The 57,671-nt window shown below is 43.0% G+C and carries 55 protein-coding genes, 1 pseudogene and 1 riboswitch (1 of these 57 running past the window's edge); of the genes and pseudogenes, 21 read left to right on the forward strand and 35 right to left on the reverse strand.

The genetic code is table 11. The features are described from left to right. The 6 genes and pseudogenes from FFR00_RS19060 to prmB form a co-directional block, all read right to left on the reverse strand. A pseudogene (locus tag FFR00_RS19060) lies at positions 1-181 on the reverse strand (IS3 family transposase); the annotation flags it as partial. Between the two features lie 93 nt (positions 182-274). Further along, positions 275-496: a hypothetical protein gene (locus FFR00_RS19065; RefSeq protein WP_137675009.1), complete on the reverse strand. Its 222-nt coding sequence runs from the start codon at positions 494-496 to the stop codon at positions 275-277. A gap of 22 nt (positions 497-518) precedes the next feature. Next, positions 519-1,694 carry an ATP-NAD kinase family protein gene (locus FFR00_RS19070; RefSeq protein WP_137675010.1) on the reverse strand — a complete coding sequence of 392 codons (1,176 nt, stop codon included), beginning with the start codon at positions 1,692-1,694 and terminating at the stop codon, positions 519-521. Next, complete coding sequence (locus FFR00_RS19075; protein ID WP_137675011.1) at positions 1,691-2,203, reverse strand: elongation factor P hydroxylase; 513 nt, start codon at positions 2,201-2,203, stop codon at positions 1,691-1,693. Before FFR00_RS19075 ends, FFR00_RS19070 begins: the two co-directional genes overlap by 4 nt. 79 nt (positions 2,204-2,282) lie before the next feature. Next, positions 2,283-3,371, reverse strand: coding sequence for a chorismate synthase (gene aroC / locus FFR00_RS19080; protein WP_137675012.1), 1,089 nt, complete (start codon positions 3,369-3,371; stop codon positions 2,283-2,285). Between the two features lie 11 nt (positions 3,372-3,382). After that, complete coding sequence (prmB, locus tag FFR00_RS19085; protein ID WP_137675013.1) at positions 3,383-4,306, reverse strand: 50S ribosomal protein L3 N(5)-glutamine methyltransferase; 924 nt, start codon at positions 4,304-4,306, stop codon at positions 3,383-3,385. A 62-nt stretch (positions 4,307-4,368) separates the two neighbouring features. Here prmB and smrB point away from each other — a divergent pair, with 62 nt between their 5' ends. Continuing rightward, entirely contained in the window at positions 4,369-4,893 is a 525-nt protein-coding gene (gene smrB, locus FFR00_RS19090) for an endonuclease SmrB (protein ID WP_137675014.1), read from the forward strand. A 46-nt stretch (positions 4,894-4,939) separates the two neighbouring features. Here smrB and FFR00_RS19095 read toward each other — a convergent pair whose 3' ends face one another. Then, on the reverse strand, positions 4,940-5,149 hold the full coding sequence (locus tag FFR00_RS19095) for a DUF1107 domain-containing protein (RefSeq protein ID WP_137675015.1): 210 nt from the start codon (positions 5,147-5,149) through the stop codon (positions 4,940-4,942). 181 nt (positions 5,150-5,330) lie between these two features. Beyond that, the gene (gene sixA / locus FFR00_RS19100; protein ID WP_137675016.1) at positions 5,331-5,798 is read right to left on the reverse strand and encodes a phosphohistidine phosphatase SixA; all 468 of its coding nucleotides are present in this window, start codon (positions 5,796-5,798) and stop codon (positions 5,331-5,333) included. A gap of 157 nt (positions 5,799-5,955) precedes the next feature. On the opposite strand from sixA, the gene FFR00_RS19105 reads away from it, so the two are divergent. After that, on the forward strand, positions 5,956-8,745 hold the full coding sequence (locus tag FFR00_RS19105; RefSeq protein ID WP_137675017.1) for an insulinase family protein: 2,790 nt from the start codon (positions 5,956-5,958) through the stop codon (positions 8,743-8,745). A 304-nt stretch (positions 8,746-9,049) separates the two neighbouring features. On the opposite strand, the gene fadJ is transcribed toward FFR00_RS19105, so the two are convergent. Further along, positions 9,050-11,173 (reverse strand): fatty acid oxidation complex subunit alpha FadJ, encoded by a 2,124-nt coding sequence (gene fadJ / locus FFR00_RS19110; protein WP_137675018.1) that lies wholly within the window; start codon positions 11,171-11,173, stop codon positions 9,050-9,052. After that, positions 11,173-12,483, reverse strand: a complete 1,311-nt coding sequence (gene fadI, locus FFR00_RS19115) for an acetyl-CoA C-acyltransferase FadI (RefSeq protein ID WP_137675019.1) — start codon at positions 12,481-12,483, stop codon at positions 11,173-11,175. The genes fadJ and fadI overlap by 1 nt, the downstream gene beginning before the upstream one ends. Before the next feature lie 179 nt (positions 12,484-12,662). On the opposite strand from fadI, the gene FFR00_RS19120 reads away from it, so the two are divergent. Genes FFR00_RS19120 through FFR00_RS19145 form a run of 6 tightly spaced genes read left to right on the forward strand, consistent with a single transcriptional unit; the run spans position 12,663 to position 19,370 of the window. Continuing rightward, a complete protein-coding gene (locus FFR00_RS19120) occupies positions 12,663-13,619 on the forward strand; it encodes a MoxR family ATPase (protein ID WP_137675020.1) in 957 nt (318 codons plus the stop codon). Then, entirely contained in the window at positions 13,619-14,533 is a 915-nt protein-coding gene (locus FFR00_RS19125) for a DUF58 domain-containing protein (protein ID WP_137675021.1), read from the forward strand. Before FFR00_RS19120 ends, FFR00_RS19125 begins: the two co-directional genes overlap by 1 nt. Then, positions 14,526-15,053, forward strand: coding sequence for a DUF4381 domain-containing protein (locus FFR00_RS19130; RefSeq protein WP_161985208.1), 528 nt, complete (start codon positions 14,526-14,528; stop codon positions 15,051-15,053). Before FFR00_RS19125 ends, FFR00_RS19130 begins: the two co-directional genes overlap by 8 nt. Then, positions 15,046-16,053, forward strand: a complete 1,008-nt coding sequence (locus FFR00_RS19135; RefSeq protein ID WP_137675023.1) for a VWA domain-containing protein — start codon at positions 15,046-15,048, stop codon at positions 16,051-16,053. The genes FFR00_RS19130 and FFR00_RS19135 overlap by 8 nt, the downstream gene beginning before the upstream one ends. Then, positions 16,053-17,780 carry a VWA domain-containing protein gene (locus tag FFR00_RS19140; RefSeq protein WP_137675024.1) on the forward strand — a complete coding sequence of 576 codons (1,728 nt, stop codon included), beginning with the start codon at positions 16,053-16,055 and terminating at the stop codon, positions 17,778-17,780. The genes FFR00_RS19135 and FFR00_RS19140 overlap by 1 nt, the downstream gene beginning before the upstream one ends. Beyond that, positions 17,781-19,370, forward strand: a complete 1,590-nt coding sequence (locus tag FFR00_RS19145) for a BatD family protein (protein WP_137675025.1) — start codon at positions 17,781-17,783, stop codon at positions 19,368-19,370. A gap of 2 nt (positions 19,371-19,372) precedes the next feature. Here FFR00_RS19145 and FFR00_RS19150 read toward each other — a convergent pair whose 3' ends face one another. Next, positions 19,373-19,657, reverse strand: coding sequence for a DUF406 family protein (locus FFR00_RS19150; RefSeq protein WP_137675026.1), 285 nt, complete (start codon positions 19,655-19,657; stop codon positions 19,373-19,375). Between the two features lie 153 nt (positions 19,658-19,810). On the opposite strand from FFR00_RS19150, the gene FFR00_RS19155 reads away from it, so the two are divergent. The 4 genes from FFR00_RS19155 (at position 19,811) to FFR00_RS19170 (ending at position 23,127) form a co-directional block, all read left to right on the forward strand. Beyond that, positions 19,811-20,377, forward strand: a complete 567-nt coding sequence (locus tag FFR00_RS19155; protein WP_137675027.1) for a sigma-70 family RNA polymerase sigma factor — start codon at positions 19,811-19,813, stop codon at positions 20,375-20,377. After that, positions 20,346-21,092 (forward strand): DUF3379 family protein, encoded by a 747-nt coding sequence (locus tag FFR00_RS19160; RefSeq protein WP_137675028.1) that lies wholly within the window; start codon positions 20,346-20,348, stop codon positions 21,090-21,092. Before FFR00_RS19155 ends, FFR00_RS19160 begins: the two co-directional genes overlap by 32 nt. A 282-nt stretch (positions 21,093-21,374) precedes the next feature. Further along, positions 21,375-22,628: an outer membrane protein transport protein gene (locus tag FFR00_RS19165; protein ID WP_137675029.1), complete on the forward strand. Its 1,254-nt coding sequence runs from the start codon at positions 21,375-21,377 to the stop codon at positions 22,626-22,628. Positions 22,629-22,731: 103 nt separating this feature from the next. Continuing rightward, entirely contained in the window at positions 22,732-23,127 is a 396-nt protein-coding gene (locus FFR00_RS19170; RefSeq protein ID WP_137675030.1) for a MerR family DNA-binding transcriptional regulator, read from the forward strand. Here the strand turns inward: FFR00_RS19170 and FFR00_RS19175 are convergent. Beyond that, complete coding sequence (locus tag FFR00_RS19175) at positions 23,124-23,708, reverse strand: thymidine kinase (protein WP_137675031.1); 585 nt, start codon at positions 23,706-23,708, stop codon at positions 23,124-23,126. The two genes, FFR00_RS19170 and FFR00_RS19175, sit on opposite strands and share 4 nt — an antisense overlap. A gap of 22 nt (positions 23,709-23,730) precedes the next feature. Continuing rightward, on the reverse strand, positions 23,731-25,305 hold the full coding sequence (locus tag FFR00_RS19180) for a Na+/H+ antiporter NhaC family protein (RefSeq protein ID WP_137675032.1): 1,575 nt from the start codon (positions 25,303-25,305) through the stop codon (positions 23,731-23,733). Positions 25,306-25,365: 60 nt separating this feature from the next. Beyond that, positions 25,366-25,537, reverse strand: a riboswitch (Lysine riboswitch). A 180-nt stretch (positions 25,538-25,717) separates the two neighbouring features. On the opposite strand from FFR00_RS19180, the gene FFR00_RS19185 reads away from it, so the two are divergent. Then, entirely contained in the window at positions 25,718-26,125 is a 408-nt protein-coding gene (locus tag FFR00_RS19185) for an H-NS family nucleoid-associated regulatory protein (protein WP_137675033.1), read from the forward strand. Positions 26,126-26,183: 58 nt separating this feature from the next. Here FFR00_RS19185 and galE read toward each other — a convergent pair whose 3' ends face one another. After that, entirely contained in the window at positions 26,184-27,197 is a 1,014-nt protein-coding gene (gene galE, locus FFR00_RS19190; protein WP_137675034.1) for a UDP-glucose 4-epimerase GalE, read from the reverse strand. 50 nt (positions 27,198-27,247) lie between these two features. Continuing rightward, positions 27,248-27,922 (reverse strand): 7-carboxy-7-deazaguanine synthase QueE, encoded by a 675-nt coding sequence (gene queE, locus FFR00_RS19195; protein WP_137675035.1) that lies wholly within the window; start codon positions 27,920-27,922, stop codon positions 27,248-27,250. Positions 27,923-27,988: 66 nt separating this feature from the next. On the opposite strand from queE, the gene queC reads away from it, so the two are divergent. Then, a complete protein-coding gene (queC, locus tag FFR00_RS19200) occupies positions 27,989-28,645 on the forward strand; it encodes a 7-cyano-7-deazaguanine synthase QueC (RefSeq protein ID WP_137675036.1) in 657 nt (218 codons plus the stop codon). A gap of 2 nt (positions 28,646-28,647) precedes the next feature. Beyond that, entirely contained in the window at positions 28,648-29,226 is a 579-nt protein-coding gene (rrtA, locus tag FFR00_RS19205; RefSeq protein WP_137675037.1) for a rhombosortase, read from the forward strand. Here the strand turns inward: rrtA and pyrF are convergent. From pyrF to FFR00_RS19250, 9 genes are all read right to left on the reverse strand, one after another. Next, complete coding sequence (gene pyrF, locus FFR00_RS19210) at positions 29,215-29,913, reverse strand: orotidine-5'-phosphate decarboxylase (RefSeq protein ID WP_137675038.1); 699 nt, start codon at positions 29,911-29,913, stop codon at positions 29,215-29,217. The two genes, rrtA and pyrF, sit on opposite strands and share 12 nt — an antisense overlap. 4 nt (positions 29,914-29,917) lie before the next feature. Continuing rightward, positions 29,918-31,087, reverse strand: coding sequence for a lipopolysaccharide assembly protein LapB (gene lapB, locus FFR00_RS19215; protein ID WP_137675039.1), 1,170 nt, complete (start codon positions 31,085-31,087; stop codon positions 29,918-29,920). Next, positions 31,087-31,377 (reverse strand): LapA family protein, encoded by a 291-nt coding sequence (locus FFR00_RS19220; protein WP_161985209.1) that lies wholly within the window; start codon positions 31,375-31,377, stop codon positions 31,087-31,089. Before FFR00_RS19220 ends, lapB begins: the two co-directional genes overlap by 1 nt. Positions 31,378-31,470: 93 nt before the next feature. Then, positions 31,471-31,755, reverse strand: a complete 285-nt coding sequence (locus tag FFR00_RS19225) for an integration host factor subunit beta (protein WP_137675041.1) — start codon at positions 31,753-31,755, stop codon at positions 31,471-31,473. A 112-nt stretch (positions 31,756-31,867) separates the two neighbouring features. After that, the gene (gene rpsA, locus FFR00_RS19230; RefSeq protein ID WP_137675042.1) at positions 31,868-33,541 is read right to left on the reverse strand and encodes a 30S ribosomal protein S1; all 1,674 of its coding nucleotides are present in this window, start codon (positions 33,539-33,541) and stop codon (positions 31,868-31,870) included. Between the two features lie 105 nt (positions 33,542-33,646). After that, a complete protein-coding gene (cmk, locus tag FFR00_RS19235) occupies positions 33,647-34,327 on the reverse strand; it encodes a (d)CMP kinase (protein WP_137675043.1) in 681 nt (226 codons plus the stop codon). Positions 34,328-34,545: 218 nt separating this feature from the next. Then, complete coding sequence (locus FFR00_RS19240; protein WP_137675044.1) at positions 34,546-35,880, reverse strand: sigma-54 dependent transcriptional regulator; 1,335 nt, start codon at positions 35,878-35,880, stop codon at positions 34,546-34,548. A 1-nt stretch (position 35,881) separates the two neighbouring features. After that, positions 35,882-36,925 (reverse strand): PAS domain-containing sensor histidine kinase, encoded by a 1,044-nt coding sequence (locus FFR00_RS19245; RefSeq protein ID WP_137675045.1) that lies wholly within the window; start codon positions 36,923-36,925, stop codon positions 35,882-35,884. Positions 36,926-37,039: 114 nt separating this feature from the next. Beyond that, complete coding sequence (locus FFR00_RS19250) at positions 37,040-38,518, reverse strand: sigma-54 dependent transcriptional regulator (protein ID WP_137675046.1); 1,479 nt, start codon at positions 38,516-38,518, stop codon at positions 37,040-37,042. Between the two features lie 329 nt (positions 38,519-38,847). On the opposite strand from FFR00_RS19250, the gene pseB reads away from it, so the two are divergent. The 6 genes from pseB to FFR00_RS19280 all read left to right on the forward strand — a co-directional run bounded on the left by pseB (position 38,848) and on the right by FFR00_RS19280 (position 44,739). Further along, entirely contained in the window at positions 38,848-39,849 is a 1,002-nt protein-coding gene (gene pseB / locus FFR00_RS19255) for a UDP-N-acetylglucosamine 4,6-dehydratase (inverting) (RefSeq protein WP_137675047.1), read from the forward strand. Beyond that, positions 39,846-40,994, forward strand: coding sequence for a UDP-4-amino-4,6-dideoxy-N-acetyl-beta-L-altrosamine transaminase (pseC, locus tag FFR00_RS19260; RefSeq protein WP_137675048.1), 1,149 nt, complete (start codon positions 39,846-39,848; stop codon positions 40,992-40,994). Before pseB ends, pseC begins: the two co-directional genes overlap by 4 nt. After that, positions 40,991-41,680, forward strand: coding sequence for a pseudaminic acid cytidylyltransferase (gene pseF, locus FFR00_RS19265; protein WP_137675049.1), 690 nt, complete (start codon positions 40,991-40,993; stop codon positions 41,678-41,680). Before pseC ends, pseF begins: the two co-directional genes overlap by 4 nt. Then, positions 41,677-43,221, forward strand: a complete 1,545-nt coding sequence (pseG, locus tag FFR00_RS19270) for a UDP-2,4-diacetamido-2,4,6-trideoxy-beta-L-altropyranose hydrolase (protein ID WP_137675050.1) — start codon at positions 41,677-41,679, stop codon at positions 43,219-43,221. Before pseF ends, pseG begins: the two co-directional genes overlap by 4 nt. After that, positions 43,211-44,266: a pseudaminic acid synthase gene (gene pseI, locus FFR00_RS19275; RefSeq protein WP_137675051.1), complete on the forward strand. Its 1,056-nt coding sequence runs from the start codon at positions 43,211-43,213 to the stop codon at positions 44,264-44,266. Before pseG ends, pseI begins: the two co-directional genes overlap by 11 nt. A gap of 83 nt (positions 44,267-44,349) precedes the next feature. After that, positions 44,350-44,739, forward strand: a complete 390-nt coding sequence (locus FFR00_RS19280; protein WP_137675052.1) for a hypothetical protein — start codon at positions 44,350-44,352, stop codon at positions 44,737-44,739. 40 nt (positions 44,740-44,779) lie between these two features. Here FFR00_RS19280 and FFR00_RS19285 read toward each other — a convergent pair whose 3' ends face one another. The 11 genes from FFR00_RS19285 to FFR00_RS19335 form a co-directional block, all read right to left on the reverse strand. Further along, the gene (locus tag FFR00_RS19285; protein ID WP_137675053.1) at positions 44,780-47,713 is read right to left on the reverse strand and encodes a 6-hydroxymethylpterin diphosphokinase MptE-like protein; all 2,934 of its coding nucleotides are present in this window, start codon (positions 47,711-47,713) and stop codon (positions 44,780-44,782) included. A 20-nt stretch (positions 47,714-47,733) separates the two neighbouring features. Next, positions 47,734-48,063, reverse strand: a complete 330-nt coding sequence (locus tag FFR00_RS19290; protein WP_137675054.1) for a flagellar protein FliT — start codon at positions 48,061-48,063, stop codon at positions 47,734-47,736. 1 nt (position 48,064) lies between these two features. Then, positions 48,065-48,472 carry a flagellar export chaperone FliS gene (gene fliS, locus FFR00_RS19295; RefSeq protein WP_137675055.1) on the reverse strand — a complete coding sequence of 136 codons (408 nt, stop codon included), beginning with the start codon at positions 48,470-48,472 and terminating at the stop codon, positions 48,065-48,067. Between the two features lie 12 nt (positions 48,473-48,484). Then, positions 48,485-49,897 carry a flagellar filament capping protein FliD gene (gene fliD / locus FFR00_RS19300; RefSeq protein WP_137675056.1) on the reverse strand — a complete coding sequence of 471 codons (1,413 nt, stop codon included), beginning with the start codon at positions 49,895-49,897 and terminating at the stop codon, positions 48,485-48,487. Between the two features lie 20 nt (positions 49,898-49,917). Next, positions 49,918-50,346: a flagellar protein FlaG gene (locus tag FFR00_RS19305; protein WP_137675057.1), complete on the reverse strand. Its 429-nt coding sequence runs from the start codon at positions 50,344-50,346 to the stop codon at positions 49,918-49,920. A 79-nt stretch (positions 50,347-50,425) separates the two neighbouring features. Next, complete coding sequence (locus tag FFR00_RS19310) at positions 50,426-51,241, reverse strand: flagellin (RefSeq protein WP_137675058.1); 816 nt, start codon at positions 51,239-51,241, stop codon at positions 50,426-50,428. A gap of 555 nt (positions 51,242-51,796) precedes the next feature. Continuing rightward, positions 51,797-52,615 (reverse strand): flagellin, encoded by an 819-nt coding sequence (locus FFR00_RS19315; RefSeq protein ID WP_137675059.1) that lies wholly within the window; start codon positions 52,613-52,615, stop codon positions 51,797-51,799. Between the two features lie 209 nt (positions 52,616-52,824). Beyond that, complete coding sequence (gene flgL / locus FFR00_RS19320) at positions 52,825-54,039, reverse strand: flagellar hook-associated protein FlgL (RefSeq protein WP_137675060.1); 1,215 nt, start codon at positions 54,037-54,039, stop codon at positions 52,825-52,827. Between the two features lie 7 nt (positions 54,040-54,046). Further along, positions 54,047-56,020 (reverse strand): flagellar hook-associated protein FlgK, encoded by a 1,974-nt coding sequence (gene flgK, locus FFR00_RS19325; protein WP_137675061.1) that lies wholly within the window; start codon positions 56,018-56,020, stop codon positions 54,047-54,049. 7 nt (positions 56,021-56,027) lie between these two features. Beyond that, positions 56,028-57,032, reverse strand: a complete 1,005-nt coding sequence (gene flgJ / locus FFR00_RS19330; protein ID WP_137675062.1) for a flagellar assembly peptidoglycan hydrolase FlgJ — start codon at positions 57,030-57,032, stop codon at positions 56,028-56,030. 8 nt (positions 57,033-57,040) lie between these two features. After that, positions 57,041-57,671, reverse strand: partial view of a flagellar basal body P-ring protein FlgI gene (locus FFR00_RS19335; protein WP_137675063.1) — the 3' portion only. 470 nt of this gene lie beyond the right edge of the window; only the last 631 of its 1,101 coding nucleotides appear in the window; its start codon lies off the right edge, out of view — the gene reads right to left on this strand; its stop codon occupies positions 57,041-57,043.

The raw sequence follows: 57,671 nt of genomic DNA on the forward strand, positions 1-57,671 counted from the left end.
CAAGCCTACCATGTTTTCTGAGCCAAACCAGTAAGGTTGAACGCCCCTGAATGCCAAATCGGGCTTGTGCTTGTTTGTACGTCATTTCGCCTTTTTCGATGCGCGCTACGACACCTAATTTAAAGGCTAAGGTGTAATCTCGTTGTGTGCGCTTACGGCTTGAGTTAATGGGTGTTGTCATAAAGACGTCCTCTTTATGTCAACCTATTTCCGGACGGGACAGCAGGCATAAAAAAAGCAAAGCTTAAGCTTTGCTTTTTTTCGCTATGGAAACTTACGCTACAGCAGCAATTTGGCGTTGGCTATCTGCAAAAGCAATTGCATTGCGCCATAACGCTTCTACTTGAGACTGCATTGTATCGTCGGTTTCACCGTCGAAATGCGCATCTAATAAAGCAATGTGCATTTGAGATTTTAAGCAGTGCACCATTGGACGATGGCTTAACTCAGTTTGAGTTGCAACAACACCTAAATGATCATTTAAGTATTGAACCATGTTTTTCGGTGGAGCATTTAGATTAGTGTCGTGACTGTTCAGATAAGTCTGCAGCAGAGTGACATAATTTTTGAGCATCGGTAACCTCATTTTCAGGGTTCGATACTCGATACATAATATAATCGCGGTAACCAGTAATTACCTTGATGCTTCCAGATAAAATTTTATCCAGTTCTGTATCGCCAGTATCAACTATCAACGGGCGTCCATGCAAAGATTTAAGTTTAGTTTTAGTCGCTACGACTACAATGTTATCGCGACCTAGTTTGCGAATAAGCGCAGAGCTAAGTTGCTGATTACCTCGACCAAATAAATGACCTTGGCCACCAATAGGTGTAATCAATAGCTTTGTTTTTACGTGGCTTATTCTATTTATCAGCTCATCTGCGGTCAAATCCTCTTGGACGATTTGGTGATCTTTAACCAAATCTACTCCTAGAAGAGTATTAGGCAGTGATAACTCCTGCATAATAGCCGCAACAGTGGAGCCAGAACCGGCTATAAATTGTTCATCGGCCAACATTTCAATCACTTCAGCGGCAATGTCTTGCAATACCAAGTCTTCTGATTCAATTCCGCCTTGCTTAACCGCTTGTACATACCTCAGCTCATCGGGCACCATCATTTCGCCAAAACACTTCGCACGCACCCGCCCCTGGCGAAATGCTTGCTCATCAATATCCATCACATCAGCATTTTTTAAACTGAGCATTTCACCTTTAATCAGTTTCTCAATGACTAGGCCACTAGCTTTAGGTGTAACCCCATACACACCGGAATGAATCTTACAGCCCGCAGGAATGCCTAAACAGTTTACTTGCTCACCTACCGCCAACAATACGTCTCGTGCCGTACCATCGCCACCAGCAAACACCAACAAATCAACCTGTAGCTTGGCAATAGCCATAGCCGCTTGCTGGGTATCTGCGGCGCTGGTAGGCTCTGCTGCGTTATAAACCACTTGATAGGCGAAACCCAGCTGCTCACAGAGATGCTGGCCCATTTCTCCCGAAGCGGTATACACTTCAAAAGGTTCAGTTAAACGAGTAAGTTGTTGTAATGCTTGCTCTGCACGAAGATTTGCTTTTTTCTCAGCCCCTCTCGCGAGGGCTTGCTCAACCACACCATCTGAGCCTTTTAAAGCAACACTGCCGCCTACCCCAGCAATCGGATTTATAATTAAACCAAGCTTAATCACAGCACTTCCTCATAATCATGAACCAAGGTATGTTGACTTAAAGCGGTAATGAACTGCTCTGCTCTAGGAGGGAAACCTATTTTAAGATAGTGCTGATATTGCAACTCAACGGCTTGGGCAAAGCTATGTCTGTCACTTTGAAAGCCTGACAAATTATCCACACTCACTTGAAATAGCCTGTTTGCTGCCAGCGCAAAAGCATACTCAATAGCCTGTGGTTTAACTTCAACTTTCTCAAACTCTAATTGCTGACTCTGGTCTCTCCCGTCACCATTATACCAATAACCATAATCTTCAAGCTGTCTACGACCTTCACCAGCGATACACCAATGAGCAATTTCGTGTAATGCACTAGCGAAAAAGCCATGGGCAAATATTACTTGGTGCTGCACTAAATGCTGGCTTGCAGGCAAATAAATAGGCTCGTCCTCACCTGCTACCAACACCGTATTAAAATCAGTGAAAGTGCGATTAAACAAGAGTATTAGTTGCTCTACATCATCAAACATAAACAGTATATTCCATTAAAAAAGCTAAAAAAAAGCCCCTAAACACAAACATTTAAGGGCTTTAATCTAGCATGGTGTTTTAACGTAGAACTGGCGTTTCAGTACTAACAGCGCCATTTTGACCGCGCTGACGCAAGCAATGGTCCATCAACACTATCGCTAACATTGCTTCTGCGATAGGCACTGCACGAATTCCAACACAAGGATCGTGACGCCCTTTGGTCACCACCTCAACAGGTTTTCCATATTTATCAATGGTTTGCCCTGGCACTGTAATACTAGACGTTGGCTTTAATGCGATGTGGGCAACCACATCTTGACCAGAAGAAATACCACCAAGTACGCCGCCGGCGTGATTGGAGCTAAAGCCTTCAGGTGTCATTTCATCTCGGTGCTCACTGCCACGTTGATTAACCACCGCAAAACCATCACCAATCTCAACCGCTTTCACCGCATTAATGCCCATTAAAGCATGGGCGATATCGGCGTCTAAACGGTCAAATACCGGTTCACCTAAACCCACTGGCACTTGCTTAGCCACAATGCTTAAACGCGCACCAATTGAATCACCTTCTTTCTTAAGCGCTCGCATAAACTCATCAAGCTCTTCTAACTTACCTGCATCAGGGAAGAAGAAAGGGTTTTGCTCTATCTGGTCAAAATCGACAGTTTCAGCTTTAACCGGACCTAATTCACTAAGGTATCCGTGGATTTCTACACCGTGATGCTGCTTTAAGTACTCTTTAGCAATAACACCAGCCGCTACCCGCATGGCGGTTTCACGCGCCGAAGAACGGCCGCCGCCACGATAATCACGCGTGCCATACTTTTGATGATAGGTATAATCAGCATGACCAGGGCGGAACATGTCTTTAATGTTAGAGTAGTCTTTAGAGCGCTGGTCGGTGTTCTCAATCATTAAACCAATTGAAGTACCGGTAGTTCTACCCTCGAATACACCCGCTAAAATTTTCACTTGGTCTGGTTCACGACGCTGAGTGGTATAACGCGAGGTACCCGGTCTACGGCGATCCAAATCTTTTTGAATCATCTCTTCGGTGATTTCTAATCCCGGAGGACAACCATCAATGATACAACCCAGTGCCACACCATGGCTTTCACCAAAGGTGGTCACTCGAAAAAGTTGGCCTATGCTGTTTCCTGCCATCAACTCTATCCTTACTGTTTAAATAGCGAGCCACAAGCTAATAACTGCTCACGGCTAATAATAAATACCCCATGTCCACCGTTAGTAAACTCTATCCATGTAAATGGCACATCAGGGAACTGCTGTTGCATATGCACTTGGCTATTACCAATTTCTACTATTAATAAGCCTTGCGGATTTAAGTGCTCGGCTGCATCAGCCAAAATCTTTTTAGTTAACTCTAAACCGTCAGAGCCTGAGGCCAAACCTAACTCGGGTTCGTGCATAAACTCATCGGGTAAATTGCCCATATCTTCGGCATCAACATAGGGCGGATTACTTACAATTAAATCATAAGTTTGGCCTTTAAGTGCTGTTAAACCATCAGACAATATAGGTGTAACCTGCTGCTCTAAACCGTGCCCTTGAATGTTAATTTCGGCAACGGCTAGTGCATCTTCTGAAATATCTACCGCGTCAACTTCTGCATCCGGGAAAGCATAAGCACAACCAATAGCTATACAGCCACTGCCAGTGCATAAATCCAAAATTCGCGTAGGTTCTTGAGTTAACCACGGTGAAAACTGCGTTTCGATAAGCTCGGCAAAAGGAGAACGCGGCACTAACACGCGCTCGTCTACATAAAACTCTAAGCCAGCAAACCATGCTTTATTGGTTAAGTAGGCAACCGGTAAACGTTCTTGCACGCGTTTAACCACTAGCTCAACCAACAAACTACGCTCTTGACGAGTTAAACGTGCGTGCCTAACTTCTGGATCAACATCTAAGGGCAAATGTAAGCTGGGTAAAACAAGCTGTACAGCCTCATCCCACGCATTGTCTGTTCCATGACCATAGAAAACGCCTGAAGCATTAAATCGACTCACCGCCCAGCGGATCATATCTTGTATCGTATGTAACTCATCGATTGCTTCTTCGATAAATATCTTTTCCAATTTGGCCTCCAGATTAAGTACAATCACCCAATAAATGGCTTCAGGCACAACTGATAATAAAGATGAAAAAACCAACTGACGAAGATTTCGCTGCTTTCAAAGAAGCACTCAAAGGCGTTCGCCAGATAAAACAAGATAAAATAAGTCTTGAGCCCCCTCGAATCAAGCAAAAAAGCCAACAAAGGGAAAAACAACAACAAGCGGCGCTAAATAATAGTCAATTCTTCTTTTCAGATGAGTATCACCCCTTATTACCCAGCGAAGGGCCAATGCGTTGGCAAAGTGATAGCTGCGATCCCTACGAGCTAAAAAAGCTTCGCCGCGGTGATTACGATCCAGAGATTTTACTCGATTTGCATGGACTCACTCAAAAACAAGCTAAGCAAGAAATAGCAGCTTTAATTATAGAGTGTAAACAACAGCACTATCATGTTGCGTCTGTTATGCACGGTCATGGCCAACAAATACTAAAAACCAAAGTGCCACAATGGTTAGCTCAGCATCCGCAGGTTCTTGCTTTTCACCAAGCTCCCAAAGGGCATGGAGGATCAAGTGCCTTGCTGGTTTTAATAAACTCTCCAAACTAAAAAACCACTCCTGAGAGTGGTTTTTATTGCTTAAAAGCCGTTTTAGCTACGCTGCTTTATTCTTGAACTGATCAATTTGTTGATTCACTTCAGCCACTGTTTGCCGGTGTTTAGTGGTCTTGTATTTTGGTAGGGTTTCGAGTTTACCATTTTTGAATTCGTATGCTCCACGTCCTTCGATGTACAAACGTCCTTTAAAGAACGCCTTAACGTAACGAGCAATTTTTACCGGAGAATAGCGCGAAAATATTTTCATTCGATGTGTCCACTACAGTAATGACACAGCGATACTACAAGGACAGTTGCGCCATTTCTAAGAAAATCGGCGTAAATTAATGGAACCGCGAAGGAGATCTCAAAAGAACAAAAAACTGGGAACCTATGCAACAAAGCGCAATACACCAGTTTATACTAAATATTTAGTACAACTCACCAATTTAAGCTAAGGTTACTGGATGTTGCAAAGAGATAAAACTGTTTTCTTCGGCCACATTTACTTCGGCTACTGCTGCGGTGCTAAATAGCGGAGCACCAGCGTCAGCAACTAAACCTTCAACAATAAACCCAACCAAGGGTAAATGAGAGACCACCAGCAAGCTCCCGTTGGGAGACTCAAGCGCGAGCTCATTAATTAGAGCCACAACAGCCATTTCATCACCGGAAGGAGTAAGCTCTTTCAACTCGATAACTTGTGCGGCTTCGGGCAAGCTTTTCGCTAACCGCTGCCAGGTTTGCTGAGCGCGTAAGTAAGGGCTCACCAGTACATAATTCAATTGCTTTAGTTTGCTGGCTAAGTATCCGCCCATTTTGCCTACTTCGTTTAAGCCAGACTGATTTAATGCTCGCTCACTATCGCTGGCGGCAAACATTTCGGCTTCACCATGGCGCATGATAAATACTTGCATAAGGGGGCTCTTTTAATAATTAAGGTGTACAAAGCACTTAAGCTTACTAATTTTGGCAGCTAATTTAATTGATATGCCACAAAACATCCATCAGAGTTTGCAAGACCATCGCAAGCGACTGATAATCATAGTATCGCCCTAATCAAGGATATTTGCCTTGCATACCAGCCCCAATGATCCAAAACATTACCGAAACATTACATTAGACAATGGTCTCAAAGTATTGTTAGTCCAAGATGATACCGCACAAAAGTCAGCGGCATCGTTGGCGGTAAATATTGGACATTTTCATGACCCAGAAGGCCGTGAAGGGCTGGCTCACTTTTTAGAGCACATGTTGTTTTTAGGTACTGATTCTTACCCTTCTGCCGGCGAATACCAAAGTTTTATTACGCGTCATGGTGGCAGCAATAACGCGTGGACAGGCACTGAACATACTAATTACTATTTTGATATCGAAAACGATTGGTTTGATGAAGCCCTAGATCGCTTTAGTCAGTTTTTTATCTGCCCTTGCTTTAACCCCGAGCTAGTAGAAAGAGAACGCCAAGCGGTTGATTCCGAATATAAGCTAAAACTTAAAGACGACGTGCGTCGAATTTATCAGGTACATAAAGAAACCGTTAACCCTGCCCACCCTTTTAGCCAGTTTTCGGTGGGTAGTTTAGATACGCTAAGTGACAACAAAGACCAAACCATTCGTGACGATTTAATTGCCTTTTACCAACAGCACTATTCTGCTGATTTAATGACGCTAGCCGTATTAAGCCCTCAATCGCTAGATGACATAGAGAGCCATGTTATTGCGCTGTTTAAAGCGGTACCCAAAGTGGCAGTGTCTCGCCCCCCATTAGCACCTTTATATTTGCCAGAACATTTAGCCATAGAAACCCATATTCAACCGGTTAAAGAACTCAAAAAACTCACCTTATCTTTCGGCTTTGGTGACATGGATGCTCTGTATAAACAAAAACCCTTAACCTATATCGCCCACATTCTTGGCTATGAAGGTCCCGGTAGTTTAGTGGCTTTATTACGGCATGCGGGCTTGGTTAATTCAATGGCTGCTGGCGGAGGGGTAAACGGCAGTAACTTTAAAGATTTTTGCATCAGCTATTCATTAACCGATGAAGGTTTACACTGTATAGATCCGATAATTGACGCCACTTTTAGCTATATAAAGCTAATCCGCGAACAAGGGCTACAAGCTTGGCGCTATAGTGAAAAGCAGCAAGTATTTGAACGGGCTTTTTTGTATCAAGAAAAGTCTCGCGCCATTGACCTAGTCTCGCACTTGTCCATAAACCTACAGCACTATCCTGCAGAAGATGTTATCTATGGCGATTACGCCATGGAGCAATATGACCAAGTACTTATCGCCCAGTGTTTAAAGCAACTATTACCTGAAAAAATGCGGATTAATTTAGTCTCCCCGCAGGTAAAAGGTGACAAAATTGCGAAGTGGTACCACACCCCATACTCGGTCAAACCCATCGAAGCAGAGCGCCTAGCCCGTTGGCAACAACCAGCAGAAATAGAAAGCCTACACCTGCCTGCTAGCAACCCTTTTTTATCGTTTAATGCTTCTCCTTTGGTAGATACAGTAGACCAGGAAGTTGTGCCTAAAATGTTGTTTGATAAGCCCGGTTTTCGATTATGGTTTACCAACGAGCCCGAGTTTAAAGTGCCAAAAGGCCATTTATATGTATCGGTTGATTCCGCCTATGCGGTTGCCTCGGTGCGCAATATTGTCTGCACTCGCCTAATGGTAGAGCTGATGTTAGACCATTTAAGTGAGATGACTTACCAAGCAGAAATTGCTGGAATGTCTTATCAACTTTACGCTCACCAAGGCGGCTATACCCTGCATTTATCAGGCTTTAGTGATAAACAAATTTTGCTGCTCAAAATGATAATGAATAACCGCTTGTTTGGCCATTTTGAGCGGAAACGCTTTGGCATCATCAAGCAGCAACTGGCTAAACATTGGCAAAACCAGATGCAGGTTAAACCCATTTCACAACTGTTCAGCGAGTTAACGTCTTTGCTGCAACCTAATAATCCTCCACCATCAGAATTGTTAGACGCTTTAGACGATGTGCAATTGGAAGATCTGCCCGACTTTGTGAGCAAACTTTATCAGAATATCCATGTTGAGATGCTGGCCTATGGCAACTGGCCTGAACAAAAAATAGTAGAATTAGGCGAGTTTATTCAACAAGAAATATCGCCTAATACCAGTCCATCGAAAGAAACCCCGCGCAAGCTTATTAGTATTCGAGAACAAGGCACTCTGCTTTATGAAGTGGAATGCCAGCAAAGTGACTCAGCGTTAATGATTTATTATCAAAGCAGGGATTTAAGCCCCGAGAGCATTGCCTTGTTTACGCTTACTAATCACATTATGACCTCTAATTTTTTCAATGAGTTACGTACCAAGCAACAGCTGGGCTACATTGTGGGAACCGGTAACTTACCCTTGAATCGCCATCCTGGGATTATTTTTTATGTACAGTCGCCTCACGGGCAACCGCAAACCCTATTAGATGCTATTAACGACTTTTTGAATGAGTTCCCAGTACTGATGTTTGAGTTAAGTGATGCGCAATGGCAACAGAGCAAACAAGGTTTAATTGCCCAAATACTAGAGCGCGAGAGTAATATGCGCACCCGAGCTCAGCGCTTTTGGGTCAGTATTGGCAATAAAGATGCCGACTTTAATCAACGCCAACGCGCTGCCGAGTGCATAGATAAACTAGAACGTCATGACTTAGTGCGATTTATGATGAGCTTGAAGAGCAAGCAGCGAGATCGTGTAGTGGTGTATAACCATGGTGGTGAAGACTTAGACCAAGCGCCGCTGAACACCCATCATTTGGAAACGGGCCGCAATGTAACAAGCAGAGCAGAGTTTCAGCAACAATCAAAGTTATACAGTTACAACTAAGCCTTAAAGCGTGACTCATTGAAACCTTGGCTTCGCTTTACGTTAAGCTTTTGGTGAGTCCAAAGAAGTGGCATACACAGCGGGCCAAACAAAAAGCCAGCGATAGTCCAACGCCATCGTGGTAACGAGAATTTAATGGCTTCGATATAGAAGAACAAGCCAAAACAAACCGACAACAATAAAACGAAAAACATACAACTCGCTCTACAACAGAAATGGCTGGTGATTTTAGCAGAACACTGCCAAAGAATCTTAACCCAAGACAAACTAAATTGTCTTGGGTTTGTCATCGAAGATTTACAAATTAGCTGTAGTAGCTTTCGCCTGTATCAACCATTGCCACTAAAGCCTCACAGGGTTTAAAACGCTCTCCATGGCTACTTTCTAAGGCTTGCAACTCTTTTACTAAATTGGCAATCCCAATACTGTCCATTGCACGGAATGGTCCACCTAAGAATGGCGGAAAACCAATACCAAAAATAGCGCCTAAATCGCCGTCACGGGCACTGCGAATAACCCCTTCATCCAAGCATCGAGCAGCTTCATTAAGCATCATATAAACACAGCGTTTTGAAATTTTAGCGCCATCAATAGCACTCTTTGGCTTAATACCGAGTACTGAGTAGACTTTTTCATCCACTTGTTTGGCTTTCGCTTTTTTACCTTTACCATAGAGGTAAAAGCCGCGACCATTTTTCTTGCCTAAACGTTTATCGGCAATTAACTTGTCAAAGGCTTCCGGTGCTTTAAAACGCTCACCTAATTCAGCTTCCAAAATAGGCGCAATTTTAGACCCAACATCAATCCCCACTTCATCAAGTAAGGTCATTGGCCCAACAGGGAAACCATAATCAAGTAAGGTTTTATCCAAGTGTTCTATGCTCTGTCCTTCTAACAACAACATAGCCGCTTCATTCATGTATGGCGCCAAAATACGGTTCACATAAAAACCCGCCCCGTCTTTAACCACAATCGCCGTTTTACCCTGTTTGCGGGCAAACTGCACAGTATCAGCAATGGTTTGTTCATTAGTGCCAGCGTGCGGAATAATCTCAGCCAAAGGCATTTTTTCTACCGGACTAAAGTAATGTAAACCAATCACCTGCTCAGGGCGCTCTGCCTTCGCGGCAATTTGCGCAATAGGTAACGAGGAAGTATTACTAGCGAAAATAGTCTGCGGATTACAATTGCTTTCAATATCAGAAACCATTTGCTGCTTCAGCGATAGATCTTCAAACACCGCTTCTATAGCAATTTGAGTATTCTGCATACCCACAAAGTCAGTACCACCAGTAATATTGTTGATTTGCTGTTGCAGTTGAGCGTTGCTAATAAAACGGCGCTTACGCTTTTTATCTAACAACTTATAAGCATAATTAAGCCCACCTAGCACACCCTTTTCACTAATGTCTTTAATACGCACTTGCGCTTTGGCTTTAGTGGCAGATACAAAGGCTATGCCCGCCCCCATCAAGCCACCACCTAATACTGCAACCTGGCTAATTTTTTGTGGCTTAACGCCTTCAAACAAGCTTTCTTTTTTAAGCTCATTTGAAGCAAAAAACAAACCGCGTAAAGCTGCTGACTCTGAGCTTTTAACTAAGCCAGCAAAGCGCTTGGCTTCCTCTTCATAAGCTGCTGCCGAGCTCTTCTCAATACCCGCTTTAACACAAGCAATAATTTCTATGGGCGCAGGATAGTTACCACGCGTTTTGCCCAAGGTTTGTTTGGTCACCTGCGAAAACAGCACATTTCTTCCAACAGGGTTTCCCTCAAGTAGTTTAGAAACAATGCTTAAGTTCGGTTTTGGTTTACGTTTGGCTTTTCCTGCGTATTTTTTAGCGACGTCTAATAGCACACTGCTTGGCACCATTTCATCAACTAAGCCGCTTTTAAGCGCTTGTTTAGGGCGAAGCTGCTTGCCAGTGAGCATCATTTCTAAGGCTTTTTGCACACCAACTAGTTTAGGTAAACGCTGCGTACCGCCACCACCAGGTAACAAACCAAGTTGCACCTCTGGTAAACCTAGGCTGGTTTTATCATCAATACTACATACGCGGTAATCACAGGCTAACGCCACTTCTAGCCCACCACCTAAACAGGGACCATGAATAGCGGCAATCACCGGAAAAGGCAGTTTACTTAAGCGAGCAAACACTTTGTGACCATCTTGCGACAGTTTTTGTGCATCGGCGGCTGTTTCACAGCTGTCTAACATAGCTATATCGGCACCAGCGATAAATGAATCGGCTTTGCCGCTATAAACCACTAAACCGCTAAGTTGGGTTTGTTGCTCCAAGTCCGCCAAAATAGTGTCGAGCTCTGGGCCAAATTCTGCTTTTAAGGTGTTCATGGTTTCGCCATGCACATCAATTTTTAGCAAGGCAATATTATCTTCAGTGGTTAAGGTAAAAGTTTGCTGTTCCATTATTCAACCTCCAAAACCATTGCCGCACCTAACCCACCGGCCGCACAGGCAGTGGTTAAACCTAGTCCACCACCACGACGGCGTAATTCATTTAGCATTTGAGTAATCATTCGTGCTCCGGTTGCGGCAAAGGGGTGGCCGTAGGCAATAGAGCTGCCCATTACGTTAAATTTTTCCATATCAATCTCGCCCAAAGCTTTATCGCGACCGATTGATTTAGCAAACTCGTCACTGGCAAACATTTTTACATTAGCTAAGGTTTGCGCAGCAAAGGCTTCATGCATTTCAATGAGGTCTAAGTCTTGAAGGGTTATGCCCGCTCGGTCTAAAGCAATTGGCGTGGCGTGAGAAGGGCCCATTAACATGTCTTCCCATACATCGATTCCCGCAAAGGCATAGCTTTTTATGTAGCCTAAAATAGGTAAGCCTTGTTCTTTGGCTTTGTCTTCGCGCATCAGTAATACCGCTGCGGCGCCGTCAGTAAGTGGGGTGGCATTTGCCGCGGTTACCGAGCCATGTTTACGATCAAACACCGGTCTTAACTTGGCTAATTTCTCTTCGCTTGAATCACCACGCACATTGTTATCGCGGCTAATAGATGCTTTATAAGGTTCTGGGTAAGCGGTCATTACTTCATCATCTAACTTGCCTTCTTCCCATGCCTGATGAGCCAAGCGGTGAGAGCGGGCGGCTAGCTTATCTTGGTCTGCGCGTTTAATGCCATGGGTTTTCGCCATTTGCTCGGCGGTTTGGCCCATAGAGATGCCAGTAGAATATTCGGCGACCGCTGGCGGTACTGGGGCTAAATCTTTAATCCGCAGTTTCTTTATCACGTTCCAACGCTGCCCTGCTGTGCGTGCTTTTGATAACTCAAGTAGGCTGCGAGCAAGCTTTTTGCTTACCCCAATAGGCAGTACCGAGGAAGAATCTGCACCACCAGCAATACCACAATCAATGGTTCCCGCCATAATAGACTCGGCCACGTTTACGGCAGCTTGAAAGCTCGTTGCACAGGCCCGAGACACACTGTATGCATCGGTTGATGGATCCATAGGCGTGCCCAATACAATTTCACGGGCAATATTTGGCGCGGCCGGCATTTGCACCACTTGGCCAAACACTAACTGTTGAATCTCTTTAACGTCTAAGTCGACACGCTTAATCAACTCATTCACTACCATTTTGCCTAAATCTACAGCAGGCACATCTTGGTAGGCGGTTGACTGTCGAGCAAATGGAGTACGCAGGCCAGCAACCACTGCTATTCGTGAGCCATTGGCGGTTTGTAAAGATTGTTGTTGGTGGTGCATTCAAATTATCCTTAACCAGTTAAGAGGTCTGACCTCATGATTTATATATTAACCATTTCTTCACAAAATTCAAACAAGTGATTAAAACTGCAATTAAGCCGTCAAATTTAAAGGAAAATTTTGAGCCATTCGCCAGAGTGTTTTATCATCCCCCAGCGATGAACAATTCAAGGGAAAAAATGAGCAATAACACTTTATCGGCCATTAAAGACTATCTTAATCAAAGCATTGTTGGCCAAACAGAATTTATTGATCAATTACTTATCGCTTTGTTAGCTGATGGGCACATACTTGTAGAAGGCCCTCCAGGTTTAGCAAAAACCCGCGCAGTTAAAGCGCTATCAGAATGTATAGAAGGTGACTTTCATCGAGTCCAGTTTACGCCCGACTTGCTGCCAGCAGATTTAACCGGTACCGATGTATTCCACCCAGAAACGGCCAGTTTCAGTTTCCAAAAAGGGCCTATCTTTCATAACTTGGTATTGGCTGATGAAATTAACCGTGCCCCCGCCAAGGTTCAATCGGCCTTGTTAGAAGCCATGGCTGAGCAGCAAATCACCGTAGGTAGCAGCAGTTATGCACTGCCTAAGCTATTCATGGTAATGGCAACCCAAAACCCGATTGAACAAGAAGGGACTTACCCTTTACCTGAAGCCCAGCTTGACCGTTTTATGTTTAAATTGTGCTTGAACTACCCTGATGCCGAAAACGAATTAAAGATCTTAGAACTCACTGAGCGTGAAGCCAAGCAAGTACACTTACGCCAGCCAGAGCCACTCACTCAACAAAAATTATTTGCCTTGCGCCGCGCCATTATGGAAGTACATATTGCGCCGCAGCTTAATCAATACATTGTTGATCTAGTCGTTGCCACTCGTGAGCCTGAGCGCTACACCGATGAGTTTAGCCAATGGTTAGAGTTTGGAGCCAGCCCACGAGCCAGTATTTCTTTGGCCCGTGCCGCTCGCGCAAAAGCCTGGTTAGAAGGTAGGGACTTTGTTAGCCCAGAAGATATTCAGCAACTTGCCTACCCGGTATTGCGCCACCGCTTGCTACTTAGCTACCAAGCCCAAGCCAAAGGCATTCAAGCCGACGCGGTTATTCAGCGCTTAATTGAGTTGGTTGCATTTGCCTAATGGATACCATTACGCGGCAGTCGCCAGTTAGTGTAGATATAGAGCAGCTTATTGAAGCGCGTGCCATTCATTTGCAAATGCCGCCTTGGCGCAATGTATCTAGCAGTCGCCATGGCAATCGCTTAAGTAAAGTACGTGGTCGTGGCATGGAGTTTGATGAAGTGCGCCATTACCAACCCGGTGACGACATTCGCTGTATTGATTGGCGAGTCACTGCGCGCACAGGTAAAACTCATACCAAGCTGTTTAGAGAAGACCGAGAGCACCCGGTATTTATCTTTCTCGACTTATCTCACTCCATGTATTTTGGCAGTGGCGAGAAGCTTAAATCTGTGTTTGCCAGTGAGCTGGCCGCTTGTTTAGGTTGGAATGCCCAGCAGCTTGGCGAACGGGTCGCGTTAATGCTTCATCTAGGTGAGCATAGCCATAACGAAAAACCGGCAGCGAGCAGAACCCATTGGTTAGCCCAGCTACAAACCATTGTTGAGCAACATAACCAACAGTTTTCAGCCTTAAACAGTAGCCAAATCATTCAAAGCTCGCCAAACGCTAGCTTAGAAACCTTGTGCCAACTAGTAAAAACCGGTTATCAGGTACATTTAATCAGTGATTTCTATCATTTTGATAAAGCCTCTGCGTTGCACTTACAGCGCTTATCTAGCCACAATCAAGTATTTGCTTGGCAAATAAGCGACCCCTTAGAACAGCAGCTACCTCGCTCCTCTAGTGCTCAGCAGCTGCAAGTAAGTAATGGCAAGCAAGAAGGCTATTTGCAACCCGACAACAAAACGTTTCGCCAGCAATTTATGCGCTTAGCGAAGCAGCGTCAGCAATCCATAGATGTCATGCTCCAACAAGCTCGCATTCCTCATCAACATTTTTCCACAGCTTTCGAGTGGCAGGACTATGCCTGAGCAATCAAACCCCTTAGCCCAGTTAAAAGACATTATTTTACCCAGTAACTTTGAAACAGCCTTACCCGCTGTAGGTTGGTGGGTGCTCGCGGTAGCATTAGTATTGTTACTGGCACTAAGCCTATTTGCTGCTTGGCGTTACCAACAGTTGTGTAAGCCGCGCCAAGAAGCCCTACAAGCACTAAAACAACAGCCAATGAACTTAGCCGACACCAATCAGCTAATGAAGCGCTTAGCCTTAAGTTATTACCCGCGCCAACAAGTCGCCTCTTTGAGTGGCAAGGCTTGGCTCAGCTTTTTAGACAGCACTTACAGCGGGAAACAACATGCATTCATTGAATTACAAAGCCAATGGCAGCAACAACTCTATGCCGCCGATGCGCCCGCATTAGATGAAGATATAGCCAAACTGTGCAAAAAGTGGATCAAACAGTTACGCCCACCACTTACCGCAGCTTCACTATTTGGCCTTCACACTCCAAGCCCAATAACATCAAAAACAGGAGGCCGGCATGTTTGAGTTTATTTGGCCTTATGTATTTGTTGCCCTGCCGCTGCTTTGGTTAGTAGAGCGTTTTAGTGGCTCCCAACAAGAACAACAAAACGAGCAACTGCTTAATACCAGCTTACCCTTTACCCAACAACAAGCCGTATTAGAGAAAACCAACAGCCCGCTAAAACAAGGCTTGAAATGGCTAGTTTGGCTACTTTGTTTAGTGGCGTTTGCTCGCCCTGTTTGGCTCGACGACCAAGTGCAAGGCATTAACGAGCAAGGGCGCGATTTACTGTTATCCGTCGATATGTCGGGCAGTATGCAAATTAAAGACATGCAACTTAATGACGAAGCGGTAGATCGTTTAACCGCCTTAAAAGTATTGCTCAAAGGGTTTATTGACCAACGCCGAGGTGATCGCGTAGGCATGATATTGTTTGCCGACCACGCCTACCTCTCTTCACCTTTAAGTTTTGACATGGACTCCTTGTTAATTCAGGTGGATGAATTAGTGCATGGTTTGGTGGGTGACAGAACAGCGATTGGTGAAGGCATTGGCCTTGGCATAAAACAATTAATGAACCACCCTGCCGAGCAGCGCATACTCATTTTGCTTACCGACGGGCAAAACACCTCTGGCACAGTAGACCCAATGCAAGCGGCCGAGATGGCAGCAAAAAACCAAGTCGTGATTTACACCATTGGGGTCGGCGCTGATGAGCTGCTGCAACAAACTTTGTTTGGTACACGCAAAGTCAATCCTTCACATGATTTAGACGAGGAGTCACTGCAAAAAATCGCGGATATGACCGGCGGCCAGTATTATCGGGCGCGCAGCACCGATGAGCTAGCCCAGATTTATGAAGAAATTAACGCACTCAACCCTATCTCTGAAGCAGAGCAATACTATCGCCCGCAATATGAACTGTATTATTGGCCACTGGCTCTAGCGGCTTTAGTGTTGTTAATTAGCCTGGCAGCTCCGCTCATTAGCCAGCGGTTCAGCGCTACAAAGGAGGTTCAATAATGCAAGATATCAGTTTATTGCGTCCCGAGTGGTTATTGCTGAGCCCGCTATTACTGCTGCTATTGTTTAAAAAGCATCGCCGAGAACAATCTGCTTGGAGCCAATTGCTCAGTCCAAACATTGCCAAGTATTTAGTGAGCTCGCCCAAACAACACAAGCATTCACAATGGCCGCTTGCAGCCTTGTTTGCATTAATTCTATTCGCCTTAAGTGGGCCCAGCATTGTCAGTGATAATGTGCCCCTGTACCGCGAGGGAAGTGCCCGCGTTTTAATCATGGACATGTCTTACTCTATGCGTGCTCGCGATGTAAAACCCGACCGCGTAGAGCTGGCTAAATACAAGGCGCTGGATTTACTTAAACAATGGCGCGATGGTGAAACAGCATTAATTGCCTTTGCCGGAGATGCATTTGTACTCAGCCCCTTAAGCAGTGATACCAATACATTGGCTAATTTAGTACCGCATTTAAAACCAGAGTTAATGCCAGCTCATGGATCGGCGCTTAATCTAGCCATAGAACAAGCCGCTCAGCTAGTTAAACAAGCGGGTTATGCCAAAGGCGATGTAATAGTTATCGGTGATGGCATCAACCAACAACAAATGGACTTAAGCCTCGCCAGCTTGCAAGACAATAATTTGCGGTTTTCGATGCTAGCCCTTGGCACTGAAGAAGGCGCGCCAATCCCGCTTGAAGACGGCAGTATGCTTAAAGATCAATACGGCAGCATTGTTATTCCAAAGTTACAAGCCGAGTTCTTTTTGCCGCTCTGCCAATCAACTGGCGGTATTTGTCAGCTCATTTCAGCCGATAATAGCGACATTGAAAAACTGGCCTCTTTACGCAGCCGTAAAGCAGATAATGAGCAACAAAGTGCCCAACAAGGGCAAATACGCAAAGACGTCGGTTACTTCTTACTACCCCTCATTTTATTGCTTTTGCTTAACAGCGTTCGCCGCGCCGATTTATTGATTGTTTGCTTAACCGTAACCAGCTTCATTTCTATACAACCCGCTAGTGCCGCTGACATTTGGAAAAACCAAGCACAACAGGCCCAACAGGCTTTTGAACAAGAACAATTTAAAGACGCTGCTGAGTTATTTACCGATCCCAATTGGCAAGCATCGGCACACTATAAAGCCGGCGAATATCAACAGGCTCAGCAACTTTTTGCCCAAGATGACAGTGCTGAAGGTTGGTACAATCAAGGAAATGCCTTAAGTCAGTTAGAAAAATACCCCGAAGCTATTTCAGCCTACGAGCAAGCTCTACAACGAAACCCCGAGCTAGAAGCTGCAGCGCACAATAAATCAGTAATAGAACAACTGTTGGAGCAACAGCAAAACCAACAGCAACAATCTCAACAATCATCAGATGATTCTGAGCAACAAGACTCTAACGACCAGCAGGAACAGCAATCAGAGCAAGGTGAAGGTGAGCAATCTCCGCCAGAATCAGAAGAACAACAGGCGAGTGAGCAAGAGTCGGAGCAGCAAGCGGGCGAAGATGAACAACAGCAAGCTCAAGCCGAAGAACCTAGTGAGTCCCAAGAAGATGCCGAACAGCAACAAGCGACTCAAGCAGGCTCGCCAGAAGATCTCAATCAAGACGAATTACAGCAGTGGCTAGAAAACTTGCCCAACGACCCGAGCTTACTGTTGCGAAATAAAATGTATCTCGAGTATCAAAAACGTCGCCGTCAAGCCAGCAATCAGGAGAATTGGTAAGTGAAAGCGCTCAGCCTATTGTTTATTCTTTTACTTAGCCTAAATAGCTACGCCACCACCGAAGTTACCGCTACAGTTAGCCAAAACCCAGTCGCGGTTAATCAAGCCTTTACCTTAGAAATTGTGGCTAACGATACCTTACCAGCCAGCGAATTCGATTCCTCGGTGCTGTTAAGGCAAAAATTTGTAGTGGGCGGCACGTCAACTAGTCGCCAGCACTCAAGCATTAACGGCGTATCGTCTACTCAAACTCGTTGGACAACCACCTTATTAGTGAGAGACGAAGGGACCTATCTTATCCCTTCCTTTAACATTGGTGGTGAGCAAACTATTCCTATTCAGCTGCAAGCCAAAGTAATAGAAGCCATTGAACCGAGTAAAGATCAGGTTCGAATGGAAGTAAGCTTAGACAACGCTGAAGTTTACATTGGTCAGCCAGTGCGCTTTACCGCCAAAATTTGGGTCGCCAATAGCCTCGATCAGGCCAACATTATTGCGCCAAGCATGTTAGGAGCAAAAATAGAAAAACTGGGTGACGATAAACAAGATTTAGAGGTAATAGACGGTAAGCGCTACCGCACGCTAATTCGACAATGGCTGATTACGCCAGAAAAAGCCGGTCAGTTTGAAGTAAGAGGCCCACGTTTGAGTGGACTGGCTAATGATATTAATCGCCGAGCCCGCCCGGTAGACATTGCCGCGCAAACTTTGTCATTAGAAGTAAAAGCCCCACCAGCAGATTTCCCTGGAACTTGGCTACCCTCTACTGATTTGCTGCTATACGAAGAAGTACAACCCCTGCAAAGTGACTACGAACAAGGCCAAGCCTTTACCCGAATTATCAACTTAACTGTGGCAGGCATTACCGAAGACCAATTGCCCGACATCACACTCGACTACGGTGATGACTTTCGCGTATACCCTGAAGCCTATCAAGACCGTACCATTGTAAAAGACGGTATTGTTTTCGCTCAACGCAGCTTGAATGTAGCGCTTATTCCGGTAAACCCTGGTGAAATCACCCTACCCGGCTGGTCATTGGCATGGTGGGATTTAGGCAAAGATGCACAAGCTTTAGCGAAAGTCGCAGAGCGCACTATCACTGTGGTGCCTGCGCCTGTTAACCAACAATTGGCGCCGATTCAAACAAACCTAGCTGCGCAAGCCATTACCGTAACGGAGCCTGCGACTTCCTTATGGACATGGTTTTTTGCAATAGCGTGGTTAATCACTCTTGCGCTATTAATCGCAATTTTCACCCGTATACAAAAGCAAAAAACTAATGTTCATTCACCGGTAAACACTGATTTCCCACCCGCAGTGGATGATAACTGGCAACAATTTGCTGATGCCTGTAAACAGCAACAAGGCAAACAAGCTGAACAAGCGCTGCAAAAATGGTTGGCTCAACAAGCTCCTTCAAAGCAGTTTGCTTCACTACTACGGATTCTTAGCAAGTCTAATTGGGGTGGAGAGCAAGAGCAGAGATTGAATTTAGCAGATTTTTATCAGCGTTGTGCTGCACTAAAAAGCACCTTGGCAAAAATAAAAGAGCAAGAACAGCCAGCGCTATCCTCACTCAATCCATAAGCTTAGCGGTTTAAGCCTAGTTGAAAGATTAGGCTTTCTGCTTGGCAAGCAAATGTGAAAGAAGCGGCCAGCTTAAAGCCGCCTTCAACTGCACTAATCTCACTGCTAATCTCACAAGGATCAGATTCAGCTTTGCGGGCTTTCTCAACTAAATTGCTTAGGCGCGTTTCAGCTTGCTGTTGCTCGGTAAATAACTCTTCGACTACTGCGGTAAGTTCTTCGCCATCGATCACAGCGCCAACATCAACACAACAACAAGTTTCAGATTCTTCTAACTTGGTTTTCATCTATTTTCCTTTAATTTACAACAGGCCTTAGTTATAACTCTTCAATCTAAACCAAGGCGAAATCAGGTGTATAGTGTGTAACATAGACCAAAGCAGGTCTCTTTGATGCGTATCATAACAGATTAGCCTAATGCCTTTTATCTAGGAATTTACATGGTTGTTGATTTTTTTCGAAAGAAAAACCAAACCGACTCGGTCATGTCGGATATGGAAGCAAAACAAAAACGTTACGAAGCCTTAGTTCAGGCTTACAACCGGGATGTTTATCGTTACGCCTATTGGCTAGTAAAGGATAAACATATTGCCGAAGACATAGTTCAGGAGACGTTCCTTAGAGCTTGGCGTTCACTCGACAGCCTTAAAGATGAAAAGGCCGCTAAAGCATGGTTAATAACCATTCTAAGGCGTGAGAATGCTCGCCGCTTCGAGCGTAAGCAGTTTAACTTGGTAGATATCGAAGACCATTCTGTTGCTGATGTGAATGCCACATCAACCGAGCAGCAAATCGAGAATGAATGGTTACGCCGCCAAATAGATAAGCTCGCTCCCGAGTACAAAGAACCTTTGCTCCTACAAGTAATTGGTGGATTTAGTGGGGACGAAATAGCCGACATGTTAGAACTCAATAAAAATACAGTGATGACTCGGCTATTTAGAGCACGTAACCAGCTAAAAGAAGCCCTAGAAGATGACCAGAATCGAGGACAAAGTAATGGATGAGCTAGAGTTTCGCCGCCAGTTGTATACCAATCCTCGTGAGCGTAGTGATGCGCTCATAGAGGAAGCAACTAGGACGCCGAAAAACAAAAAACTGTTCGACGACATGCAACAATTTGAATGCAAATTAGAACAAGCACTAAACGTTGAGGTTCCAGACGCCCTAGCCGAGCGTTTAATATTGAGCCAAAGCTTTGATGATTCGCAAGTGCAATATCGTCGAAAAACACGCGTGCACATTGCTATGGCCGCCTCAATCGCTTTTGTTATCGGGCTAAGTTTTAGCTTGGTAAATTGGCAAGTGCCTGCTGGCTATGATGATATGGGGCAAGTTGCTTTGCAGCATGTCTACCATGAAATGCCTTATACCAGCGGTGTTGATGAGCAACCAAGCTTACAAACCATTAACGCCAAGTTGGCGCGTTACGGGGCAAGTTTTGATGAGTTGCCAGGTGATGTAGTGTATGTGAATCATTGTGCCTACGCTGGCAGCCCAGCGTTTCATATGATTATGAAAGGTAAAATGGGTTCAAATGTTAATGTATTTGTAGTGCCTAAAACTACTGAACTACAAGCAGTACAAAGCTTTGCCGACAAGAAAATGCACGGCATGGTTGGCAGCTTATCTCATGCCAGTTTAGTTGTGGTGGGTGAGCGTAATGAACCGATTGAGAAAACCTTGGCGTTTTTAACCGCAGATCTCAACCAAGCGATTTAAGTGTTAACATCTACAACGCCACCTGATCCTTCAGGTGGCGTTGATTATTTTTAAAGCGAACAGCTAAGTCTTTCAATTCATTACTTGATTAATCTCTATCCTCCCTTATATTGCTCTACGACTAAAGATTAAACACTTGTTTAACTTTTGTGCAGCAGCTCCAACTTTTGAAATAAACCGTTAACAGCACCTTAACATTTGAGCGATTTGCTTTTAATCTGGTCAGAGGTCTAATCAAGACTTCGAATGATAATAAACTCCACCCGTATTAGAGAGGGAACGATGAAAATAAGGAAATTGCCACTCGCGCTACTTGCCGCGTCAGCTACACTCACTGCCGGCCATGTAAACGCTGCAGGTTTTCAATTGGTAGAACACTCTGCTACGGGACTTGGCCGTTCATTTGCTGGTGAAGCCGCTATTGCTGACAATGCTTCGGTAATGGCACGTAACCCTGCCGCCATGTCTATGTTTGATACCATCGCGGTGTCAGGCGCATTAACCTATATTTCTCCTGACGTTTACGTAAAAGGTAATACAGGCGTAGACGAAATAGATAAAGCCCTAACCAACGATGATGTAGTTCCTGGTGCAGCTGTGCCAGCGGGTTATTTTATTCAACCACTAAGTGACAAGTGGGCTTGGGGTGTAGGTATGTTTACAAACTTTGGTTTGTCTACAGATTACCCTGCGGATTACGCAGCAGGCGCTTTAGCCGGTCAGACTGAGCTTATTACGCTAAATCTAAACCCGAATGTATCATATAGAATCAATCAGCAATTTAGTGTTGGTGCTGGCGTAAATGCGGTTTACGGAACAGCCAAATTAGTCCGTAACTTTGGCACTGGAGGCCCATTTCCAGCAGGCGGTACAGCAGCGTCACTAGAAGGTGATGGTTGGGGCTTTGGTTGGAACATCGGCGGTATGTGGGAAGTAAATGAAGATCACCGCTTTGGCATGAGTTACCGCTCTAAAGTTGATTTGAAATTTAAAGGCGACTACCACTCAGACATTCCTTCTGGATTAAGTGATAACCCATACGGTACTAGTGGTGACACTATTCCTGGTGAGTTAACCCTAAATTTACCTGATATTTTTGAAGTATCTGGCTACAACCGCTTAAACGACTCTGTCGCGGTTCACTATAGCTATGTATGGACAGGTTGGAGCACCTTCCAAGAGATAGATGCTACCTCTGAAGGCATTGGCAGTGTCTTGAATAAACAAGAGCAGTTTAGTGATTCTTACCGTGTATCCTTTGGCGGTACCTGGTATCTAAATCAAGCTTGGGAACTACGTGCTGGTATGGCCTTTGACCAAAGCCCATCACGCACCCACAAAACCATTAGTATTCCAGATAACGACCGTTACAACTACGGCGTTGGCTTTACTTATCACCTAAGCGATAAAGGCAGTATTGATACCGGCTTTACTTACATTCAAGGTAAAGAAGGCGGCTTTAACGAAGAAGGCGTTGAGTTTGTATCGAAAGGCGATGCCTACATCGCTGCAATTCAATATAACCATAGCTTTTAACGCTGATAGCAACCGGCCTAGCGCCGGTTGCTATTTCTCTAACTTGACCAAGCCGACACTATCACCCACTCTTCAGTGAGCAAGCATTTTACTGAGGGACGCCATGGCTAATACCAAAACACCATTTACGATTAGCGACTTAGCTAAAGAATTTTCCATCAGTACCCGCAGCATTCGCTTTTATGAAGACCAAGGTTTGATTCAACCATTAAGGGTGGGAACTAAACGCCTTTACAGCAAACACGACAAATTGCGCCTCAAGCTCACCCTGCGTGGCAAACGTTTAGGTTTTTCCTTAACCGAAATAAAAGAGTTATTTGATTTGTACGACGCCAAACTCACTAACACAGATGAGGTTTTTGACTTAATCGATAATATAAAATTAAAAAAACAGAGTTTGTTGCAGCAGTTAGAAGATATTCAAGTGGTATTAATGGAGCTAAAATCGGCAGAGCGCCGCTGTAACGACGCCCTTAACGATCTTTCAAACAAACACTAAGCTTCGCCAGCATTGCCTTGAATAAAGTGTTTACGGCATAATGAAACGTAACGATCATTGCCACCTATTTCAATTTGTTGCCCTTCGCTAACCACTTGCCCGTGTTGATCAATACGCGCATTAAAGTGCCCTTTATTGCCACACCAGCAAATAGTTTTAAGCTCTTCTAGCTTGTCAGCCAAACACAGTAAGTGATAAGCACCTTCAAACAACTCGCCCATAAAATCAGTTTTAAGGCCATAAACCATCACTGGAATATTTAACTCATCGACAATTTTTGCCAATTGATACACCTGCTCGCGGCTTAAAAACTGACCTTCATCTACGATCACTACGTCTTGTTTAGTCTGTTGCTGCTTTTGCTGCAATAGCTCAAACAAGTTTTGCTGTTTACAAAAGGTTTCAGCTTCTAGCGATAACCCTACCCGCGCTTTAATAATCCCTATTCCGTCACGAGTATCCATAGCAGGTATAAGCGCTAAAGGGTTCATGCCGCGCTCTTGGTAATTAAAGTGAGCTTGAATCAATTGGGTGGATTTACCCGAATTCATAGCGGCATATTTAAAGTGTAGTGAAGCCATTTACTGCGATTGTCCCGACTTGTTAGCTATTTACAGCGATTACAGATGTTTGTTGGCGATGGTACAAAGCCGCGCTAATAATCGCAAATAATAGTAAGCCAATAGCTAACGCTGCGATCACACTTCCACTCATCCCCATCACCAAATAACTAGCGATGCTAATAAAGGCTACCAATAAAGCATAAGGTAGCTGCGTGGCTACGTGGTCAATATGATGACAAGCCGCACCAGTAGAAGACAAAATAGTCGTGTCGGAAATAGGCGAACAATGGTCACCAAATACCGCTCCCGCTAACACTGCCGACAACATAGGTAAAATTAAGCTCACTTCGCTGGCTACTGCCATATCTGCTGCAATAGGTAGCATGATACCAAAGGTACCCCAACTGGTGCCTGTGGCAAAGGCCATTACGCCAGCTAATACAAAAATAAGCACTGGTAACATTGCTGGGTTAATTGCACCGTCTAATTTAGCGGCCAAGTATTTACCCGTTTCCATATCACCAATAACACCACTAATAGACCAAGCAAATAGCAGAATAATAATTGCCGGGCTCATTGCTTTTAAACCTAACCAAATAGCATTTGATAACTGTGTAAGGCTAAGTTGTTGCTTTAATGCGAAACCAATAGTAACCAACAAACCTACTATGCCACCCGTTACCAAAGACAAGGTGACATCAGTATTTTCCAATGCTGCCAACAAACCAAAAGCTTGGCCATCTTCAATAGCATTCGCACCAGTAACAACAAAGCTTGCGAAAGTAACCGCAGTGAGTAGCACAATTGGCAGCACCAAACCTAAAGGTGAGCCATTTTCCGCCTGGAAGTCATGATTAACACTGCCCGCTGGAATCCCCTTGGTTTTATCAAACAATTCGCCATCTGACGCTGCTTTTTCGTGTTGCGTCATTGGGCCAATGTTTAGATTAAAATAAGCGACCGTTAGTGCCATTAACAAAGCAAAAATGGCGTAGAAGTTAAGTGGAATCATTGCGGCGAAGGCTGCTAATGGGCTGATGTCGGTAATTCCGTGTGTCACCAAAATACCGCCAATTAAGGCAATAATATAAGCACCCCAGCTAGATAAAGGCATAAGTACACACATGGGTGCGGCGGTCGAATCGAGCAGGTAAGCTAGTTTTGCTCGAGACACACCAGCTTGATCTGTCAGCGGGCGCGCTACACTGCCCACAGCAAGACTATGGAAATAATCATCTACAAACACCACAAAGCTTAAGAGTGCCGTAGTAACCGTTGCGTGGCGCTTAGTTTTAATGCGCTTTTGTGCCCAATGAGCAAAAGCAGATGTAGCCCCGGTTGCTGTCATTAAACTGGTCATACCGCCTAATAGCAGTAAGAAAAGAATGATTTGTAGATTCCATAGGTTTAGTCCGTCGTCCCACACCAGGCCGCTAGCCAGTTCGGTAAGATAAACCGCGCTAGCCCCAAAGGAAAAATTACTTAACAACAATGCACCGGTTAAAATACCGCAGCTTAACGCCACAACCACGCGGCGAGTAGCTAGTGCCACTAAAAGGGCTATAACTGGGGGTAAGATAGACAATATGGAATCTGTATATGAAATAGTTTGCATGTTTTCTCTGTTATTGTTGTTTAGAGAGCAAACTGAGTGATAGCCATACTTTGAACGTATGCACCCTGTAGCTCTCCATAGTGTGTACTATGACAATGCAGCATTTATTAAACACTGCACCAGTAACAAGTTTAGATGGTACTTGTTACTTCGGCGCGGGCCCCTTTCGTACAGAATCATTGGCATCACCCCATTCCACACTACTTTTGACCAGCGCTCCTCTACAATTTAGCGTTAGTAGCTGGATTATACCCACAAAAGCAGAGCTTTCAACCCATTGAGTTGATTTCGTATTAATCGAAAATTAAATATCAATTCAGTTATTTACTGTGACTTAATTGACAAGGCTTAATAAGTAATTAGAATTTAAATGTTGATTGATTAAAACTTAATAAAATATAACAGGATTAACATGAGCGATTTCATCAAGGTATTTCTAAACGCAAGAAGTCTTAAAGCCGCTACAAAAGAATTATCGATAGAACAGCTAGAAGAAAGCTTTAATAAATTAAAAGTCATTCTAGATGAGCGTTACACTCTAAAAGCTGAAGAAGATAAACTACAGCGAGAAAAACGCGAAAAGTTAGAAAAATATAAAACTTTGCTTGAGCAAGATGGAATCGACCCAAGCGAACTCTTATCAATTATTGAAGATACTCCTGTTAAAGAGCGTAAAAAACGTGAGCCTCTTCCAGCTAAATACAAGTTTGTTGATGAAAATGGCGAAGATAAAACCTGGACTGGTCAAGGAAGAACACCCTCACCAATTCAGCGTGCCATAAAAAATGAAGGAAAATCTAAAGAAGACTTCCTTATTTAATTAGCATTACGCATAAAAAAAGGAGCCTAGCGGCTCCTTTTTTTATCATTATGTATTATTAAGATGCAAATCCATTGGGATTGCCTTGTTGCCATCGCCAAGAGTCCTCGGCCATATCATCTAAATTTAATTCAGCTTGCCAGTTTAATTCTTGTTTAGCCAAACTTGGGTCAGAATAACAAGCGGCGATGTCACCCGGCCTACGAGGTGATATTTGATAAGCAATCGTTTTCCCAGACACCTTCTCAAACGCTTTAAGCATTTCTAGTACACTGTAACCTTGGCCGGTACCTAGGTTATAGGTTACTAGTCCCGCTTTTGCATCCAATTTAGCTAAGGCTTTTAAGTGACCTTTGGCTAAATCAACAACGTGGATATAATCGCGTACACCAGTGCCATCAACAGTATTGTAATCATCGCCGAACACGCTAAGTTGAGCCAAACGTCCTACTGCAACTTGAGTAATATAAGGTATCAAGTTATTAGGAATACCATTTGGATCTTCGCCAATTAACCCAGATTTATGTGCCCCTACCGGATTAAAATAACGTAGCAGAGCGATATTCCATTCGTTATCTGACTTATATAAATCGCCAAGCATTTCTTCAACAATAAGTTTTGAACGACCATAAGGGTTGGTCGCACCAGTAGGAAAGCTTTCTACAATCGGTACAGTATGAGGGTCACCGTATACCGTTGCCGAAGAACTAAACACTAAATTTTTTACGCCATGCTCAGCCATTACTTCACAAAGCACTAAAGTACCCGCAACGTTATTCTGATAATAGTGTAAAGGGATAGTCGTAGATTCACCCACCGCTTTTAAACCAGCAAAGTGAATAACCGACGTGAAGCTATGTTTTGAAAACACTTCAACCAAGGCATTTTTATCGCGAATATCAGCCTGATAAAAAATTGGCCTTCTTTGACAAATTTGTTCAACTCTATCAATAGAAACAGGGTGTGAATTACAAAGATTATCGACAATAACAACATCTTCGCCTTGCGCTAATAATTCTACAACAGTGTGGCTACCAATATACCCGGCTCCACCAGTGACCAAAATCGCCATAACAATCCTTAATTAAGTAAAATAAACATCACCACTCAATAGCGGGAGTTTTATTCTATTCCGATATATTTGTGGGTTTGCAAAGACAAACGCCAGTTATTTTTAATACAAGCTTCAATACACAACTCTGTGGCTCGAGGTTGTTGGCTAATAGGCTGTAAACAGACTAATGCGTGATGCTCTTCTGGCAAACGAGCCAATAGCTCGTTTAAATTCTCTAGATCGCGTTCACGTGCAACAGGATGCTTTATTTCATTCGCCCTTTGTAGAGCTTCAATCAAAATTTCTTTTTCGCCTTTCATCGCCACTTTAGGTGAAACGGTTACCCACGTTTTTCCATTTGCTTTAACGGGATAAGTACCACTAGTTTCTATTTGTACCGATTTCCCGTGACTAATTAATGCGCTAGTAAGCGGTTCTAAATCATAAATGCACGGTTCACCGCCAGTTATAACGATATGTGTACCACTGTACTGAGTTAATACTTTCAGTAGCTGCTCTACACTATAGCCAGCCCAACGCGCAGTATCACCACTCACCCCGATAATTTGCTCTACCTGAACCTTATCCGCAGCCAACACCTCCCAAGTATGTTTAGTATCGCACCAAGAACAACCAACGTCGCAGCCTTGCAAACGAATAAAAACAGCAGGCACCCCAGTGTGAAAGCCTTCACCTTGTATCGTTTCAAAAATTTCATTAATCGGTAAAGTGGGCTGTGGCATTTGTATCCTAAATCATAATAAGCGAAAATCGACATCAGTATTAGAACATATTTTAAAGAGCAAAAAATGAAAGAAAAGGCCGTCGTTATATATTCAGGTGGTATGGATTCTTACACCGTATTACATAAAACACTGCAACTTGGGCTGCAACCCTTTGCTCTAAGCTTTAACTATGGTCAACGTCACATCAAAGAACTCGAATATGCTAAAAACGTATGTGATGAACTGTCTGTTGGACACAAAATTGTTGATATTAGTAGTATCAATCAGCTGCTCGAAGGCTCTTCATTAACGTCTGACATTGATATTCCAGAAGGCGATTATCAAGAAGAATCAATGAAATCGACCGTAGTACCTAACCGCAATATGATTTTGTTATCTTTAGCTATTGGTTACGCAGTGTCGATAGGCGCAAAAAAAGTATTCTATGGTGCGCATTCTGGAGACCACGCTATTTACCCTGACTGCCGACCAGAGTTTGTAAGAAAGATGAACGAGGTTAGCCTTATTGCCAATTACGAGGCCGTTGAAGTCATCAGCCCCTATCTAGAGCAATCTAAAATAGATATTTTAAGTGATGGTTTAGCCATGAACTTAGATTACGCTAAAACTTGGACTTGCTATAACGGTCGAGACTTAGCCTGTGGAAAATGTGGTGCTTGCCAAGAACGCCTAGAGGCTTTCAAGCTGAATGAAGTCAACGATCCTCTTAGTTACGAATAAACATGTTTAATTATTTACTCAAGCAATTTTGGTTTATTTGGTTAACGCTAGCGCTAAGCTGGGTATTACTGGCCCATACTGAACTAGCCAGTTGGAACAAGCACTTAATCATCGAAGGCGAGTACTGGCGAGTATTAAGCGGCAACTTTTGCCACAATAATCTGATTCATTGGCTAATGAACATCGCCACCTTAACCCTGATCTATTTTGTTTATGATGACCGACTATCTAATCGGCACTTTCTAGCCTTGAGTATCTTGCTTGGCTTAGTGGGCGGGCTTGCTCTTTTATTGGCTAAGTATGATGAGTATGTAGGCTTATCGGGAATCATTCATGGTTTACTAGCTTACGCTGCACTTATTGATCTAATGAAAGGCAAAATCAAACTAGGTTTCATTGTGCTGACAGGTTTAGGCATTAAGCTTGTGATAGAGCAGATATACGGCGGAGATCCATGGGTAACCGAAATGATAGGCATCGATGTAGCAACCGATGCCCACCTAATCTTCACTTTGTTAGGGTTAACTATTGCCTTAGTAGTATGGTGTCCTTTATGGAATCGCCAGCCATTAAGCAGTTAACTCTTGGTTAATTTGGGTTAATACTGCGGCTGGAGAAGCCGCTTGAGTAATTGGTCGCCCAATAACTAAATAATCGGAACCTGCAGCAATCGCTTCAACCGGCGTCATAACTCGTCGCTGGTCACCTTGAGCGCTTCCAGTTGGGCGAATACCAGGAGTGATTAAGGCAAACTCTTCACCTAACAAAGATTTTAAAGCCCTTGCTTCGTGAGCAGAACACACCACTCCATCTAAACCACATTGTTTAGTTAAACTCGCTAAACGCTCTACCTGCTGCTGAGGGCTTAACTCAATGCCTAAATCTAACAAATCAGACTCATCCATGCTGGTTAGCACAGTCACAGCAATCAATTTAGGGCGTTTATCACCATAGGGCGCTAAAGCGGCCTTAGCAGCTTCCATCATTCGTCGACCACCGCTGGCATGCACATTCACCATCCACACGCCTAACTCTGCTGCAGCTACAACAGCTTTGGCAACCGTGTTAGGAATATCATGAAACTTTAGGTCTAGAAAAACCTCAAACCCACGCTTATGCAAGCTTTCCACTAGATGAGGTCCAAACAAGGTAAACATTTCTTTGCCTACTTTAAGGCGACAAGAGCCTGGTTCTAATTGCTCAACAAACGCCATACATTGATCTAAATCTGCATAATCAAGGGCGACTAATACCTTAGGGTCTTGCATCTCACTATTCTCCGTCGAGCCCCACTATCGGTTTTACTGTGCCCCAACTTTTACAAGATGGGCAGTGCCAGTAAATAGAATGCGACGAAAATCCGCATCGACGACATTGATAATGGGGTTTTATTTTTAGTTGTTGGGTAACTAGTCCTCGTAATACTTGAAGACTTTGCTTAGCTTGACCTTCTTCAGCTGATTCCAAGTGAAGGCCCATTAAATGATGAAATCCTTTCATGGTGGGGTTACGTTTGAGTTCATCCACCAATAAATCCTGAGCTTGCTCTGCGCCATGCGCCTCGCGATAAATAGCCGAGAGCTCGACTAGCACACTAGCAATGCTTTTTAACGATAAACAATATTCGAGAAACTGTTGATAATACTCAGGCTTATCTAATCCTTCGGCGCATAACTTGTAGAGCGTTAACGCATCAGAAGCAAAATCGATATCTTGCTCTGGGATGCGGTTAAGATTCTTAAGAGCAGCCTTAAAATCACCTTCTGCGCTTTGTAGTTGCGCTAAGTGAAGGCTAGCTCGCACACAGTTCTTGTCTACAGTTAGTGCTTTTTTAAGCAAACCAATACTTTTACTTAGCTTACCCGCTGTTTCTAACTCTTGCGCTTGTTCGCAATAAAAATGGGCAATTTGGGTTGCGACATCGGTGAGTTCTTTGGGGTCGATTTTCTTCGCCACAGCAATCGCTTGCGGCCATTCTCGAGTTTGCTGGTAAATACTTAATAATTGTTTTAGAGCTAACTGGCGATACTCAGGCTCATCTTGTAGCTCTATCAGTAATGCTTCGGCTCTATCAAATAAACCGGCAGCCAAGTAATCTTTGGCCAGTTGTTGCAAAGCTAGATTACGCTGTTCGATATCGATGCCTTCGCGGGCAATAAGGTTTTGATGAATACGAATGGCGCGATCCACTTCACCACGTTGGCGAAACAAGTTGCCCAAGGCTAAGTGAGTATCGATGGTTTCAGAATCTACTTGTAACAGTTCTACAAATAGATCGACAGCTTTGTCAGATTGATTAGAAAGGAGAAGATTTAAACCTTCAACATATTGCTTTGAAACATGGTTAGCTTGCTGCTGTTGATTTTGTCTAACACTGCGTTGCCCCATATACCAACCGTAAGCGGCGGCAACAGGCAATAACAAGAACAACAAGCCCAGCATTAACTATCCTTGACCATCTCATCTTGCAATTTATTAAGTTGTTTTTGTTGTTTAGCTAAACGCCTTTTTAAACCGGCACTTTCGAGTCTAATGCGAGTATAAAAAGCCAATAAAAACAGTAAACAGGATATGAAGCCGGCAATGAACAAGCCAGCCATTAACCAAGATAAACGCATGTCAGATTCAGCAATAAGATAGTTTACTCCAACGATTTCATCGTTTTGAGCCCCTATCGCTAACGCTGTTACAAACAGTACGATCAAAATTAATGTAGAAAATATTGCTTTCACATAACCTCCGAAGCCAAACAAAAGCTAGGGAAATTATGCAGCAATCACGTTAATTAAACCAGCCAAGAACACCTAATTGTAAAAGAAACAATACTATAGGCCAGAATTCACGCGTTCTCTTAATTCTTTACCAGGTTTAAAGTGGGGAACGTACTTCCCAGACAACTCAACCTTCTCGCCAGTTTTGGGATTGCGGCCTACACGCGGCGCTCTAAAATGTAAGGAAAAACTACCAAAACCGCGAATTTCAATTCTGTCGCCTTCCTGTAAAGAACCAGTCATTTGCTCAAGAATTTCTTTAATTGCCGACTCAATTTCTTTACTGGTAAATTGAATATGTTTACTAGCGAGTATTTCAATCAAATCAGATTTAGTCATGGATTCTCCAAGCCATTGATAAAGGGAACTAATACCAGTGTAGATAAAGAACTTGGGGGGGACAAGTCCCCCCCAATATTCAATCACATAAATCTAAAAAAAGATTTAGAGATTATTCGCCTTTAAGGGCTGATTTGAATGCATCTGCCATAGCGTTACCAATCTGAGCATCTTCTTTCTTGTTCAGAGTAGCCATTGCTTCTTTCTCGTCCGCTTCGTCTTTAGCACGGATAGAAAGGCTGATTACACGGTTCTTGCGGTCAACACCAACAAACTTAGCTTCAAGTTTATCGCCAACAGAAAGAACAAGTGAAGCGTCTTCAACACGGTCACGGCTAACATCGCCAGCGCGTAAGTAACCTTCAACGCCATTTGCTAATTCAATTGTTGCGCCTTTAGCATCAACTTCAGAAACAGTACCGTTAACTAAGGCACCTTTCTTAAGGTCAGCAAGGTAGTTGTTGAACGGGTCTTCAGCAAGCTGTTTAACACCTAGGCTAATACGCTCACGTTCTGCGTCAACTTGTAGTACAACAGCTTCGATTTCGTCGCCTTTCTTAAAGTCGCGAACCGCTTCTTCACCTTGAGCATCCCAAGAGATGTCAGATAGGTGAACAAGACCGTCAATACCGCCGTCAAGGCCGATGAAGATACCGAAGTCAGTGATAGACTTGATCTTACCAGAAACTTTGTCGTTCTTATCGTGAGTGCTAGCGAATAGCTCCCATGGATTAACTTTACACTGTTTCAAACCAAGCGAGATACGACGACGTTCTTCGTCAATATCCAATACCATAACTTCAACAAGATCACCCACGTTAACCACTTTAGATGGGTGGATGTTTTTGTTAGTCCAATCCATTTCAGAAACGTGAACTAGACCTTCAACACCGTCTTCGATCTCAACGAAACAACCGTAGTCAGTAAGGTTAGTTACGCGACCTTCTAGACGAGCACCTTCTGGGTAACGGTTAGCAATTGCTACCCATGGATCTTCACCCAGTTGCTTAAGACCTAGAGATACACGAGTGCGCTCACGGTCAAACTTAAGTACTTTAACGTTGATTTCATCGCCAACATTAACAATTTCGCTTGGGTGCTTAACGCGTTTCCAAGCCATGTCAGTGATGTGTAGTAGACCGTCAACACCGCCAAGATCAACGAATGCACCGTAGTCAGTAAGGTTCTTAACGATACCTTTAACTTCTTGGCCTTCTTGAAGGTTCTCAAGAAGTTGATCACGTTCAACACTGTTTTCAGTTTCGATAACAGCACGACGAGATACCACTACGTTGTTACGTTTCTGGTCAAGCTTGATAACTTTAAATTCAAGCTCTTTGCCTTCTAGGTGAGCAGTATCGCGAACAGGGCGAACGTCAACTAGTGAACCAGGCAAGAATGCACGGATGGTGTTAACTTCAACCGTAAAGCCACCTTTAACTTTACCATTGATGATACCAACAACCGTTGCTTGCTCTTCGTAAGCACTCTCAAGTTGGATCCACGCTTCGTGACGTTTAGCTTTCTCGCGAGAAAGAACAGTTTCACCGAAACCATCTTCAACAGCGTCAAGGGCTACGTCTACTTCAGCGCCTACTTCAATTTCTAATTCACCAGCAGCATTTTTAAACTGCTCGGCAGGGATTGCAGATTCTGACTTAAGGCCAGCGTCTACTAGTACCATACCGTTTTCGATACCTACTACAGTACCTTTAACAATAGAACCAGAACGGAATTCCAAATTCTGTAGAGACTCTTCAAAGAGTTGAGCAAAAGATTCAGTCATTTTTTAATTTACACATATAGAAACGTCCACTCAGCAATCCGGCTAAATGGGGTTAATAAAAAACACCTATTTCATCCATGTTATAGGTGAGCTAATTCCCAGTGATTACTGGGTTAATTTTTCGTCGATAAACGCTATCGACATTGATACGACTTCATTAATAGAAAGAGAAGTTGAATCAATTACTAACGCATCTTGAGCGGGAACTAAAGGAGCAACCGAACGGTTTCTATCTCGTTGGTCTCGTTCTTCAATTTCGCTCAAAAGGTGGTCAAAACTAACATCAAAGCCTTTATCTTGCAACTGATTATAGCGCCGTTGGGCGCGTTCCGCCGCACTCGCATCCAAAAAAATCTTGGCTGGGGCGTCAACAAAAACAACCGTTCCCATGTCTCTGCCATCGGCAATTAACCCTGGCTCAGCTCTAAATCCACGCTGGCGACGAAGCAATGCTTCTCTTACTCGAGGAAAAGCGGCGACTTTAGACGCTGCGTTACCGGCTGTTTCTTGGCGTATCTCAAGCGATACGTCTTCGCCTTCTAAAATAACAACGGTACTACCATCTCGCGCTTCAAAGCGCACATCTAAATGAGCAGCTAGTAGGCTTAACGCATCTTCATTGTCTAGTGCAACTTCATGGTGAATTGCTGCTAAGGCTAAGACTCTATAGATCGCCCCACTATCGAGAAGTTGCCAATTGTAATGCTGGGCAAGTTTTTGGCACAACGTACCTTTCCCTGCGCCACTTGGCCCGTCGATGGTTACCACTGGAACGTGTTGAGTCATGAGTCCTCCATAATGTCCAAAAGCATAATGCAAGTTCTCATCTAGCCATATATGAGAACTAAAAATTCGGCCGCATTATACGTGAATAGGCTACGATTCGCCTCATTAAATTATTAATAAAAAACAAAATACAGCGAACGCTTATCGCATTTTTGAACAAAAAAGCAGTATATCGTACTGACATACTGCTTTATATCACCCTTGTCTGCTGCCAACTATCAAGCTGGAAGCTGCACTCCTGAGTCTTTTATACGCGCTAGTTTGTAACGTAAAGTGCGTGGACTTATACCCAGTTTTTCGGCAACATCTTTACGTTTTCCGTGACAAGCCTTGAGTGTTTCTAAAATGATCTGCTGCTCTTGTTGGCGAAGTTCATTGCCAAGAGGTTCGGGAGTTAAACTTTGCTCTTCCAAAATAGGGGCAACACTTAGCGGCTCTAATTGATTTTCTATCACTAAACAGTCGCTATCGATTGTAGACACGTTTGCCAAAATTAGCGCTCGTTGCATCACATTATCTAATTCACGCACATTACCCGGCCACGTATGGTTCATCAACTTATGCTGAGCACTTAAACTAAGTTCGTGAGTTTTGGGGCTGTGGCGGCTAAGTAAGTGATTAGCCAGTGGGAGGATATCGCCCTTACGTTGATTGAGTGGTTGCCACGCTAAAGGAAAAACGTTTAAGCGATAATACAGGTCTTCTCTAAACAAGCCTTGGCGAACAATTTCACGCATGTCTCGGTTGCTAGTAGCAATAACTCGAACATCCAATTGAATCATTTTCCTGCTACCCAAACGCTCTACTTCTTTCTCTTGTAGCACCCGCAAAAGTTTAGCCTGTAAGCCCAAATCCATTTCGCTAATTTCATCAAGTAATATGGTACCGCCCTGCGCTTGTTCAAACTTACCCGGACACGCTTTAATAGCACCGGTAAAGGCTCCTTTTTCGTAACCAAATAACGTTGCCTCAAGCATATTCTCAGGTATTGCCGCACAGTTAATCGCAATGAATGCTTGCTCGCTTCGCGGGGAGCAATCATGGATATAGCGAGATAATACTTCTTTGCCGGCACCACTAGGCCCACTTATTAGAACGGAAGCTTCTGAAGCTGCAACTTTTTGGCTCAATTTTAGCAGCGCCTCCGTAGAAGGGTCTCCATATATAGGCTCACGCTTTTCTACTTTGATCGAAGGTGCATAGCGCCCTACTTGATTGAGCAGAACTTCAGGAGAAAATGGTTTAGACAGATAATCAATTGCACCATCTCGCATCGCAGACACTGCATCGTCTATTTTTGCGTAGGCTGTCATTAATAATACGGGGGTTTGCGGCCATTTTTGCTTAATATTTTTAAGCAAACTTAAGCCATCCATTCCGCTCATTTGCACATCGCTAACCACTAAATCTACTTGCAGGTCGTTAAGGCTTAATAACGCAGCTTCAGCACTATCAGCTTGTTCGCATAAATAGCCAGCTAAAGACAAAGTGTCGACTAATGCCTCTCTTAATCCAGCATCGTCTTCTACAATTAAAATCGTTGATTGGCTCATCTTAATGCCCTCCTACAGCAAGGTCTTGGTGCTGCACTTCCGGCAACGGTAATGTCACGACAAAGCGGCTACCAAGTTCAGTGCCAGTGAGCTCAATGGAACCATGGTGAGCACTCACCACTGATTTGACCACCGCTAGCCCTAAACCTGTTCCATTCTGTTTAGTGGTATAAAAAGGTTCGAATACTTTATGTTGTTGTGCTTTGTCTATTCCGCCAGCTTGATCTTCAACCTCAATAACAACTTCACTCTCAGAGGTAGTGACTGAAACGGATATAGGTTTGTCACTACCACTTAGTTGAGCAGCATTTTCAACTAAGTTCGACAGCGCTGATACTAAAGCGCTAGCATTTACCAACAGCTCGGTATTTGGATTTACAACCGACAAACGCAGCTCTACATTGTGTTGACGAACACAAGCATCTGTAGCGGCTTTAAGTTGCTCAATCAGTTGACCAATCGGCACATAGTTAACCACCATTTGTTCGCCACTTTTGGCGAACAACAACATATCGTTTACTTGAATTTCTAAATCTTCAAGTCTTGCCATCATCTTGGTTCGAAAGCTGTCTCGCGCATTCTCTGACAAAGTTTTATTCGACAGGTTAGAGCCGTACAACATCGCCGCAGACAAAGGGGTTCTAATTTGATGCGCCAACGACGCCACCATGTTCCCTAGCGCAGACATACGCTGTAGTTTGGCAACATTTGCTTGAAGTTGACGAGTATGCGTCATATCGGTAAGAACGATTAGCTGGCCTTGGGTATCTTGTAAAGGCGATAAACTTAGTTTTACTCGCCTACCATCAACTAACGAAAGCTCATGGCCGTCATCAGCTTTAGGAGAGAATAAACGAGGCACCGCGTCTAACCAACGTTGCTGCTCAATGTCCTTACCCAGTAAATTTTTAGCAATAGGGTTGGCGCGCGCGACATAACCTTTATTGTCGAGTAGTACTAAACCTGAAGGCATAACATCAAATATCTGAGCAAGGTTATGCTCCGATAAGCTGGTAGGCTGTTGTTGTAAAAGCACTGAAGGCATGAATAAAGCTCCGCGTCATAAAACCGTTAACAGTGCTTACTTAATCAATTTTCATGCCATAAAAAAGGCCATGTATTTCATGGCCTTAAACAAACTAAGTTCGAGACTCTAGATTCAGCTATCTTTGTTCAACCCATACTTGCGCATTTTTTCTACTAGCGTCGTTCTGCGCATACTCAGTTGCTCAGCAGCTCTAGCTACAATACCATCTTGTTGTTCGAGTGCTTGACGAATCAAATCAACTTCTAGCTCGGCCAGTAGCTCTTTTAAGTTAACCCCTTCGTCGGGAAGTTGCTGAACACCACCCCAACCATCATCAAGAGATTCTTCTGGTTCGCCCTCTGGGAATAGGGCTTCTGGGCTTGGATCTGAAAATACTGACGCATCTTCATCATTAAAAATCGCCAGTAAAGCATCACGTTCCGCTAATGCGGGACTATAGTTGGGTTCAAATGCTTCTGCATCTATGTGCCTATATTTAGGCGGTAAATCATGTACATCAACAATTTGGTCGGGATGCAAGATAAGTAAACGCTCAACTAGGTTAGATAGTTCGCGAACATTACCTGGCCATTGGTGCTGCATTAGTGATTCAACAGCGCGCTGCGTAAAGCGAACCACAGCCGAATGCTCTTCCTCATGGCGATTAACTAACTCTTGCAGCAATAAAGGAATGTCATCTTGGCGCTCTCGCAACGATGGCATCTCAATAGGGAATACATTTAATCTATAGTATAAATCTTCACGAAACTTCTCTTGCTCTATCATTCTCTCTAGCTGTCGGTGAGTAGCTGCCACAACTCGCACATTGGCGTTAATTGCTTTGCTCCCCCCAACACGCTCAAATTGGCGCTCTTGCAATACGCGAAGCAACTTAACTTGCATCGGCATTGGCATATCGCCAATTTCATCTAAGAACAACGTGCCGCCTTCAGCTAACTCAAAACGCCCTTTGCGCATAGCAAACGCGCCGGTAAAAGCGCCCTTTTCATGGCCAAACAATTCGCTTTCAAGTAAGTCTGGAGGAATAGCACCACAGTTAATTGGAACAAAAGGCCCGCCGTTTCTTGTGGAATGGTCATGAATTGCTTTTGCAACGACCTCTTTACCTGTGCCAGATTCACCCAAAATCAGTACATTGGCTTCTTTAACAGCTACTTGCTCGATTAAATGACGAACCTCTTGAATAGCAATGCCCTTGCCTATCAAGTTTTGTCTTAAACGTTCACTCTTTGCTGGAGCAATCTTGCCAGGAAGATGAGTAAGGTAGGCATCGCAGTGGTGTAATAACTGAGTTAGCTGCTCATAACTAAACGGTAAATCTAAATGGCCAATAAGATTAGGTAAAGGCTCAACGGTATGCCCCTCTCCTACACTTAAAAAAGGACAAAGTGGATACTTAGCAATCAAACTACCAACATCGGTAATTTGCTTACTAATGAGTACTACGCGGCTAGTGTTTGACACTTCATTAGCAAAATTTTCGTTATCACAAACGCTAAACTGTTGCCCAATAAACCCCAGTACCGTTTCAAGTTGCTTAGCTCTCTCTGCGTCGTTTTCAAAAACTAAAACACTTTTGGATGCTTGCATCCCAATCCCCTGCAAAAATAAGCTACCTTGCGACATACTTATAGTTAGTTACCCTATAAAATTGATTGTAAACGGGCGTCAAAAAATCGCAAGGTATTCACTTTAAAACCGACAAAAATATGACGCACCCTTGATTTAAGTATGATGATAATTAAGAAAACAAAGCCTTATACTGAACTGTACTTATCAAAGTTTGAGATTTAACTCAAAAAATCAGGTTATTATTGGATAAGGTTCTAAAATGGAGCACTTTTTGCTTAGATTTCAATTAATCAAAGCTTATCTTTTAACTAAAGCTTTCAAATTGCTAGTGAATAAATGGAATCAATATGTTTGATAACAAATCTATCCTGATTACCGGCGGTACCGGATCGTTTGGCAAAAAATATACTAAAACGATTCTAGAGCGTTACAAACCAAAGCGTCTCATAATTTACTCACGAGACGAACTAAAACAATATGAGATGCAACAGCAATTCAATGACCCTTGCATGCGTTACTTCATTGGCGATGTTCGTGATAGAGAGCGCCTTATTCAGGCCATGAACGGCGTAGATTATGTCATTCATGCAGCGGCTCTAAAGCAAGTTCCTGCAGCTGAATACAATCCTATGGAATGTATAAAAACGAATATTCATGGCGCAGAAAATGTGATCAAAGCTGCCATAGAAAACAACGTATCTAAAGTCATTGCATTATCTACAGATAAAGCTGCAGCACCTATTAATTTATATGGAGCGACAAAACTAGCCTCAGATAAGCTTTTCGTGGCGGCAAATAATATGGTTGGCCAAGGCCAAACTCGTTTTGCAGTCGTTCGATATGGCAATGTAGTAGGCTCTCGGGGGTCGGTAGTGCCGTTCTTTAAGCAATTAATCGCTAATGGTAATGACCACTTACCGATTACTCATGAAGAAATGACTCGTTTTTGGATTACTTTGCAACAAGGTGTCGACTTTGTTTTGAAAAACTTCAGCCGCATGTACGGCGGCGAAATTTTCATTCCTAAAATACCGTCAGTGAAAATTGTCGACTTAGCAAAAACCTATGCTCCCGATCTCCCTATTAAAATCATTGGCATTCGTCCAGGCGAAAAGCTTCACGAAATAATGTGTCCAGGTGATGATTCCCATCTCACATTGGAGTTTGACGACCATTTTGTTATCTGCCCAAGCATCAAGTTTTATAATGATGAACACAACTACTCTCGGAATCTGATAGACGAGGTTGGTCAACTTGTTAAACAAGGTTTTGAGTACCACTCTGAAACTAACCCTGACTTTTTGGATTCTGAGCAGATTTTGGCTTTCGACGAAATGGCTGAATTATGATCCCTTACGGTAGACAGCAAATATCTCAACAGGACATTGACACTGTTGTAGAAGTATTGGGTTCTGACTACCTTACTCAAGGCCCCAAAGTTCCTGCGTTTGAACAAGCTCTATGTGATTACACTGGAGCTAGTTATGCATTAGCGACTAACTCTGCGACTAGTGCTCTACATCTAGCTTGTCGAGCTCTTGGTGTCGAAGCTGGAGATACTGTTTGGACTAGCCCTATCACCTTTGTGGCTTCGGCTAATTGTGCTCTGTATTGCGGAGCTGCTGTAGACTTTGTTGATATTGATCCCATTAGTTATAACTTGTGCCCAATAGCCTTAAAAACCAAACTAGAGCAATCTGCAATCGATGGCACAATACCCAAGGTGTTAATCGTTATCCATATGTGCGGTCAGCCCTGTGACATGAAAGCCATATATGCCTTAAGTCAGCAATACGACTTTCGTATTATTGAAGATGCATCTCATGCCATTGGTGGTACCTATTTGGAACACCCCCTTGGCAACTGCCGTTTTAGTGACATTACTGTTTTCAGCTTTCATCCAGTAAAAATCATCACTACAGGAGAAGGCGGCGCAGCGCTCACCAACTCACTAGAATTGTCTACAAAGATGGCCTTACTGAGGAGTCATGGTGTCACTAGAGACCCAGCGCTTATGACAAAAGAACCAGATGGCCCTTGGTTCTATCAGCAACTCGATTTAGGCTTTAACTACCGCATTACCGAGTTACAAGGTGCATTAGGTTTGTCACAACTTAAGCGAGTGGACCAGTGGGTAGCCAAGCGGGCAGAATTGGCCAACCGTTACGATGAGCTATTAACCCCTCTTCCGGTTATTTCACCAAAACAGCATACTAATGGAATATCTGCTAGGCATTTATACGTCATTCAACTCAGTCAGCCAGAAAAACGACTCGCTGTATTCAACAAAATGCAGGCGGCTGATATTGGTGTGAATGTTCATTACATACCCGTGCATACTCAACCTCATTACCAAGCTTTAGGACACAAGTTGGGTGACTACCCTAACGCCGAGCATTATTATAAAGCAGCTTTGAGTCTGCCGTTATTCCCTGCCTTAACCGATGAAGAACAGAAATTTGTGGTTAGTACACTGGCAGAGGCTTTGCAATGAGCACTGTAGCAATAATTCCAGCACGCGGCGGAAGTAAACGTATTCCGAGGAAAAACATTAAGCTTTTTAATGGCAAACCCATTATCGCTTACAGTATAGAAAGCGCATTACAAAGCCAGTGTTTTGATCGTGTTATTGTATCCACGGATGATACAGAGATAGCGAGTATTGCTAAGCAGTACGGTGCTGAAGTCCCTTTTATAAGACCCGCAAACATCTCTAACGATTACGCAACAACACTTGATGTTATACATCATGCCGTTGCGACCTTAAGTACTGAACAACAATTCAGAGATGTATGCTGTATTTACGCAACAGCGCCTTTTATCACTCCATCTCAATTGCTTGAAGGAAAAAAACTATTTGCAGATAAAAATGCCGATTACCTTTTTCCAGTTGCCGAATATCCAAGTGCAGTGCAGCGCTCTTTGCTTAGAGAAAAGAGTGGTTTTTTGACAATGGCCTATCCAGAGTATCTAAATAGCAGAAGCCAAGATCTTCAAACAGCATTTTACGATACAGGTCAGTTTTACTGGGGAAAAGCCTCTGCTTTCTTAAACAGAACCCCCATTTACAGCGATAAATCTGTGGGCCTCCCCGTGGAGAAAAATAGTTGCGTGGATATCGATGACTTACAAGACTGGGCGTTGGCTGAGTTTTTATATAAGTACAGGCAACAATTGTGAAAGTCGCTTTTAGAGTTGACTCCTCAACGGTCATAGGCAGCGGCCATGTTTACCGCTGCTTGTCATTAGCAATCCAACTTATCAAGCAAGATTATCAAGTCACTTTTATCTGTACAAACCATGTGGGTAACGTAAATAGGATAATTCAAGAAGCGGGTTTCAAGCTATTGTGTTTAGGCGAACCAGCCGTAGAACTCGTTCCTGAAGACACAAGCACCTGGTTAGGAACCACTTATAGTGAGGATGCTGCAAACACTATAACAGCGCTAAACTCGCTTGGTGTGCTCGATTACCTAATTGTTGATCATTACGGAATTGATAGTCGATGGGAGTCACTGTTAACACCTTATTCAGCTCAAATAGTTGTTATCGACGACCTTGCTAATCGCGCGCACAAGTGCGATATCCTATTAGACCAAACCTACGGCAGGCTTCCTTCAGACTATTCTTCCTACGTAACACCAGGAACAAAGCTACTGCTGGGAACAGAATATGCTTTGTTAAGGGAAGAGTTTCTTATTGCTATTCCTACTGCGCGTCACAAAAGACTGTTGAACAAGTCAATAAAACACGTCCTCATTAGTTTAGGAGGAACAGATCGAACTAATGTAAGCAAAACACTTATAGACCTACTGAACCAAAGTCCTTTAGAAAATACGACCCAGCTAACTATAATTGCAGGCCCAAACAACCCACATTACCCAGCGCTAATTGACGCCAGCGTGCAATCCCGTTTTGTCAATTGCAGGGTTTTACGTTCAATATCCAATATGGCTGAAGTATTAACTGAATCAGATTTAGCTATTGGTGCTAGTGGAGCGAGCGCTTGGGAACGATGCTCATTAGGTTTACCAAGTATCAACATTGAATTAGCCAGCAATCAAAAAGACATTTGCCGCATTTTATCGAAAAAAGGTGCCGCATTATCTTTGGGGACACCAGATAAACTAAATGCTCTAGCCCTAACGACCGCAATAAAAAATATACAGATGAACTACCAAACGATGGTTGAAAATGCGGTGTCTATTGTTGATGGCAAGGGGACTTTAAGAGCATCTACAGCACTAATAAATAAACCGTTAAACGATGGAAACATAGCTTATTTGAAGTTGGCCGGTCGGAATGATTGTCACCAGTTTTATTTGTGGCAATTAGAACCAGCTACACGCGCTAATTCCTTAAACCCAGCAGTTCCTACCTGGACAGAGCATCAACAATGGTTTAGCAAGCAAATCAGTAATCAGAATAACAAGCTCTATCTGGTTGTTAGTAATGGCGAGCCATTAGGTATGCTTAGGCTTGATCTTATAGCCCCTTTAAGTTACGAGATATCCATAGTGACTGCGCAAGAAAAAGTGAGAACAGGAGTGGCGAGCGCTGCACTTAAATTAGCGAGAGCGTTGTTACCTAAAGCAAAGCTTTATGCCACTATATTGGCAAAGAATCATGCCTCAATTGGCTTATTTATAAATCAAGGTTTTGAGCGTATAGAACAAAATCGTTACTTACAAAAAGCTCATGGAATGCCCAATGACAAATAGTATCAGCCTTGGTGGTCGACTCATCGGCCCCAGTCAAGCGCCGTATATCATCGCTGAAGTTTCAGCAAATCATAATGGTAGTATTGATAATGCTTTAGCGTTGATTAAAGCAGCTAAACTTTCAGGCGCTGATGCAGTAAAAATACAAACTTATCGAGCAGATACAATTACTTTAAATAGTGACAAAGAAGACTTTCAGATTAACGGCGGCTTATGGAATGGAAAAACTCTCTACGAGCTTTATGAGTCAGCGTATACGCCTTGGGAATGGCATCAGCAATTATTCGAGTACGCAAAATCCATTGATATTACACTTTTTAGTTCCCCTTTCGATAACAGCGCAGTAGATTTACTAGAGAGTTTAGACACTCCCGCTTATAAAATAGCATCATTCGAAGCGATTGACTTACCCCTTATTAAGTATGTAGCGTCAACCGGTAAACCAATGATCATATCTACCGGTATGGCAGATAAAAATGAAATAGAAGAGGCCATACTCACAGCAAAATCTGCCGGTTGTCATCAATTAGCTGTTTTGCATTGCGTTAGTGGTTACCCTGCTCCTGCATCAGATTACAATCTAAAAACAATGGTAGACATGCAGAGTGAGTTCAATGTCATCACCGGGCTATCAGACCATACCATCGACAATACTACTGCTTTAACAGCTGTCGCTCTGGGAGCATCTATAGTAGAAAAACATGTCACTTTAAACCGCTTGGGCGGTGGCCCGGATGACAGTTTTTCTATAGAACCTAACGAACTATCAGCGCTTTGTAAATCAGCAAAAACAGCTTGGTCTGCGCTAGGAAGAGTTTCCTATTCTCGAGCGTCAAGTGAGCAGCAGAATACACAATTTCGTCGTTCGCTTTACATAAGTAAACCAGTTAAAAAAGGTGAAACATTTACCGTTGAAAACATTCGTAGTGTTAGACCAGGTTTCGGTTTAGCGCCAAAACACCTTGATGACGTTCTTGGTAAAACCGCATTAATAGATTTAGATTTCGCTACGCCCCTATCTTGGGAAGTGGTTAGCAAAATTTAACTCGCTTATAGGTACGTTACTTGTGAACAATAAAAATTATTTTTAGTATTAGCGCTATAAACTACATTTAAGGATCATAAACAATGGATAACCAACAGTTTTCTACTCTTATGGCAGAGACTGCCGAAGATGCGGTGAACTTTATCGAGAGTACGAGTAGTGAACGACCTGATTACTCATTAACTAGTTTAGCACTCGTCGATCAGCTTATTGAGTCATTGAGTACACAGCATTTAGATGAAAAAGAAATGTTCACATACTCATACATGCTAGGTGCTTATCTAGGTGAAGTTTACAAAAAGCAAGCTGGTGGTGAATGGCTATTCATCGAAGAAACGGAAGATGAACCTCCCCAGACTTTTTTCAAAAATGGTGAACGCTCAATTGCATTTCCAGGAAAAGTTTACCATGCGTTATTTGGACAAGAAGAGATCACTATGTCTGAGTATATAGAGCAATTATTAGAGGATTAATAACTCGGTGTTAATCTTAATAAGCTTAACACCGATTTAGTTACCCTACTTTTGATGCTTGCTTTCTTTCATTAAGAATGTCTAATGCAGGCATAGAATTAAAGTCATTATCAGGTACTGGCCTCGGCGTTTGGTCGAATTCGCCAAAGTTGTTTAGGGCCTTGTCTCTCATTTCAGTGATATATTCAACCCAAATAGCTTTACCTTCATTGAAGCGCTGCATACACAAGTCTTCATCTTCCGAGGAATAGGCTAACCGAGTGAGATAAGTCAAACAAAAAGATGCACTCCCTCTCATCAAGTAGAAGAATAAAGAATGAGGATCTGCGGCAGAGGTTTTTACTAGGTAAACCTGTCTATCTAAAATACTGAGTACATCTTCCCAGCTGTTTGCTTCTTCATTAATAATTTCAAGTAACTCATTACAATGGCGTTCTAAGTGCTCAGCAAGATAGGTATTATCAAATTTCTCAACAATCTGAGCAGTTTGGTTATTATACGCCTCTGATTTGATTCTTTGTTTAAAAGCTGTTTTATCAAGATCTTCGCCTAACAGAAGAACTTGCTCAATGGGTAGTGGAGTGGCTCCCTCAATTAACGCGCCATTGGAGGTATTATAAACTTCAGCATCGCTAAACTCATTAATAGCCTTTCCAAGTATTTCTGCCGAATACCTAAACTCATGCTTAGTAAATACATAGTCTTCAAAGTTTCCAGGCACTCTTAAACCCGTGCCATGAGTAGCATAATCATAAAGCTCTTTGCCATCTTCTGTAGCATTGTAATAGGCAGAGTGTTTACTATGGTGCTGTTTAGGGTCAACAAAGCCTAAATCAACCCCAAATAAATACACTTGTCTAAATCCGAGTTGCAATACATATGAAAGCGCACAATTTGAAACCGTAGGGTAGGAGTAAAGTATGCTATCCAACTCTTCAAACTCTTCTGATGCCTCCAAGAAACTCAATGAACCAGCTTCACCCGTTTTCAAACAATACAAAGTATCACCAAACATGTCGGATACTTCAGGGTGCAAACCATTAACACTAATCATGTCAATTTGTTTTAACCAATCGGGATCAGGAACTTGGCATACCCAGTGAAGCGTCGCCCTAGTCTGCTCTACTTCAGCATGAAAATCAGGTTTAATTCCTAGTTGATAAAGGGCCTTCAAGCTAGTTCCTACAGAAATAACAATCGCTTTCCCTTGATGCTGCTTAATAACCTCAGCACTACTATCTAAAGAAGGGCCATTACCTACGATAAAGACAGGTACCTTAGCGAGCTGCTTACTTAAGTCCTCTGGTTTGTACTTAAGCATGTAGTGCTTGTTTTTTAGTAACGAATCACGAGTATGATTCAGGTTATAAAAAGCGTGGTCAAAAAACTCGCTTATGTTTAGAAGAACTTTAAATTGATCTCTGGTTAAATGTATATTTTTGTTCATTTCATGTTGAAAATAACTCACATAAAAGAACGTATATGAAAGAATATGAATTCCGTAGCTTTGCAAACGTGAGTGAATATCATCGAACATATGAGTACCATCATCACCAATATTCAAGTAAAGCTTAGTCCCTTGCTTATCAGCAGTCTGCAGAATATCACTCCAGTTAATAGTAGATAAAGACGCATAGAAGAAATCAATATTTGGTTCATATAAGATAAAGTTATCAACAACATGATTGTTGAATAACATCTCTACTTGGTAGCCTAGTGAACATCCATACATGATGAAAGAAGGCAACTTGTAGGGTAACTTGCTTTGCTTAGACTCAGGAATAGCTTGTACTAAGCTTTTCAACTGAGCTGATTTTTCATAATGAATAAACGGGCTAGGTTTATGAAAGGTTTTTCTAGCATCTAGCGGATCTATTTTGGGGTTAGCGGAATAATGCTCAAAATACTCGACGCTTGCATCATGTATTTCCTGATTACTAAACATAACGCCTTGCTCTAAATCAAATAGGTTGAGTTGCCCTTCTCCAATACTGACTAACTGCCACCGGTTAACCTTGTATTCAATTGCAAACGCGTGAATTTCTGGGAAAAATTGCTTGAAAGCCTCAACATTACTGGAAAACTGCTCTTCCAAGTTTCGAATGTTTTTTGCTTCTATACGTGAGGCAAGTTTAGGATCTTGAATAAAATAGTAACTTAGGGAGTGGCTTAGTTCGTAGCTACTCTCACTTTCAAATTTCTCAGCTTGTTCGATTAATTCATTTGAAAACGGGTCCAAACCTAATGCTAAATGGTATTCGAAACAGTTAAACACAGAGTAATCATAATGACGAAAGATTTGAAAAGAACTTAAATCATGCTCATTCTTCCAATCTTGTATCGCATGTATTGACTCAGCCCCCTTAACTCCAGCAACAATATTAAGCTTAATTCCGTTAGCTGATACATGCCCCAACATTTCACGCCACTCAGCACTAAGTAACGATACATGTAAAAGATCCATTTCAGGCTCAACAATGAGAATACGTTTCCACTGACCGGCTGTAGCGAGCTGCTTTAAATGAAGTCCTAAACCACAGCCTAAAATAACAAGGTTTTCAGAAGTCTCATCTAGAGCTTGATAGCGCTGATTACCACTAGGAATAAGTGAATTAAGTGAAGCGCCTTGTTTTGGAATAACACTTAATGGATCACCTTGAATACCTACATTGTAAGTGAGTGCTTGTTGAACAAAATGTGCGACCTGTATAGATACATGTCGCTCCGGTATTAGGTCGTAAAGCGACCGACCTTTACCAATACTCATTACGCTGACACGCTTGGATTTGGTAACAAAAGGTGAGAAAGTCACTGAATGATGAGATGAGAGTGCTTTGGCCAATTCTAAGTCAAAGCTGGCAAAGGCTTCTAAATTTCGAGCTAATCGCCGCTGAATTAGTGGTGAAAGTTGAGACTCGTTTTGCTTTTGAATAGTCTCGTCCGATGAAGTTTGAAAATCAATATTCTTTAGCATTTGTATTCCTAAACGGACACTTAAGTATTTTGAAAATAGGCCCCTACAACTTTCTGCCCTCGTCTGATCGAACCCAGTTTAGCGCTTGTTTCTGAACGCTGCCCCTCAATAGTGTTAAACACCATTCTTATCTCGTTTAAATAACCAGTAAGTAATGATAATTCATCAGATGAAAATGTAAGAGATTCTTTACCTTCAAAAATAGTCGTCAAAATAGCTTGATGCTCATCAAGGCTTTTGTTGACTAACTGCATATCTATTTCATCGCCCGTCAACAAAAGCTGAAGAGACTCTAATAAGAGCCTGGCACTAGAGACCTTAGATGATAGTTCGTTATTAGATGAGTTCATCTTACTTTTGCTGATAAGCTTCTTGTTTTGCCGACTCTGGAATTTGGTCCCAGGCTGATTTTATTGGCAGTAGTAGCTCTATAACTTCTGCAACTTGGCTGGCATTGTTAGTTACTGAAGCTTCAGATAGTAACTCAAGCATGTAAGTATAAAGGTCATCTAGATTGGTAGATATCTCCCCACCGCGTTCATGGTCGAGGGTATCTTTCAAAGAGGTAATAATTGAAGTGGCTTTAGCAATAGGTTTGCCTTTATTGGCCATATCATTACGTTCAATACAGCCCTTAGCAACCGCTAAATTCTCAAGAGCCGTTTGCATTAATATTTGAGTAACACCGTGCGGATCGGCGGTGGCGATTTGGTCTTTCACACCGACCTGACGATATTGATTAATGCCTTTTTGATACATTTTTCACATCCGTTAACTATTCAACTGTGCTAGTTGCCCCGTAATATAGGACATCTGGCTATTTAGGTTACCCATGGCTACGTCAAACGCTGTATATTTTGCCCGCAGGGTCTTTTCATAAGAAGCCATACGTTCTTCAAAATCGAGCTTGTCGTGTTCATAATCACGTAATTGGCTATTTATAGACTCTTCTCTAGAAGCTAGAATACCATCAGACTTCTCATAACTAGAGACGATTCCAGAGAAAGACTCTGCAATACCTCCAGACATTGCAAAAACCTCGCCAATACCGTCCATGTCATTAGCTAAATTTGCTTTAAACTTCGTCTCGTCTAGCTGTAACATGCCGTCATTATCGACTTCAACACCAATACCATACAGAGTTTTAAAACCCGGCGCGGCATTATCATAACCGTTACTTGCGATGCTGCCTAAAGAGAAGCGAAGAGAGCGGAACATAGCATCGCCACTGAGTTCTTTCCGATTTGATTCACCGTCTTCCCCCTGAATCACCGTTTCAGGTTTAGAGTACTTATCGATTTCTGAAATAACTTTGTTGTAAGCGTCAACAAACTCTTTCATATTCTCTAAAGCTTTCTCTTCACTTGGGGCTATATTCAAGCTAACAGCTGAAGACGTCACTTTATTGGCGGTAATTGTCATACCTGACACGACATTATCGAACTTATTGGTTTCGCTAGTCGCCTGAATACCATCAATGGTGATAATTGCTGATGAAGCATCTACTACTGCCATTTTTCCGCCGGCGTTTGTAAAGTTATCTAGCTCAGCGTTAGCGCCAGTATTGGTGACAGTTAAAGTGTTTCCGTCTCCCGTTTCTTCAGATGTCATAGCCAAGCGAATCTCGGTACCGGTATCAATTAGGTTTACCGATATCCCAAAATTATCATCATGGTCATTTATTTGCTCACGTAATTGCTTCAGTGTGGTGCCAGCCGCAACATCCAACACCATTGATTCTCCGCTTGCAGTAGCAAAAGTTAGTTGCCCATCAGTGGTAGCTACAACATCATTGTCTGAGCTATATAAAGGTGTGCCGCCATTAGCGGTTGCATCTATTGACGTTAAAGAAGAACCTTGTGCTAGCTGTTGCACTTCAATTGCATAATTGCCGTTAGTTGCGTCGTCGGCTAAATCGACAGTGACAGACTCGTTGCCTTCGGATTCACCAGTAGAAGCTACCCTAGGTATAAAAGTGGAAGGTTCTTGGGCTTTTTCAAGTATGCTAAGAAAGGAGCTCAAAGCTGACTTAACTGAGCCCACAGCAGAAAGACTAACATCTAAAGTATTTTTTGTTGTCTCGAAACGAGCATCTTTACCTGCTCGCTCGGCGTTAATTGATACCTCAATCAAAGCCTCTAAATCTAAGCCACTACCAATACCTGCTGCTGTAATTCCAGTCATAACTTGTTACTCACATTTGTTTATACCAATTGATCTACAAACAACCCTGTGGTTTGACCAATAGCATCTTGAAATTTTCTTAAACGTTCTTCTAACTGACGATACTCTTCGGTAGGAATCTCACGTATTAACTCATCGGTACTGCGATTGAGCACCGAAGTGAAAAACTGACCATCTCGCTCGTCAACAACAAATTTCACATCACGGTCATGCACTTCTAGCATCTGATTGAGTGACGCAACCACGTCCTCAATTTGAGACTTGTCTTCGACCTGACGTTCTTCTTGTTCTACCTGTTGCTGAGCTTTAACCTTCTGTTGTTCTTTTTGAAGCGATATCTGTGCCACTTCCATTTTCTCAGCGGCTGTCACCTCTTTCTCTTGGCCTGCTTTTAAGGCAGAACTAACAGCAGAAGAGGAGGATACTGAACTAACATTACCACCATCCATATACCAAACTCCCTAAATCAAGCAAGCCACACTTACATAGTATAAGTGTGGCTGCGTCTTTCTTCACTATTCTTAACGATTAAACTAGAGCTAACGCAGCCTGTGGGCGTTGGTTTGCTTGAGCAAGAATTGAAGTACTAGTTTGCTGTAGAATTTGCGCTTTAGTTAAGTCAGCAGTTTCTTTGGCAAAATCAGTATCTTTAATTCGTGAACGCGCACCAGAGATGTTCTCTGAAATGTTAGACAAGTTACGAATCGTAGATTGGAAACGGTTTTGAACCGCACCTAAAGAAGCTCGTTCTGAGTCAACTTGTTTAATAGCTGAGTCAATCAAAGCCATTGCACCACTCGCACCGCCAGCAGATAATACGCTCACACCAGTAATACCTAGGCCTGCTTGGCTAATTGTTTGACCAATCTTAAGCAAGATGTTCTCACCAGCGTTCGCTCCTACTAAAAAGTTAGAGCTATATGCGCCATCAAGTAGCGCGGTGCCACCAAACTTAGTAGTTGTACCTACTCGAGAAATCTCCGCTTTAAGTTGAGATACTTCCGCTTGAAGAGCAATACGGTCATCAGTGTTGTTCACACCATCTTGAGACTGAACCGCTAAAACACGCATACGTTGAAGCATGTTGGTTACTTCATCCATTGCACCTTCAGCAGTTTGGGCCACCGAGATACCATCTTGAGCGTTCATTACAGCACGATCAAGACCCTGGATTTGAGAAGTCATACGGTTAGAGATTTGTAGACCAGCCGCATCATCTTTTGCACTGTTAATTCTGAAACCAGAACTTAAGCGTTGATAGGCAGTATCTAAAGAGTTACCAGAATTATATAACTGGCGCTGTGCGTTCAATGACGACGTATTTGTGTTGACAACTAATGCCATAATTTGAGCCTCCTAAGAAATCGCTCATCCTGATTGAACTGTGTCAGGACGACCTAAACCATTCGTTAGTTGTTGAACCCCTGATTTATGAACCGTAAACCAAGACAACTTAAAAATGGACCAAAGTTTTATTAACTTCATATTAGTTAGCGGCAAGCTAGGAAAAAGCTTTAGAGAAAAAGAGGGAAAAACGGAAAAAAATTGCCGCTTTTACGGCAAGCCTTGCTATCAAAGGCTTCGTAGCTGAAAATATTGTAAGATAAAGCTGGCTAAAGGTAGAGGTTTTATCTACTTATTTTATTTTTTGATGCCAATTATCTGTCACTAAAACTTGGCACAAGCATTGCTTTATTACAAGTGCAGTCTGAACCGCTGCGAAAAAAGGCCAAGTGAGTATACATCACTTGACCGTATCGCTCGAAACGATAGGAGATTGAGAGCGAAACTAAAAGCGCAACTTATTATTGGTATGGAATTGAGCCTCCTAGGAGTACTAATTGCGCTATTACAGTCTGAGGACGGTGGATTGAACCCCCACCGTCCTTTTCTTTTTTCTTATCCAAGTAGAGACAGTGCAGCCTGAGGACGTTGGTTCGCTTGAGCCAAAATCGTCGTCGAGGTTTGCTGAATAATTTGGTTTCTGGTTAACTCAGCAGTTTCTTTTGCAAAATCAGTATCTTTAATTCGAGAACGTGCAGCCGTTACATTTTCAGAAATGTTAGACAAGTTACGAATGGTAGATTGGAATCGGTTTTGAACCGCACCCAATTGCGCTCGTTCACCGTCAATTTTCTTCACCGCTGAATCAATCGCGGCCATTGCGGCACTAGCTGCAGCTGGAGTTGACACAGTCAAGCCGTTAATACCTAAACCTGCTTGAGTAACTGTAGTGGCAATAGTCACAGCAATATTTTCGCCGGCATTTGCACCCACTAAGAAGTTTTCATTATAGTTACCATCTAATAAGGTGATGTTACCAAACTTAGTGGTTGTACCTACTCGGCTAATCTCTGCCTTAAGCTGGGAAACCTCTGCTTGCAAGGCAAGTCTGTCGTCAGAGTTGTTAATACCATCTTGAGATTGGATGGCTAAAGTACGCATACGTTGAAGCATATTTGTTACTTCGTCCATCGCGCCTTCAGCGGTTTGCGCTAACGAGATACCATCTTGAGCATTCATTACTGCGCGGTCTAGACCTTGAATTTGCGAAGTCATACGGTTTGAAATTTGAAGACCAGCGGCATCGTCCTTTGCACTATTAATACGCAAACCCGATGACAAGCGTTGGAATGATGTATCTAAAGACCAGCCAGATTGAGTTAACTGACGTTGGGCATTTAGTGATGACACATTTGTATTTACGTATAAAGCCATGATATTTCTCCTATCTATATTTTAACCATTTATAGGTTTTATTAGTTGTCAGTTATTATTTTCTTCTGACTTACCCTATATAACGGCGGCGCTTCAATATTCTTTAGCAATTATTTAAATTTATTTTCAGAACGAAACATTAAAACAAAAAAGGTTGCTTCATTATTGAAGCAACCTTTATAACGGCAGACTAAGAATAAACTTTAGCGTTATAGATAATTAAATAGTGATAACTGGCTTATTCGGCTATAAGATGAATAAGAAGTATTGAGTGCGAGCTCTGCTTTCTGTAAGTTGCTCACAGCTTCAGCAAAGTCGACCTCACTCAAAGAAGCGCGAGATTTTTGATTAATGAGATCCATCGAAGAAGCTGCTGATCGCACGGCCTCCAAGGAGTTACCCCTTGCGCCAATAGACCCTAAAGTTAAATTTACACTTTCTAATGAATTGTCCAAACCTACCAAAAAGTCTGATTGTTTCTCGACGTAAGCATCGCCAACTAAAGACGGGTCTTCTAGAGCAACAATATATTCTGACAACATGTTTAAAACATTATCTTTTTCTGGTGGTGCTAATTCAAATGATTCATTGGCACTACCTGCAGGAGTAGACACATTAATATCAATCCCGTTAAAATTTATAGATTGCCCTGGCACATAATCACCTGTTTCAGGAGGAACTAAAGATGCCCCACCACTATCAAGTATTTCATAGGTATCTGGTGCGCCAGCCGTTGTTTGAACTTGAAATGTGTTATTAGCTGGCGTAATAGGGTCATAATTTAATTTATGAAAACTATCGTAAGCTTTCTGATCGGTAATGGTTGTATTTATATTACCCGACAGATCATTAGTCACAAAACGTTTAAATACATTATCAAATACTTCTTGGCCAGTATCATTACTTTGAATATACACCGACGATGATACCTTTAGCTCGTTAACCCCAGCATCACCTTGGTAATTATAATTGGTGCCGTCGAATACATATGGCTGTTTCTGGGTTTGAAACCCAGAGAATACATAACTACCATCCGCGTTCTGGCTATTCATAAAATCAACCATTTGCGCTTGAATTTGCCTTAACTCCTGAGCTAATGACTTACGTTCAGCTTCGCCATTTAAGCCATCACCGGATTGAACACCTAGCACCCTCGCCCGCTGCATCGCGTTGATCATCCCATCTAAAGTGGATTCTTCGAAATTAAGCGCGTTTTCGAGCAAAGTACCGTTCTTAAGGTGTTGCTCCGTTAAGGTAATCTCGGTCGTCAAAAACATGGTTTTACTCATGTCAGACGGACCATCAGCCGCGGTAAGCAACTTCTTATTGGTAATCAAGTGTTGGTTCATTTTCTCAACTTGTTGTTGAGAATTAAGCACACCGTTCAGTGAACTTTGATACAAATTAATACTAGATACTCGCATAATTTGATTACCTCACTGAACTTAATAGCGTTTGAAAGGTTTCTTGCGCTGCACTAATCACCTGAGCAGACGCCGCATAAGCTTGTTGGAAACGAATAAGGTTTGACGCTTCTTCATCAAGGTTAACACCCGAAATAGAATTGTGTCGCTGGGTACTTTGCTCAAGTAAAGACGTCGCCGCAGATACGGCCACCCTCGCTTCACTGGTTTTACCACCCACAAAACTCACTACGCTGGCGTAAGCATCGTTCATGGTCATTTTATTGTCGCCGCCAGTTGCAAGGCTTTTGCGCACAAGATCTTTTTGCTGCAAATCTACCAAGCGCAGAGCATTGTAGTTGTCATTGAAACCGTCGGTATTATAATCCATGGTGAAAACATCACCTTCTTGCACATCGCCGTCAATATTTATTTCATAACCCGGTGTTAAAGCAGGTACTGCGTTAGCAAACAATTGTTGACCAGCACTCGCGGCGGGCGCTGTCGCCATTAAGGCCCCTACACCATTGTAAATCTCATAATCACCAGCGTTATTAATACGTACCTCATGCGGGCCGTTAGGATCATACCCACCAGGCGCGGTGAAGTTAGACGTAGCTGGGTCGGTATCGTAAATGGAATCGATAGACACCGTCGCATTACCGCGGTTATTAAGTTCCCGCTCTACGCGAATTGGCGAGGCTAGCGCGAGTTTCTCTGGCTGGCTCATGCTCACCGTCATTTGAGCTGCGGCATCTCTTACTGGTTGAATAAGATGTTTGTCACCCGCTGCAAAAGGGCCTGAAGAAAAATCCCAATCTATACCATCGAGTTGGAAATTGGTGGGAGGTATTGTCCCAGATATAGCGGTTTCTATTGGACTATCACCGTCAAAACGCTGCATTTCAAAAGTGGTTGGCGAAGTAAAGGTAACTCGGTAATCATAAGGCGTTACTTCACTGCCGCTGCCGGCAATAAAGCTACCGCTAATTGTGCCAGCCGTAGTATTGGTCGAGAACTCTTTGCCGTTAAACGTTGGTAGAGTAAATATATCTCCACCAATATCGCCGTTTAAATCCATGCCTAAACGGTTTTGAGTATTAAAAGCATCAGTCATCGCAATTGACAGCTGACCTAGCTGGTTGCGGCTAGTATCCAATGTGGTTTTACGGTATTCCATCAATCCACCGATAGTCGCACCAATATCATCGCGGCCAATAATACGGGTAGAACCGGCTAACGAAAGCGTCATTTCTTTTTGAGTACTATCAGGGTCACCATCTACAATGGCCAACTTAGTATGGTCATCTTGCAACACTAAAGCTTGACCAGAGCGCATAAACACCAGAGTTGAACCGTCATCTTGGACAATGGTGTTAATATCTATCAATTCCGCTAGCTCTTTAATTGCTTGGTCACGTTTATCACCAAGAATTGCGGTATTACCATCTAAAGGACTACCGCCAGCAGCCACAATCTCCTTATTGATTTCAGCAATATTGCGAATTAAGGCATTGGCTTCATCCGCTTTTTCTACAATATCTTGGCTAAGATTTTTTTCTTGTACGCTGTACTGCTCATTCAAAGTTCGATAACGGTCAGTTAACGCATTAAACTGTGACAAGGATAATTCACGAGTAGATAAAGCAGTTGGGTTATCGGTTGTTGCGTGAAGCTGGGTGAAGGTATCGTCAAACTTACTACTTAAAGATAAGGAATCATCACTTAGAATCGCGTCAATATTACTCACCGATTCTAAATAAGCGTCACGGTTAGCTAATGTAGAAGTATCGCGAAACATTTGTGCTTGAGCAAAACCGTTTAACACACGCTCTGTATAACCTTCTCGAACGCCACCTAAGGTATCTGCTGTATAAAATGTACGTTGTAAGCTGTAGCCCGGAGTATTTACATTGGCAATGTTATTACCGGTGGTCATCAACAGGCGCTGGTGTGCTGCAACCCCTGATGAACCAATGGTTAGTAGATCATTCATAGCCATAAATTAATTACTCCCCTACAACTTGTGTATCACGAAACTCTGAAAAGTGACGGCTATCTAAAATCTGGCCTATTTTATTTGCATACTGAGGGTCGGTGGCATAACCCGCCGCCTGTAGCTCTTTGGCATATTGCTTAGCATCCATACCTTTTGCTAAAGCCTCTTGATAGCGTGGCCCTTCTACAAACGATAAGTAGTCTTTTACACTTTCTTCGAAAGAATCATACGAACGGAATGCGGCGCGTTCTTGCTGTGCTTGTCCGTTTCTGTACTCTAAAGTGTTCACTACTGCCTTATCTCCTTGCCAACGACTATCCGCTTTAATTCCAAACAAATTATGGCTACTAGAGCCGTCTCCGTTTGCAATCACTTTTTTACCCCAGCCTGACTCCAATGCCGCTTGCGCTACAATAGCCATTGGTTCAATGCCTTTATCTGCAGCCCATTTTTTTGCAACTGGCAAAATGGCTTCAATAAATTCACTAGGAGAGGAAAAACCTTGCCGTTTTATTGCCGCCGGCTTTGCTACTTCGTCCTTAATTGGCTCGCTAACGCTATCTTTTACTAAAGGTTTGCTTATTGCGGCCGTTACACTAGTCGATACAGCAATATTCTTGCCATCTGTTGCCAGTGCATTTAAAGAACGCTGTTGTAAATCAATGTTTTGTCCACCTCGTAATACTGATGCGGGTGTTACGTTGGCAGCAGCGGGATCTAATTGGGCCACAATTAAGTCGGCTAAACCTAAAGCACCTGAAGACGACAGCTCCAAAGCCATTTGGTTATCGTGCATATCTCGATAAGTTTGGGTATGACGGTTATTTAACGGGGTATCACTTTCAAACAATTCGTTACTTTTACGCATCTGTTTCATCAACATTTGCATAAACAGCGATTCGAACTGACTAGCTACTTGCTTCAGCGCTTTATCCGGATCTTTTTGCGCAGCACTCCTTAGCTCATCTAAACTAGCTAAGTCATGGTAATTGGCTGATTGCTTTACCGCGTCCATAGTCATACTTAAATCACCAACAGCTCGCCTTGAATAGCGCCAGCCTGTTTTAAGGCTTCTAAAATGGAAACCAAATCACCAGGTGCTACTCCAACACGGTTAACCGCACGTACTAAATCATCTAAAGAAGCTCCCGGGTCAAAGTTAAACATTCTTGAGTCTTCTTCGGTTGTCTCAATAGTGCTCACCGTTGTTTCAACAGTTTCGCCATCAGAGAAAGGATTAGGCTGAGAAATCAAAGGTGTTTCAGAAATTTTCACTGTTAATCCGCCATGGGTAATTGCTGCGGGTAACAAACGAACATCTTTGCCAATCACAATGGTTCCGGTTCGCGAATTAATTATAATTTTGGCGGATTCAGAAGCCGGCTCAAAAGTTAGGTTCTCTAGAGTAGAAAGATAGGCGACTCGTTGGCCTGGATCTCGCGGCGCGAATACTTGTACTGACGCAGCATCCATCGGCGTTGCTGTATTTGGCCCAACTAAGCTATTAATGGTATCGGCTAAACGCTTCGCGGTAGTGAAATCTGAACGCTTCAAGTTAAAGGTAATGGTATCGCCATTCATAAATGGTGATGGTACCGAGCGCTCTACAATTGCTCCATTTGGAATACGACCAACCGTAGGTGTGTTTGAAATA

The sequence above is a fragment of the Agarivorans sp. Toyoura001 genome (genome assembly GCF_005405585.1).
GTDB lineage: Bacteria > Pseudomonadota > Gammaproteobacteria > Enterobacterales > Celerinatantimonadaceae > Agarivorans.

Bases quoted from the DNA above. Each gene is read 5' to 3' on its own strand.
- FFR00_RS19065 (WP_137675009.1), bottom strand. From the start codon at position 496: ATGGTTCAATACTTAAATGATCATTTAGGTGTTGTTGCAACTCAAACT.
- FFR00_RS19075 (WP_137675011.1), bottom strand. From the start codon at position 2,203: ATGTTTGATGATGTAGAGCAACTAATACTCTTGTTTAATCGCACTTTC.
- aroC (WP_137675012.1), bottom strand. From the start codon at position 3,371: ATGGCAGGAAACAGCATAGGCCAACTTTTTCGAGTGACCACCTTTGGT.
- smrB (WP_137675014.1), top strand. From the start codon at position 4,369: ATGAAAAAACCAACTGACGAAGATTTCGCTGCTTTCAAAGAAGCACTC.
- FFR00_RS19095 (WP_137675015.1), bottom strand. From the start codon at position 5,149: ATGAAAATATTTTCGCGCTATTCTCCGGTAAAAATTGCTCGTTACGTT.
- sixA (WP_137675016.1), bottom strand. From the start codon at position 5,798: ATGCAAGTATTTATCATGCGCCATGGTGAAGCCGAAATGTTTGCCGCC.
- fadJ (WP_137675018.1), bottom strand. From the start codon at position 11,173: ATGGAACAGCAAACTTTTACCTTAACCACTGAAGATAATATTGCCTTG.
- fadI (WP_137675019.1), bottom strand. From the start codon at position 12,483: ATGCACCACCAACAACAATCTTTACAAACCGCCAATGGCTCACGAATA.
- FFR00_RS19120 (WP_137675020.1), top strand. From the start codon at position 12,663: ATGAGCAATAACACTTTATCGGCCATTAAAGACTATCTTAATCAAAGC.
- FFR00_RS19125 (WP_137675021.1), top strand. From the start codon at position 13,619: ATGGATACCATTACGCGGCAGTCGCCAGTTAGTGTAGATATAGAGCAG.
- FFR00_RS19130 (WP_161985208.1), top strand. From the start codon at position 14,526: ATGCCTGAGCAATCAAACCCCTTAGCCCAGTTAAAAGACATTATTTTA.
- FFR00_RS19135 (WP_137675023.1), top strand. From the start codon at position 15,046: ATGTTTGAGTTTATTTGGCCTTATGTATTTGTTGCCCTGCCGCTGCTT.
- FFR00_RS19140 (WP_137675024.1), top strand. From the start codon at position 16,053: ATGCAAGATATCAGTTTATTGCGTCCCGAGTGGTTATTGCTGAGCCCG.
- FFR00_RS19150 (WP_137675026.1), bottom strand. From the start codon at position 19,657: ATGAAAACCAAGTTAGAAGAATCTGAAACTTGTTGTTGTGTTGATGTT.
- FFR00_RS19155 (WP_137675027.1), top strand. From the start codon at position 19,811: ATGGTTGTTGATTTTTTTCGAAAGAAAAACCAAACCGACTCGGTCATG.
- FFR00_RS19160 (WP_137675028.1), top strand. From the start codon at position 20,346: ATGACCAGAATCGAGGACAAAGTAATGGATGAGCTAGAGTTTCGCCGC.
- FFR00_RS19165 (WP_137675029.1), top strand. From the start codon at position 21,375: ATGAAAATAAGGAAATTGCCACTCGCGCTACTTGCCGCGTCAGCTACA.
- FFR00_RS19170 (WP_137675030.1), top strand. From the start codon at position 22,732: ATGGCTAATACCAAAACACCATTTACGATTAGCGACTTAGCTAAAGAA.
- FFR00_RS19175 (WP_137675031.1), bottom strand. From the start codon at position 23,708: ATGGCTTCACTACACTTTAAATATGCCGCTATGAATTCGGGTAAATCC.
- FFR00_RS19180 (WP_137675032.1), bottom strand. From the start codon at position 25,305: ATGCAAACTATTTCATATACAGATTCCATATTGTCTATCTTACCCCCA.
- FFR00_RS19185 (WP_137675033.1), top strand. From the start codon at position 25,718: ATGAGCGATTTCATCAAGGTATTTCTAAACGCAAGAAGTCTTAAAGCC.
- galE (WP_137675034.1), bottom strand. From the start codon at position 27,197: ATGGCGATTTTGGTCACTGGTGGAGCCGGGTATATTGGTAGCCACACT.
- queE (WP_137675035.1), bottom strand. From the start codon at position 27,922: ATGCCACAGCCCACTTTACCGATTAATGAAATTTTTGAAACGATACAA.
- queC (WP_137675036.1), top strand. From the start codon at position 27,989: ATGAAAGAAAAGGCCGTCGTTATATATTCAGGTGGTATGGATTCTTAC.
- rrtA (WP_137675037.1), top strand. From the start codon at position 28,648: ATGTTTAATTATTTACTCAAGCAATTTTGGTTTATTTGGTTAACGCTA.
- pyrF (WP_137675038.1), bottom strand. From the start codon at position 29,913: ATGCAAGACCCTAAGGTATTAGTCGCCCTTGATTATGCAGATTTAGAT.
- lapB (WP_137675039.1), bottom strand. From the start codon at position 31,087: ATGCTGGGCTTGTTGTTCTTGTTATTGCCTGTTGCCGCCGCTTACGGT.
- FFR00_RS19225 (WP_137675041.1), bottom strand. From the start codon at position 31,755: ATGACTAAATCTGATTTGATTGAAATACTCGCTAGTAAACATATTCAA.
- rpsA (WP_137675042.1), bottom strand. From the start codon at position 33,541: ATGACTGAATCTTTTGCTCAACTCTTTGAAGAGTCTCTACAGAATTTG.
- cmk (WP_137675043.1), bottom strand. From the start codon at position 34,327: ATGACTCAACACGTTCCAGTGGTAACCATCGACGGGCCAAGTGGCGCA.
- FFR00_RS19240 (WP_137675044.1), bottom strand. From the start codon at position 35,880: ATGAGCCAATCAACGATTTTAATTGTAGAAGACGATGCTGGATTAAGA.
- FFR00_RS19245 (WP_137675045.1), bottom strand. From the start codon at position 36,925: ATGCCTTCAGTGCTTTTACAACAACAGCCTACCAGCTTATCGGAGCAT.
- FFR00_RS19250 (WP_137675046.1), bottom strand. From the start codon at position 38,518: ATGCAAGCATCCAAAAGTGTTTTAGTTTTTGAAAACGACGCAGAGAGA.
- pseB (WP_137675047.1), top strand. From the start codon at position 38,848: ATGTTTGATAACAAATCTATCCTGATTACCGGCGGTACCGGATCGTTT.
- pseC (WP_137675048.1), top strand. From the start codon at position 39,846: ATGATCCCTTACGGTAGACAGCAAATATCTCAACAGGACATTGACACT.
- pseF (WP_137675049.1), top strand. From the start codon at position 40,991: ATGAGCACTGTAGCAATAATTCCAGCACGCGGCGGAAGTAAACGTATT.
- pseI (WP_137675051.1), top strand. From the start codon at position 43,211: ATGACAAATAGTATCAGCCTTGGTGGTCGACTCATCGGCCCCAGTCAA.
- FFR00_RS19280 (WP_137675052.1), top strand. From the start codon at position 44,350: ATGGATAACCAACAGTTTTCTACTCTTATGGCAGAGACTGCCGAAGAT.
- FFR00_RS19285 (WP_137675053.1), bottom strand. From the start codon at position 47,713: ATGCTAAAGAATATTGATTTTCAAACTTCATCGGACGAGACTATTCAA.
- FFR00_RS19290 (WP_137675054.1), bottom strand. From the start codon at position 48,063: ATGAACTCATCTAATAACGAACTATCATCTAAGGTCTCTAGTGCCAGG.
- fliS (WP_137675055.1), bottom strand. From the start codon at position 48,472: ATGTATCAAAAAGGCATTAATCAATATCGTCAGGTCGGTGTGAAAGAC.
- fliD (WP_137675056.1), bottom strand. From the start codon at position 49,897: ATGACTGGAATTACAGCAGCAGGTATTGGTAGTGGCTTAGATTTAGAG.
- FFR00_RS19305 (WP_137675057.1), bottom strand. From the start codon at position 50,346: ATGGATGGTGGTAATGTTAGTTCAGTATCCTCCTCTTCTGCTGTTAGT.
- FFR00_RS19310 (WP_137675058.1), bottom strand. From the start codon at position 51,241: ATGGCATTAGTTGTCAACACAAATACGTCGTCATTGAACGCACAGCGC.
- FFR00_RS19315 (WP_137675059.1), bottom strand. From the start codon at position 52,615: ATGGCTTTATACGTAAATACAAATGTGTCATCACTAAATGCCCAACGT.
- flgL (WP_137675060.1), bottom strand. From the start codon at position 54,039: ATGCGAGTATCTAGTATTAATTTGTATCAAAGTTCACTGAACGGTGTG.
- flgK (WP_137675061.1), bottom strand. From the start codon at position 56,020: ATGGCTATGAATGATCTACTAACCATTGGTTCATCAGGGGTTGCAGCA.
- flgJ (WP_137675062.1), bottom strand. From the start codon at position 57,032: ATGGACGCGGTAAAGCAATCAGCCAATTACCATGACTTAGCTAGTTTA.